Annotated in this window: 44 protein-coding genes and 2 pseudogenes (1 of these 46 cut by a window edge); 19 read left to right on the top strand and 27 right to left on the bottom strand. The window is 71.6% G+C overall.

Annotation, left to right across the window (positions count from 1 at the left end; genetic code table 11):
* Window positions 1-28 precede the first annotated feature (28 nt).
* The 5 genes from qcrB to ACQUQD_RS07505 all read left to right on the top strand — a co-directional run bounded on the left by qcrB (window position 29) and on the right by ACQUQD_RS07505 (window position 5,311).
* Window positions 29-1,696, top strand: coding sequence for a cytochrome bc1 complex cytochrome b subunit (gene qcrB, locus ACQUQD_RS07525; protein WP_428951191.1), 1,668 nt, complete (start codon window positions 29-31; stop codon window positions 1,694-1,696).
* Between the two features lie 153 nt (window positions 1,697-1,849).
* Window positions 1,850-2,617 carry an enoyl-CoA hydratase family protein gene (locus ACQUQD_RS07520; protein ID WP_428951190.1) on the top strand — a complete coding sequence of 256 codons (768 nt, stop codon included), beginning with the start codon at window positions 1,850-1,852 and terminating at the stop codon, window positions 2,615-2,617.
* Entirely contained in the window at window positions 2,614-3,477 is an 864-nt protein-coding gene (locus tag ACQUQD_RS07515) for a CoA transferase subunit A (RefSeq protein WP_428951188.1), read from the top strand. Before ACQUQD_RS07520 ends, ACQUQD_RS07515 begins: the two co-directional genes overlap by 4 nt.
* A complete protein-coding gene (locus ACQUQD_RS07510; protein ID WP_428951187.1) occupies window positions 3,474-4,235 on the top strand; it encodes a CoA-transferase subunit beta in 762 nt (253 codons plus the stop codon). Before ACQUQD_RS07515 ends, ACQUQD_RS07510 begins: the two co-directional genes overlap by 4 nt.
* Window positions 4,236-4,321: 86 nt before the next feature.
* Window positions 4,322-5,311 carry an NAD(P)H-dependent flavin oxidoreductase gene (locus ACQUQD_RS07505; RefSeq protein WP_428957479.1) on the top strand — a complete coding sequence of 330 codons (990 nt, stop codon included), beginning with the start codon at window positions 4,322-4,324 and terminating at the stop codon, window positions 5,309-5,311.
* Window positions 5,312-5,359: 48 nt separating this feature from the next.
* Here the strand turns inward: ACQUQD_RS07505 and ACQUQD_RS07500 are convergent, their stop codons facing one another.
* The 3 genes and pseudogenes from ACQUQD_RS07500 to ACQUQD_RS07490 all read right to left on the bottom strand — a co-directional run bounded on the left by ACQUQD_RS07500 (window position 5,360) and on the right by ACQUQD_RS07490 (window position 7,911).
* Complete coding sequence (locus ACQUQD_RS07500; protein ID WP_428951185.1) at window positions 5,360-6,517, bottom strand: acetyl-CoA C-acetyltransferase; 1,158 nt, start codon at window positions 6,515-6,517, stop codon at window positions 5,360-5,362.
* Window positions 6,518-6,519: 2 nt separating this feature from the next.
* Window positions 6,520-7,133, bottom strand: a pseudogene (locus ACQUQD_RS07495) (TetR/AcrR family transcriptional regulator).
* On the bottom strand, window positions 7,126-7,911 hold the full coding sequence (locus ACQUQD_RS07490; protein WP_428951184.1) for an SDR family oxidoreductase: 786 nt from the start codon (window positions 7,909-7,911) through the stop codon (window positions 7,126-7,128). The pseudogene ACQUQD_RS07495 and the gene ACQUQD_RS07490 overlap by 8 nt, the downstream one beginning before the upstream one ends.
* A gap of 173 nt (window positions 7,912-8,084) precedes the next feature.
* Between ACQUQD_RS07490 and ACQUQD_RS07485 the strand changes: the two genes are divergently transcribed.
* Together ACQUQD_RS07485 and ACQUQD_RS07480 are read left to right on the top strand one after the other, a co-directional pair.
* Window positions 8,085-9,239, top strand: a complete 1,155-nt coding sequence (locus ACQUQD_RS07485; RefSeq protein WP_428951183.1) for an acyl-CoA dehydrogenase family protein — start codon at window positions 8,085-8,087, stop codon at window positions 9,237-9,239.
* Window positions 9,239-10,231 carry an acyl-CoA dehydrogenase family protein gene (locus ACQUQD_RS07480; protein WP_428951181.1) on the top strand — a complete coding sequence of 331 codons (993 nt, stop codon included), beginning with the start codon at window positions 9,239-9,241 and terminating at the stop codon, window positions 10,229-10,231. The genes ACQUQD_RS07485 and ACQUQD_RS07480 overlap by 1 nt, the downstream gene beginning before the upstream one ends.
* Window positions 10,232-10,320: 89 nt before the next feature.
* Here ACQUQD_RS07480 and ACQUQD_RS07475 read toward each other — a convergent pair whose 3' ends face one another.
* Window positions 10,321-11,130: an SDR family NAD(P)-dependent oxidoreductase gene (locus ACQUQD_RS07475; protein WP_428957478.1), complete on the bottom strand. Its 810-nt coding sequence runs from the start codon at window positions 11,128-11,130 to the stop codon at window positions 10,321-10,323.
* 229 nt (window positions 11,131-11,359) lie between these two features.
* On the opposite strand from ACQUQD_RS07475, the gene ACQUQD_RS07470 reads away from it, so the two are divergent.
* Entirely contained in the window at window positions 11,360-12,097 is a 738-nt protein-coding gene (locus ACQUQD_RS07470) for an SDR family oxidoreductase (RefSeq protein ID WP_428951180.1), read from the top strand.
* Between the two features lie 54 nt (window positions 12,098-12,151).
* Here the strand turns inward: ACQUQD_RS07470 and ACQUQD_RS07465 are convergent, their stop codons facing one another.
* From ACQUQD_RS07465 to ACQUQD_RS07420, 10 genes are all read right to left on the bottom strand, one after another.
* A complete protein-coding gene (locus ACQUQD_RS07465) occupies window positions 12,152-14,797 on the bottom strand; it encodes a TIM-barrel domain-containing protein (protein ID WP_428951179.1) in 2,646 nt (881 codons plus the stop codon).
* Between the two features lie 156 nt (window positions 14,798-14,953).
* Window positions 14,954-16,105 (bottom strand): serine hydrolase domain-containing protein, encoded by a 1,152-nt coding sequence (locus tag ACQUQD_RS07460; RefSeq protein ID WP_428951178.1) that lies wholly within the window; start codon window positions 16,103-16,105, stop codon window positions 14,954-14,956.
* Between the two features lie 63 nt (window positions 16,106-16,168).
* Entirely contained in the window at window positions 16,169-17,563 is a 1,395-nt protein-coding gene (locus ACQUQD_RS07455; protein WP_428951176.1) for a hypothetical protein, read from the bottom strand.
* On the bottom strand, window positions 17,550-20,429 hold the full coding sequence (locus ACQUQD_RS07450) for a peroxidase family protein (RefSeq protein ID WP_428951175.1): 2,880 nt from the start codon (window positions 20,427-20,429) through the stop codon (window positions 17,550-17,552). The genes ACQUQD_RS07455 and ACQUQD_RS07450 overlap by 14 nt, the downstream gene beginning before the upstream one ends.
* Window positions 20,430-20,859: 430 nt before the next feature.
* Complete coding sequence (locus ACQUQD_RS07445; RefSeq protein WP_428951173.1) at window positions 20,860-23,688, bottom strand: NHLP bacteriocin export ABC transporter permease/ATPase subunit; 2,829 nt, start codon at window positions 23,686-23,688, stop codon at window positions 20,860-20,862.
* A 1-nt stretch (window position 23,689) separates the two neighbouring features.
* Complete coding sequence (locus ACQUQD_RS07440; protein WP_428951171.1) at window positions 23,690-25,915, bottom strand: NHLP family bacteriocin export ABC transporter peptidase/permease/ATPase subunit; 2,226 nt, start codon at window positions 25,913-25,915, stop codon at window positions 23,690-23,692.
* Window positions 25,912-26,712, bottom strand: a complete 801-nt coding sequence (locus ACQUQD_RS07435; RefSeq protein ID WP_428951169.1) for an HlyD family efflux transporter periplasmic adaptor subunit — start codon at window positions 26,710-26,712, stop codon at window positions 25,912-25,914. The genes ACQUQD_RS07440 and ACQUQD_RS07435 overlap by 4 nt, the downstream gene beginning before the upstream one ends.
* A gap of 132 nt (window positions 26,713-26,844) precedes the next feature.
* Complete coding sequence (locus ACQUQD_RS07430) at window positions 26,845-27,072, bottom strand: type A2 lantipeptide (protein ID WP_428951168.1); 228 nt, start codon at window positions 27,070-27,072, stop codon at window positions 26,845-26,847.
* A gap of 284 nt (window positions 27,073-27,356) precedes the next feature.
* A complete protein-coding gene (locus ACQUQD_RS07425) occupies window positions 27,357-28,082 on the bottom strand; it encodes a DUF1275 family protein (protein ID WP_428951167.1) in 726 nt (241 codons plus the stop codon).
* Between the two features lie 102 nt (window positions 28,083-28,184).
* Window positions 28,185-29,159, bottom strand: coding sequence for a TauD/TfdA dioxygenase family protein (locus tag ACQUQD_RS07420; RefSeq protein WP_428951165.1), 975 nt, complete (start codon window positions 29,157-29,159; stop codon window positions 28,185-28,187).
* A 444-nt stretch (window positions 29,160-29,603) separates the two neighbouring features.
* On the opposite strand from ACQUQD_RS07420, the gene ACQUQD_RS07415 reads away from it, so the two are divergent.
* The 3 genes from ACQUQD_RS07415 (at window position 29,604) to ACQUQD_RS07405 (ending at window position 33,095) form a co-directional block, all read left to right on the top strand.
* A complete protein-coding gene (locus tag ACQUQD_RS07415; RefSeq protein WP_428951164.1) occupies window positions 29,604-30,836 on the top strand; it encodes an ROK family protein in 1,233 nt (410 codons plus the stop codon).
* A 59-nt stretch (window positions 30,837-30,895) separates the two neighbouring features.
* The gene (locus tag ACQUQD_RS07410) at window positions 30,896-31,816 is read left to right on the top strand and encodes an LLM class F420-dependent oxidoreductase (RefSeq protein WP_428951163.1); all 921 of its coding nucleotides are present in this window, start codon (window positions 30,896-30,898) and stop codon (window positions 31,814-31,816) included.
* A gap of 223 nt (window positions 31,817-32,039) precedes the next feature.
* Window positions 32,040-33,095, top strand: a complete 1,056-nt coding sequence (locus ACQUQD_RS07405) for a LacI family DNA-binding transcriptional regulator (protein ID WP_428951162.1) — start codon at window positions 32,040-32,042, stop codon at window positions 33,093-33,095.
* Here the strand turns inward: ACQUQD_RS07405 and ACQUQD_RS07400 are convergent.
* Genes ACQUQD_RS07400 through ACQUQD_RS07375 form a run of 6 tightly spaced genes read right to left on the bottom strand, consistent with a single transcriptional unit; the run spans window position 33,076 to window position 41,653 of the window.
* Window positions 33,076-33,795, bottom strand: a complete 720-nt coding sequence (locus ACQUQD_RS07400) for a GH12 family glycosyl hydrolase domain-containing protein (RefSeq protein ID WP_428951161.1) — start codon at window positions 33,793-33,795, stop codon at window positions 33,076-33,078. The two genes, ACQUQD_RS07405 and ACQUQD_RS07400, sit on opposite strands and share 20 nt — an antisense overlap.
* Before the next feature lie 42 nt (window positions 33,796-33,837).
* Entirely contained in the window at window positions 33,838-36,045 is a 2,208-nt protein-coding gene (locus tag ACQUQD_RS07395; RefSeq protein ID WP_428951160.1) for a glycosyl hydrolase family 95 catalytic domain-containing protein, read from the bottom strand.
* A complete protein-coding gene (locus ACQUQD_RS07390) occupies window positions 36,035-38,026 on the bottom strand; it encodes a beta-galactosidase (protein WP_428951159.1) in 1,992 nt (663 codons plus the stop codon). The genes ACQUQD_RS07395 and ACQUQD_RS07390 overlap by 11 nt, the downstream gene beginning before the upstream one ends.
* Window positions 38,023-38,949 carry a carbohydrate ABC transporter permease gene (locus ACQUQD_RS07385; RefSeq protein ID WP_428951158.1) on the bottom strand — a complete coding sequence of 309 codons (927 nt, stop codon included), beginning with the start codon at window positions 38,947-38,949 and terminating at the stop codon, window positions 38,023-38,025. Before ACQUQD_RS07385 ends, ACQUQD_RS07390 begins: the two co-directional genes overlap by 4 nt.
* Entirely contained in the window at window positions 38,946-39,980 is a 1,035-nt protein-coding gene (locus ACQUQD_RS07380) for an ABC transporter permease (protein ID WP_428951157.1), read from the bottom strand. The genes ACQUQD_RS07385 and ACQUQD_RS07380 overlap by 4 nt, the downstream gene beginning before the upstream one ends.
* Window positions 39,980-41,653 (bottom strand): extracellular solute-binding protein, encoded by a 1,674-nt coding sequence (locus ACQUQD_RS07375; protein ID WP_428951156.1) that lies wholly within the window; start codon window positions 41,651-41,653, stop codon window positions 39,980-39,982. The genes ACQUQD_RS07380 and ACQUQD_RS07375 overlap by 1 nt, the downstream gene beginning before the upstream one ends.
* 209 nt (window positions 41,654-41,862) lie before the next feature.
* Between ACQUQD_RS07375 and ACQUQD_RS07370 the strand changes: the two genes are divergently transcribed.
* From ACQUQD_RS07370 to ACQUQD_RS07355, 4 genes are all read left to right on the top strand, one after another.
* Window positions 41,863-44,703, top strand: coding sequence for a glycoside hydrolase family 3 C-terminal domain-containing protein (locus ACQUQD_RS07370; protein ID WP_428951155.1), 2,841 nt, complete (start codon window positions 41,863-41,865; stop codon window positions 44,701-44,703).
* Complete coding sequence (gene yicI / locus ACQUQD_RS07365) at window positions 44,700-46,916, top strand: alpha-xylosidase (RefSeq protein WP_428951154.1); 2,217 nt, start codon at window positions 44,700-44,702, stop codon at window positions 46,914-46,916. The genes ACQUQD_RS07370 and yicI overlap by 4 nt, the downstream gene beginning before the upstream one ends.
* A 106-nt stretch (window positions 46,917-47,022) precedes the next feature.
* Window positions 47,023-47,718: a DUF2470 domain-containing protein gene (locus ACQUQD_RS07360; RefSeq protein WP_428951153.1), complete on the top strand. Its 696-nt coding sequence runs from the start codon at window positions 47,023-47,025 to the stop codon at window positions 47,716-47,718.
* A 9-nt stretch (window positions 47,719-47,727) separates the two neighbouring features.
* Window positions 47,728-48,573, top strand: a complete 846-nt coding sequence (locus tag ACQUQD_RS07355; RefSeq protein WP_428951152.1) for a siderophore-interacting protein — start codon at window positions 47,728-47,730, stop codon at window positions 48,571-48,573.
* Between the two features lie 33 nt (window positions 48,574-48,606).
* Here ACQUQD_RS07355 and ACQUQD_RS07350 read toward each other — a convergent pair whose 3' ends face one another.
* The 3 genes from ACQUQD_RS07350 to ACQUQD_RS07340 form a co-directional block, all read right to left on the bottom strand.
* Window positions 48,607-49,101 carry an ATP-binding protein gene (locus ACQUQD_RS07350; protein ID WP_428951150.1) on the bottom strand — a complete coding sequence of 165 codons (495 nt, stop codon included), beginning with the start codon at window positions 49,099-49,101 and terminating at the stop codon, window positions 48,607-48,609.
* Between the two features lie 6 nt (window positions 49,102-49,107).
* A complete protein-coding gene (locus tag ACQUQD_RS07345; RefSeq protein WP_428951149.1) occupies window positions 49,108-49,971 on the bottom strand; it encodes an MEDS domain-containing protein in 864 nt (287 codons plus the stop codon).
* A gap of 178 nt (window positions 49,972-50,149) precedes the next feature.
* Window positions 50,150-51,436, bottom strand: a complete 1,287-nt coding sequence (locus ACQUQD_RS07340) for an MFS transporter (RefSeq protein ID WP_428951148.1) — start codon at window positions 51,434-51,436, stop codon at window positions 50,150-50,152.
* A gap of 450 nt (window positions 51,437-51,886) precedes the next feature.
* Between ACQUQD_RS07340 and ACQUQD_RS07335 the strand changes: the two are divergent.
* The 3 genes and pseudogenes from ACQUQD_RS07335 to ACQUQD_RS07325 form a co-directional block, all read left to right on the top strand.
* Window positions 51,887-52,062: pseudogene (locus ACQUQD_RS07335) on the top strand (tyrosine-type recombinase/integrase); the annotation flags it as partial.
* A gap of 753 nt (window positions 52,063-52,815) precedes the next feature.
* Window positions 52,816-53,148: a chaplin gene (locus ACQUQD_RS07330; RefSeq protein ID WP_428951147.1), complete on the top strand. Its 333-nt coding sequence runs from the start codon at window positions 52,816-52,818 to the stop codon at window positions 53,146-53,148.
* 471 nt (window positions 53,149-53,619) lie between these two features.
* A complete protein-coding gene (locus ACQUQD_RS07325; protein WP_428951146.1) occupies window positions 53,620-53,763 on the top strand; it encodes a hypothetical protein in 144 nt (47 codons plus the stop codon).
* Between the two features lie 265 nt (window positions 53,764-54,028).
* Here the strand turns inward: ACQUQD_RS07325 and ACQUQD_RS07320 are convergent, their stop codons facing one another.
* The 3 genes from ACQUQD_RS07320 to ACQUQD_RS07310 all read right to left on the bottom strand — a co-directional run bounded on the left by ACQUQD_RS07320 (window position 54,029) and on the right by ACQUQD_RS07310 (window position 55,611).
* Window positions 54,029-54,679, bottom strand: coding sequence for a fasciclin domain-containing protein (locus ACQUQD_RS07320; protein WP_428951145.1), 651 nt, complete (start codon window positions 54,677-54,679; stop codon window positions 54,029-54,031).
* Window positions 54,680-54,814: 135 nt separating this feature from the next.
* Window positions 54,815-55,315, bottom strand: coding sequence for a DUF4383 domain-containing protein (locus ACQUQD_RS07315; RefSeq protein WP_428951144.1), 501 nt, complete (start codon window positions 55,313-55,315; stop codon window positions 54,815-54,817).
* Window positions 55,316-55,392: 77 nt separating this feature from the next.
* Window positions 55,393-55,611: a hypothetical protein gene (locus ACQUQD_RS07310; RefSeq protein WP_428951142.1), complete on the bottom strand. Its 219-nt coding sequence runs from the start codon at window positions 55,609-55,611 to the stop codon at window positions 55,393-55,395.
* 528 nt (window positions 55,612-56,139) lie between these two features.
* Here ACQUQD_RS07310 and ACQUQD_RS07305 point away from each other — a divergent pair.
* Complete coding sequence (locus ACQUQD_RS07305) at window positions 56,140-56,721, top strand: fasciclin domain-containing protein (protein ID WP_428951141.1); 582 nt, start codon at window positions 56,140-56,142, stop codon at window positions 56,719-56,721.
* A 98-nt stretch (window positions 56,722-56,819) separates the two neighbouring features.
* Here ACQUQD_RS07305 and ACQUQD_RS07300 read toward each other — a convergent pair whose 3' ends face one another.
* On the bottom strand, window positions 56,820-57,246 hold the 3' portion of the coding sequence (locus ACQUQD_RS07300) for an anti-sigma factor (RefSeq protein ID WP_428951140.1). The gene runs 323 nt beyond the window's last position; the window shows 427 of its 750 coding nt (coding positions 324-750); its start codon lies beyond the right edge, outside the window; the stop codon is at window positions 56,820-56,822.

The raw sequence follows: 57,246 nt of genomic DNA, 5'->3' as shown, positions 1-57,246 counted from the left end.
GCCTCAACGGGCTTCGAGGGGGAGTCGCATGAGCGATGACATCGAGCGCACCCACGACGGCGGCCGACGAGCGAACCCCCCGGGCGGCGGCGAACGCCTGGCCGACTGGGCCGACGGCCGGCTCGGGATCTACCAGCTCGCCAAGTCCCAGATGCGCAAGGTCTTTCCGGACCACTGGTCCTTCATGTTCGGCGAGATCTGCCTCTACAGCTTCCTCATCCTGATCCTCACCGGCGTCTATCTGACCCTCTTCTTCGACCCCAGTACCTCCGAGGTCGTCTACAACGGCTCCTACGAACCGCTCAAGGGCATCATCATGACCCGGGCGTACGAGTCGACGGTCGACATCAGCATGGAGGTGCGGGGCGGGCTGCTCATCCGGCAGATCCACCACTGGGCCGCGCTGGTCTTCGTCGCCGCGATGCTCGCGCACATGATGCGGATCTTCTTCACGGGCGCGTTCCGCAAGCCCCGCGAGGTCAACTGGCTGTTCGGCTGGACCCTGTTGATGCTCGGCATCGTCACCGGGCTCACCGGCTACTCGCTCCCCGACGACCTGCTCTCCGGCACGGGCCTGCGCTTCGCGCAGGGCGCCATCCTGTCGGTGCCGGTCGTCGGGACGTATCTGTCGTTCTTCCTCTTCGGCGGCGAGTTCCCGGGGGACGACTTCATCGCACGGCTCTACCCGATCCACATCCTGCTGCTGCCGGGCATCATGCTGGGCCTCGTCGTGGCCCATCTGATCCTGGTCTTCTACCACAAGCACACCCAGTTCGCGGGCCCGGGCCGCAGCGAGAAGAAGGTGATCGGCGCCCCGTTCTTCCCGATCTACGTGGCCAAGGCGGGCGGTTTCTTCTTCCTGGTCTTCGGTGTGCTGGCGGCCATGGGTGCGATCGCGACCATCAATCCCGTCTGGGCCTTCGGGCCCTACCGGACGGACCTGGTCACGACCGGCGCCCAGCCCGACTGGTACCTCGGCTTCTCCGAGGGGCTGATCCGCGTCATGCCGGGATGGGAGATCAACGCCTGGGGCCACACGCTGCAGTTGGGCGTCTTCATCCCGTTCTCGCTGTTCCCGCTGGTCATGGTCCTGATCGCGGTGTATCCGTTCCTGGAGGCCTGGGTCACCGGCGACAAGCGCGAGCACCACACGGCCCAGCGTCCGCGCAACCACCCGGTCCGCACCGGACTCGGCGTGGCCTGGCTGGCTCTGTACGCGGTCCTGCTGATCGGGGGCGGCAACGACATCGTGGCCACTCATCTGCGCCTGTCCATCAACGCCATCACCTGGTTCGTACGGATCAGTTTCTTCGTCGCCCCGGTCCTCGCGTTCATCGTCACCAAGCGGATCTGCAACGGGCTGCAGCACCGCGACCGCGACAAGGCCTTGCACGGCCGCGAGTCCGGCATGATCAAACGGCTTCCGCACGGCGAGTACATCGAGGTCCACGAGCCGCTCACGCGCGCCGAGTTGTACACCCTGAACGCCCATGAGCAGCCCCAGGCCTACGAGTTGGGGCCGAGCGTCGACGAGAACGGGGTGGCCCGGAAGTTCACCGTGCGCCAGCGGGTGCGTGCCCGCCTCGCCAAAGCCATGTACGGGCCGGGGACTTACGTGCCGAAGGCGACCGCCGAGGAGTACCGGGCGCTGCACGCCGGATGGCACGAGTCCGAGCGGGACCCGTCGGCACACTGACCCTCGGGTGACGGAGCCGGGCGCACGCCACGGGCGCGCGCCCGGCTCCGTCATGTCCGCACCCCGCCGCGAGAGCGTCTGTTCCCGGTCGCCCATCGCTGCTACCTTCTCGTTGACTAACAAACGTTAGGTAGGAAGGTGGCGGAGGCGCTGATGCCTGTCTCCCTCTCGTACGCGGAAGGCCCGTCGGCTGACAAGGCGATCGCCGTCGTCGACGTCGACCACCCGCCGGTCAACGCCCTGCCCGTGCAGGGCTGGTACGACCTCGCGGACACGCTGCGCGCGGCCGGCCGCGACCCCGACGTGCGCTGCGTCGTCCTCACCGCGTCCGGCCGCGGCTTCAACGCGGGCGTCGACATCAAGGAGATGCAGCGCGACAGCGGTCATGCGGCGCTGATCGGTGCGAACCGCGGCTGCGCCGAGGCGTTCGCCGCGGTCTACGAGTGCGAGGTGCCCGTCGTCGCCGCCGTGCAGGGCTTCTGCCTCGGCGGCGGGATCGGGCTCGTCGGGAACGCCGACGCGATCGTGGCGAGCGACGACGCCACGTTCGGCCTGCCCGAGCTGGACCGGGGCGCGCTCGGCGCCGCCACCCACCTGGCCCGCCTGGTCCCGCAGCACCTGATGCGCGCCCTCTACTACACCTCGCGCACCGCGACCGCCGCCGAGCTGCACGCGCACGGCTCGGTGTGGAAGGTCGTGCCGCGCGAACAACTGCGCGCCGAAGCAATGGAGTTGGCGGCGGAGATCGCCCGCAAGGACGGCTCTCTGCTGCGGCTCGCCAAAGCCGCCATCAACGGCATCGACCCCGTCGACGTACGCCGCAGCTACCGCTTCGAGCAGGGCTTCACCTTCGAGGCCAACCTCAGCGGCGTCGCCGACCGGGTCCGCGACACGTTCGGACAGGAGGACGACCGGCCATGACCGACAAGACGATGAGCCCCGAGGACGTCGTCGCGCGGCTGCGCAGCGGCATGACGATCGGCATCGGCGGCTGGGGTTCACGCCGCAAACCCATGGCGCTGGTGCGGGCCCTGCTGCGCAGCGACATCACCGACCTCACCGTCGTCTCCTACGGCGGCCCGGACGTGGGCCTGCTGGCCGCAGCGGGGAAGCTCCGCAAGGTGGTGGCACCCTTCGCCACCCTCGACTCGATCCCCCTGGAGCCGCACTTCCGCGCGGCGCGCGAGCAGGGCCGCATCGAGCTGATGGAGGTCGACGAGGCCATGTTCATGTGGGGCCTGCGCGCCGCCGCGAACCGGCTGCCGTTCCTGCCGGTGCGGGCCGGCATCGGATCGGACGTCATGCGCGTCAACCCTGGTCTGCGGACGGTCACCTCGCCGTACGACGACGGGGAGACGTTCGTCGCGATGCCCGCGCTGCGCCTGGACGCGGCGCTCGTCCACGTCAACCGCGCCGACCGCACCGGCAACGGGCAGTACCTGGGGCCCGACCCGTACTTCGACGACCTGTTCTGCGAGGCGGCCGACGCGGCGTACGTCTCCTGCGAGCGGATCGTCGGCGGCGCCGAACTCGCCAAGGGCGGGCCCCCGCAGTCGCTGCTGATCAAGCGGCACCGGGTCACCGGCGTCGTCGAGACCCCGCACGGGGCGCACTTCACGTCCTGCGCGCCCGACTACGGACGCGACGAGGCGTTCCAGAAGCTGTACGCGAGCACGCCGTTCGAGGAGCTGCGGGCGCGCTTCCTCGACGGGGACGAGACGGCGTACCGGGCCGCGGTCGAGGCCTGGCGGCAGGAACAGGAAGGCGGGAGCACCCGATGACCACCACGACGGACGACGCCGCGGCCGGGGTCGTGACCCGCGCCGACTACTGCGTCATCGCCTGCGCCGAGGCCTGGCGCGGCAGCGGGGAGACGCTCGCCAGCCCCATGGGCCTGATCCCCGGCATCGGGGCGCGGCTCGCCCGCCGCACGTTCGCGCCCGGGCTGCTGATGACGGACGGCGAGGCCATGCTCATCGGCCCGGACGGCGAGCGCGAGGGCTGGCTGCCCTACCGCCAGCACCTGGAGTTCGTCACGCGCGGCGGCCGGCACGTGATGATGGGCGCGAGCCAGCTCGACCGGTTCGGCAACCAGAACATCTCCTGCATCGGGGACTGGCAGCAGCCCGCCCGCCAACTGCTCGGCGTGCGCGGCGCTCCGGTCAACACCCTGAACAATCCGACGAGTTACTGGGTGCCCAAGCACTCCCGGCGGGTCTTCGTGGACAAGGTCGACATGGTGAGCGGCGTCGGCTACGACAACGCCGCCGCGGCCGGGCCGTCCGCGACGCGCTTCCACCACCTGCCGCGCGTCGTCACGAACCTCGCCGTGCTGGACTTCGACACCCCGGACCACGCGATGCGGCTCGCCTCGCTGCACCCCGGGGTCACCGTGGAGGAGGTGCGCGAGGCGACGGGCTTCGAGCTGGTGCTGCCCGACGAGGTGCCGTACACCCGCGAGCCGACCGGCGACGAACTCCGGCTGATCCGCGAGGAGCTGGACCCCAGGGCGCTGCGGCACCGCGAGGTCCCCGCGTGACCGGCGAGGCCACGCCGCCGGGCCCGGTGTTCGGGACGGCGCTGACCGAACTCACCGGTGTCCGGCACCCGATCGTGCAGACCGGTATGGGCTGGGTCGCCGGGCCCCGGCTCGTGTCGGCGTCCGCGAACGCCGGGGCGCTCGGCGTGCTCGCCTCCGCCACGATGACCGTCGACCGACTCCGGTCCGCCGTAAGAGAGGTGAAGGAACGCACCGACCAGCCCTTCGGGGTCAATCTGCGGGCCGACGCGGGCGACGCGCGCGACCGCGTCCGGATCATCGTCGACGAGGGCGTGAGGGTGGCGTCGTTCGCGCTCGCGCCCTCGCGCGAACTGATCGCCGAGCTGAAGGACGCGGGCGTCGTCGTCATCCCCTCCATCGGGGCGCGCCGGCACGCCGAGAAGGTCGCCGCGTGGGGCGCGGACGCGGTCGTCGTCCAGGGCGGCGAGGGCGGCGGCCACACCGGCGACGTGGCGACGACCGTACTGCTGCCGCAGGTGGTCGACGCCGTCGACATCCCCGTGATCGCCGCGGGCGGCTTCCGTGACGGGCGCGGCCTGGTGGCGGCCCTCGCCCACGGGGCCGCCGGCATCGCCATGGGCACCCGCTTCCTGCTCACCTCCGACTCGACCGTGCCCGACGCCGTGAAGGCCCGCTACCTCGCCGCGGGCGTCAAGGACGTCACCGTCACCACGGCCGTCGACGGGCTGCCGCACCGCATGCTGCGCAGCGAACTCGTCGCCGGACTCGAACGCGCGGGTCGGCCCGCCGCCCTGCTGCGCGCGGTGCGGCACGCGGCCGCGTTCCGCAAGGTGTCCGGCCTCGGCTGGTCCCGGATGGTGCGCGACGGTCTCGCGATGAAGCACGGCAAGGACCTGACCTGGAGCCAGGTGCTGCTCGCCGCCAATACGCCGATGATGCTCAAGTCCGCGATGGTGGACGGCGATCCGAGCGGCGGCGTGATGGCCTCCGGCCAGGTGGCGGGCCTCATCGAGGACCTGCCGTCGTGCCAGGAACTGGTGGACCGGATCCTCACCGAGGCGCAGGAGACCCTGGACCGGCTGCGGAAGCTGTAGGCGCGCGCGGGACCGGACGGGGTGGGCCCGCGGGCCCACCCCCACGGCCTACAGGCGCTCGATGATCGTCACATTCGCCTGACCGCCGCCCTCGCACATCGTCTGCAGCCCGAACCGGCCGCCCGTGCGCTCCAGTTCGTGCAGCAGCGTCGTCATCAGCTTCACCCCGGTCGCGCCGAGCGGATGGCCGAGGGCGATGGCGCCGCCGTTGACATTGACCTTCGCCGGGTCTGCGCCGGTCTCCTTCAGCCAGGACAGGACCACCGGCGCGAACGCCTCGTTGATCTCCACCAGGTCGATGTCGTCGAGCGACATGCCGGTCTTCTTCAGCGCGTACGCCGTCGCGGGGATCGGCGCCGACAGCATCCGGATCGGGTCCTCGCCGCGCACGGAGAGGTGGTGGACCCGGGCGCGCGGCGTCAGCCCGTGCTCGCGCACGGCCCGTTCGGACGCGAGGAGCATCGCGGCCGCCCCGTCCGACACCTGCGAGGAGCACGCCGCCGTGATGGTGCCGCCCGGCACGACCGGGGCCAGCGTCGCCATCTTCTCCAGGGTCGTGTCCCGGCGCGGCCCCTCGTCGACGGTGACGTCGCCGTACGCGACCGTCTCCCGCGCGAAACGCCCCTCGTCGATCGCCCGGATGGCCCGCTGATGCGACTGAAGGGCCCACTCCTCCATCGCGGTCCGCGAGATGTCCCACTTGTCGGCGATCAGCTGCGCGCCGTGGAACTGGTTCACGGGCCGGTCGCCGTAGCGGGCCCGCCAGCCCTCGCTGCCCGCGTACGGGCCCTCCGGCAGCCCCAGCGGCTCGGCCGCCTGCCGCGAGGCGAACGCGATCGGGATCAGCGACATGTTCTGCGTGCCGCCCGCGACCACCACGTCCTGCGTGCCCGACAGCACGCCCTGTGCCGCGAAGTGCACCGCCTGCTGGGAGGAGCCGCACTGCCGGTCGATCGTGACGCCCGGCACCTCCTCGGGCAGCCCGGCCGCGAGCCAGGCGGTGCGCGCGATGTCACCGGCCTGCGGCCCGACCGTGTCGAGGCAGCCGAACACGACGTCCTCCACGGCGGCCGGATCCACCCCGGTGCGCGCCATCAGCGCCTTGAGCACGTGCGCACCGAGATCGGCGGGGTGCACACCGGCCAGGCCGCCCCTGCGCCGGCCCACCGGGGTGCGCACGGCGTCCACTATGTAAGCCTCGGGCATGGTCAACTCCTCCTAACGGTAGGGATGGTGGCGCGGACGGAGATGCCGTCGAGGACCATCGACAGGTACTGGCCCGCGATGGCGTCCGCCGTGTGCCGGCCGCCCGGCCGGTACCAGGACGCGGCCACCCACACGGTGTCGCGCAGAAAGCGGTAGGCGAGGCGGACATCGAGGTCGGGGCGGAACGCGCCCTCGGTGACCCCCCGTTCCAGCGTCGTGCGCCAGGCGTCCTCGAAGCCCCGCTGCGCGTCGGTGAGGAAGGCGAAGCGGTCCTGCGCCGCCAGCTGCCGGGCCTCCTTCTGGAAGACGGCGACCGCGGGGCCGTGCCGGTCGATCTCCCGGAACGACTCCGTGACCAGGGCCCGCAGTGTCTCGCGCGGCCCGAGGGCGGCGTCGCCGGAACGGAGTCGTACCCGGACCACAGCGCGTCGAGGAACGACCGCAGGATCTCCTCCAGCATCGACTCCTTCGAGTCGAAGTGGTAGTAGAGGCTGCCCGCGAGCAGCCCCGCGCGTTCGGCGATGACGCGGACGGTGGTGGCGCTGTAGCCGAGCTCGGCGAAGACGTCCGCCGCCACGGCGAGCAGTTCGGCGCGGCGGGCGGCCCGCTCAGGCATGCCGGTCGCTGACGGAGAGCACCTCGCCCGTCAGATACGAGGAGTAGCCGCTGGCCAGGAACACGATCACGTTGGCCACCTCCCACGGCTCGGCGTAGCGGCCGAACGCCTCGCGCGACGTCAGCTCCGCCAGCAGCTCCGGCGAGGTCACCTTCACCAGGTGCGGATGCATGGCGAGGCTGGGGGAGACCGCGTTGACCCGGATGCCGTGCGGCGCCGCCTCGACGGACGCGCAGCGGGTCAGCGCCATCACCCCGGCCTTGGCGGCGGCGTAGTGCGCCTGCCCGGCCTGCGCCCGCCAGCCGAGCACGGAGGCGTTGTTCACGACGACCCCGCCCCGGCCGGCCGCCTTCATCAGCCGCAGCGCCGTGCGTGTGCAGCGGAACGTGCCGGTGAGTGTCACGTCGATGACCTTCGCCCACTGGTCGTCGGTCATCTCGGTCAGCTCGGCGGTGCCGCCCAGGCCCGCGTTGTTCACGACGATGTCCAGGCCGCCGTGCTCCCGCTCGGCCAGCGCGAACAGCTCCCGCACCTGCTCCTCGTCGGTGACGTCGCACGGCGTGCCCGCCACCCGGTCGGCGCCGAACTCCTTGCCCAGGGCCTCCACGGTCTCGGCCGTGCGCCGCGCGTGCGCGTCCCCCACGACGATGCGGGCGCCCTCCTCCAGGAAGCGGCGGGCGGTGGCACCGCCGATGCCCGCCCCGGCCGCCGCGGTGATCACGGCGGTGCGCCCGGCGAGCAGCTGGTGACCGGGCTCGTACGGCGGCGGCGTGCTCATGCGCGTACCTCCTAGGGCTCCTCGGGAGGGCCGGGCGGGATCTCGACGGATGTCCGACCCGGAGGCTAATCTACCAAACACTTGTTAGGGAAGGGGAGTTGCCGCATGACCAGCATCGAGGGCGAGGACGTCGTCCGGCACGTGGCCCGGACGAAGCGGGAGGCGCGCGTCTGATGGACCTGACGATCGATTCCGAGGACGCCGCGTTCCAGGACCGGGCGCGCGCCTGGCTCGCCGCGCACGTACCGGACCGGCCCCTGCCCTCCCTGGAGACCGAGGAGGGCTTCGCCGCCCACCGCGCGTGGGAGCGCGAACTGGCCGCCGACCGCTGGTCCGTCGTCTCCTGGCCCGAGCGGTACGGAGGGCGGGACGCCGGCCTCGTACGGTGGCTGCTCTTCGAGGAGGCGTACTACGCGGCCGGGGCGCCCGGCCGGGTCACGCAGAACGGCATCAACCTCCTCGCCCCCACCCTCTTCGACCACGGCACCGACGAGCAGCGCGCCCGCATCCTGCCGCCCATGGCGAGCGGCGAGGTCGTCTGGGCGCAGGCCTGGTCCGAGCCGGAGTCGGGCTCCGACCTGGCGTCCCTGCGCTCCACGGCCCGCCGCGTGACGGGGGGCTGGCTGCTGAACGGGCAGAAGACGTGGTCGTCCCGGGCCGCGTTCGCCGACCGCGCCTTCGGTCTCTTCCGCAGCGACCCCGACGCGGACCGGCCGCACCGGGGACTGACCTACCTGATGTTCGACCTGCGGGCACCGGGCGTCACCGTGCGGCCGGTCCCGCGCCTCGACGGCAAACCGGCCTTCGCGGAGCTCTTCCTCGACGACGTGTTCGTGCCCGACGCCGACATCATCGGCGAGCCCGGACAGGGCTGGCGCATCGCCATGTCGGCGACCGGCAGCGAGCGCGGCCTCACCCTGCGCTCGCCGGGCCGGTTCCTGGCGAGCGCCGAACGGCTGGCACGGCAGTGGCGGACCGTCGCCGACCGGGCCGACCCGGCCGGCACCGCGCTGCGCGACCGCGTCGCCGACGCCGTGATCGGCGCCCGCGCCTACGAACTGTTCACCTGGACCCACGCCTCGCGCGCCCTCGACGGCCAGGACATCGGCGCGGAGTCCAGCCTCAACAAGGTGTTCTGGTCCGAGTACGACGTGGCCCTGCACGAGACGGCCCTCGAACTCGACGGCGCGGAGGGGCTGCTGGCGGACGGCGGCTGGGCGGAAGGCTATGTCTTCTCCCTCGCGGGGCCGATCTACGCCGGGACGAACGAGATCCAGCGGGACATCATCGCCGAGCGGCTGCTCGGCCTGCCGAAGGGACGGCGCTGATGCGTTTCCTCCTCGACGCCGAGCAGCGGGAGTTCGGCCGCACCCTCGACGCCCTGCTCGGTGCGGCGGACGTCCCGGCGGCGGCGCGCGCGTGGGCCGCGGGCGACCCGTCCCCGGGCCGGGCGCTGTGGCGCCGCGTCGCGGACACCGGCCTGTTCACGCTCGCCGTCCCCGAGGAGTTCGACGGCCTCGGGGAGATGCCCGTCGAACTGGCCGTGGCCTTCGAGCAGTTGGGACGGCACGCCGTACCCGGCCCGTACGCGGAGACCGTGGCGGTGGCCTCACTGGCCGCGGGCCTCGCGCGCGCGGGCAGCGACGGGAAGGCCGTCCTGGACGGCCTGCTCACCGGCGAGACCCTGGCCACGCTGAGCCTTCCGGACACCGGTCCGTACGTGGTGGACCCGGACGCGGCGGACGTGCTGTGGGCGGTGGAGCGCGGCGATGCCCCGCCTTGGACGCTGCGGGCGGCCCCCGGGCACGGCATGGTGCGCCCCGGCCTCGACGCGGCCCGTCGGTACGCGGAGCCGCTGCCCGGCGGCGACGTCCTGGCCGAGGGGGAGTCCGTCCGCCAAGCGGCCCTGCACGCCGCCGCGCTCGCCCGCCTCGCCACCGCCGCGCAGGCCCTCGGCGTCGCCCGGGCCCTGCTCGACCGGACGGTCGCCTACGTGAAGCAGCGCACCCAGTTCGGGACCCCGATCGGAGCCTTCCAGGCGGTCAAACACCGGCTCGCCGACACCCTGATCGCCGTGGAGTTCGCCCGCCCGCTGGTCTTCGGCGCGGCCCTGACGGCGCGCCCCGCGGACCTGGCCGCCGCCAAGGTGGCCGCGGGCGAGGCCGCGTACACGGCGGCCCGCACCGCGCTCCAGCTCCACGGCGCGCTCGGCTACACCGCCGAGTTCGACCTGAGCCTGTGGCTCACGAAGGCCCGCGCGCTGCGCGACGCGTGGGGGACGCCGGGGGAGTGCCGGGCCGAAGTGCTCGCCGCCGGATGACAGGTGGTGAACAGGCGGCACGGAGGGGCCGCGCCGGGTGACCACCGGGCGCGGCCCCTCCGCGAACGCGACGAGGGGGGCACTCTCGCTCACGCCGTCCCGTCCCGCCGGTCCAGGGCCGGCATGCGGCCCGCCGACGCCCCGCCGTCCACGGTGAGTTCGGCGCCGGTGAGGTACGACGACTCGGCGGAAGCGAGGAACGCCACCAGTCGGGCCACCTCCTCCGGTTCGCCGACCCGGCCGAGCGGCGCGGCCGGATGGGCCCTGCCCTCGACATGAGCGATCATCGGGGTCGCGATGGCGCCCGGGTGCACCGAGTTGACGCGGATGCCGTCCCGGCCGAGTTCGAGCGCCGCCGTCTTCGTCAGGCCGCGCAGGCCCCACTTGGCCGCCCCGTACGCGCCGTGCCCCCAGATGCCCTGCATCCCGGCCTGCGAGGAGATGTTCACGATCGAACCGCCGCCCGCGGTGCGCCGCATCACGGGCGCCGCGGCCCGGATGCCGAGGAACGGGCCGGCCAGATTGATCCGCAGGATCCGCTCCAGCTGCTCCGGATCCTCGTCGACGATCGGTGAAGTGGTGTAGATCGCCGCGTTGTTGACGAGGATGTCGAGCCGCCCGAAGGCGGCGACGGCCTCCTCGACGGCCGTGTCCCACGCCGCCGCGTCCGACACGTCGAGCGCCACGAACCGCGCCGTGTCCGCACCGAGCGAGGCGGCGACGGCCCGGCCCTCCTCGTGCAGGACGTCGCCGAGGACGACGCGTGCGCCGCGCGCGGCCAGCAGCCGGGCCTCGGCCTCACCCATGCCGCGCGCACCGCCCGTGATCAGCGCGACCCGGCCCGTCAGATCGCCGACCGGCCCGGCGGCCGGCGGCCGCGCCGTCTGCGTCAGGCCCATCGGCTGCGTCGGCTCTGCCGGCTCTGCCGGCTCCAAGGGGGCCAGCGATTCCAGGGGTTCCGGTGACATCGGCTGCCCTTCCGTCCGTGGATGGTCGCGCGCGATTGTGCCCGCATCCGCTTCAAAGGGGCAGAGCGAGATCCGACGCGGACGGACGCGTGCATCGCCCAGCGACGACCGGCCGTCGCACACTCGTCGGTATCCACACCCCCAGCGGGAGGAGCACACCATGAGCGGCAGGTTCGAGGACGCGGTCGTTCTGGTCAGCGGCGGCGCACGCGGCATGGGCGCGGTCCACGCGCGAGGGCTCGCGGCGGAAGGAGCGCGGGTCGTCATCGGCGACGTACTGCACAAGGAGGGCGAGGCCCTCGCCGCCGAACTCGGCCCGCGGCACTGCCTGTTCGTCCCGCTCGACGTGACGGACGAGACCTCCTGGCAGCAGGCCGTGGCCCGCGCCGAGGAGACCTTCGGGCCGCTGACCGGCCTCGTCAACAACGCGGGGATCGTGCACGTCGACCCCATCGAGACCCTCGCCGAGGCCGACTACCGCAAGGTCGTCGACGTCAACCAGGTCGGCGTCTTCCTCGGGATGAAGGCCGCCCTGCCGTCCCTCAGGCGAGCCGGCGGCGGAGCCATCGTCAACATCTCCTCGCTCGGCGGCATCATCGCCTTCCCGAACATCCTCGGCTACGTGGCCTCCAAATGGGCCGTGCGCGGCATGAGCAAGGCGGCGGCGCAGGAGTTCGCCCCGTACGGCATCCGCGTCAACTCCGTGCACCCCGGCATGGTCTCGACCGACATGACGGCCGCCGCCGACCGCGCGCACGCGTCGGTGCGCGACCAGCCGATCCCGCGACAGGCGCGCCCCGAGGAGATCACCAGCGTGGTGCTGTTCCTGCTCTGCGACGAGTCGAGCTATGCGACCGGGGCGGAGTTCGTGATCGACGGCGGTCACTCCGGCCGGTGACGGACGCCGCTGCCCCGCGACCCCTGCGGAGCCGCGGGGCAGGACACCTCCCGGCTAGCCGAGCAGCCGGACGGTGAAGGAACGGTCCGTGGGCAGGGCCGCCGTGCGCACCGTCGTCACCCCGGTCTTCGCGTCGAACGACCAGTCCGCGCCCGACAGGGCCCGGCCGTTCACCGTCACCCGGTCCGGCGCCGCACCGCCGTGGACGGTGAAGGTGTACGCGCGCTCGCTCACCTTGCCCCGGTAACTCCCCTTGCTGGCACCGACCTCGATGACGGACCCGTGCCGGCCGGTGTCGACCGTCACGCGCTGCGTCGCCGAGGCGCCCTTCTTGAAGTCACGGGTCACCCCGTCGTCCTCGTAGAGCGTGTACGAACTCCGGCCGTGCTCCGCGGCGTAGACGTCCCAGCCGAGCTGCCCCTTGTCGCGGGTCTTCCACGACGTGGTGCCCTTGGGCCACATCGGCACGATCGCACCCGACCTCACGAACAGCGGGAGCGTGTCGATCGGGGCGTGGTAGCCGTCGAGCGTCATCGGGCCCTTGTACTGCTTGCCCGTCCAGTAGTCCGTCCACGTGCCCTCGGGCAGGTAGATGCCGTCGCGGGTGTCCGCGTCCTCGTAGACCGGAGCGACCAGGAAGTCGTCGCCCGCCAGGTACTCGTACTTGGCGTTCGCGCCCAGGGTGTTCGCGTCCTTCGGGTACTCCAGCCACAGCGGCCGTACGCCGCCGACGCCGGTGTCCGACGCCTGCTTCGCCAGCGTGTACAGGTACGGCAGCAGACGCTCGCGCAGCTGCAGGTACTTGCGGTTGACGGACGTGTACGGCTCCCCGTCCACCCACGGCTGCTGATTGATCTTCTCGCCGGTGGTGAGGTCCCGCGCCCAGCCGTCCATGGTCATGAGGGCGGGCAGGAACGTCTTGGCCTGCAGATCGCGGGCGTACATCTTCGCGTCGTGCGAGTAGATCGAGCCCACGTCACCCGTGTTGTAGGCGATGCCGGACATCGTCGCGCCCGCGTACGTCGGGATCTGCCAGCGCACGAAGTCCCACGACAGCTTCTGGTCGCCGGACCACAGGACCGAGCAGCGCTGGGCGCCCGCCCACGACACCGGCATCCAGACGAAGCCGCGGGCGTCGCTGTTGTCCTCGATGCCGGCCTTCGCCCTGTCGCAGGCGTCCAGGGCCATGCCGTAGCCGTTGCCGACCCAGGCGACGTCCAGCTTGGCGACGCGCTGGCCCGCCTTGACCTGGTCGGCGAGCTTGTCGATGCCGTCCTGCGTCCACAGGCCGAGCTGGGCGCCGCGGTCCTGGAGGCCCTTGGCGGTCTCGGCGAGGTTCTCGTAGCCGCAGCCGTAGCCGTCGTTGACGAGCATCCAGCCGAGCGGCATCTCGTTGTCCACGTACCCGTCGGCGACCTTCAGGGAGTCGAGCGTGTGGCGCTCGCCCTGGTTGGCGTTGTGCAGGTAGCAGTCGGCGTCGCCCGGTTCGAGGCCGTAGACCGGCGGCATGAAGGGCTTGCCGACGAGTGAGGTGTACGCGCCGATGACGTGCTTGGCGTCACCGAGGAAGTAGTAGGCGTCGAGGCGGCGTTCCTGCTGGCCCGTGTGGACCGACGCGCCGAAGTCGTAGACGCCCGGCGCGAAGGTGTTCCGGTAGACGCCGTAACCGGCCGAGGAGAGGTAGAACGGCTGCGAGTTGTTGTAGCCGCCCTCGTTCCAGTTCGTGTTGTTGGCGACGTGGACCGTCTTGTCGCGGTGGGAGAAGCTGCCGTTCTGTTCGCCGCCGCCGAAGAACTGCTCGTCCTCGCCGCGCTCCAGGCTCTGCCGCATCCCGCCCGTGGACCAGCGCAGCGGCTTGTCCTCCTGCCAGATGCGCGTCTTGTCGTCCGCCTTGTAGAGGCCGAAGCGCAACGGTTTCTTGTAGACGCGCAGGACCGCCTGTGACGTGCGGATCCCGTAGTAGGCGCCCGCGTCGAAAGACGACGTGTGCCGGTCGGGCGCGGGCTTCTCGCGGACGATCTGCGTGCCGGCCGGATCGGTGAAGGTGCCCGTCGGATCGGCCTGCAGGCGCAGCCCGCCGCCCTTCAGGAAGTCGGCTCTCGCCTTCAGATCGCCCGCGCCGATGCGGTAACTGCCGTGGTCGCCCTCGAAGGACGTGAGGTTCCCGGCGTCCGTCGTCTCGGGCAGGTAGGCCTTGCCGACGAAGGAGTTGTCGTGCACGTCGTAGGGCACGACGACCACGTGGTACGTGCCGTCGGCCTTCGGGATGACGGTCGCCTCGGGGTCGGCCGTGCCCGCGCTGGACGCGACCTGCTTGTCCGCGTCGTCGTAGACGTACATGTCGAAGTCGTCACTGGGCTGCTTCGCCCACTCGATCGAGATTGGCACACCGCCCTCGGGGTTGTCGTCCCAGTATCCGTCCGGGACCGACACCGTGAGGTCGAAGCGGTCGCACGTCCTCCCCTCCGGATCGTCCGCGGCCGACGGGCACTTCTTGGGATCGTCGACCGTGCCCGCCGCGTACGTGGGGCTCTGCCACGTGACGCTCTTGTGGCCGGCGTCGAGGGTGCCGCTGCCGGGCGTGGCCGCGCCCGCGTGCTGCGCGGGGACGGCGAGGAGGGCCGCGGCGAGGGCCGTCGTGGTCAGGGCGGCCCGGCCGCGCGCTCTTCGGTGCGGCTGTCGTTGGTGCAGTTGTCGCATGGGGTGCGTCTCCGCTCAGAACGACCGTCTGTTGTTTACTTCTGCTTGAAACTCGGATCCTGCGTGCATGTTCACGCACGAAGATCCCGCCTCTCGCAGGTTCATGTCAACGGTCGGGTCGATCCGCGGAGCCACCGCGCGGCGGCCCCCGGCCGGTCAGCCGGACAGGCCGTCGTCGGCTGCGTACGCCCAGAAGTCCCGCATGACCGGCGGCAGCGGCGACGGGCCGCCCAGCGCCAGCTGGGTCATCAGGACGGTCACCGTCCCCGTCGACGGCGTCAGATGGGCCGCGGTGCCCGTGCCGCCCACCCAGCCGTACCGGCCCGGCACGTTCCACGGGTCACGGCGCTCGACGTCCACGGAGCCGCCGAAACCCCAGCCCGAGCCCAGCGTGAACAGGTCGCTCGCCCGGCGCTGCGCCGGTGTCAGATGGTCCGTCAGCATCAGCCGCACCGACTCGGCGGAGAGCACGGACCCGCCGTCGTCCAGCAGCATGCGGGCGAACGCCCACCAGTCGTCCACCGTGGAGACGAGCCCGCCCGCGCCGGAGGGGAACGCGGGCAGGCCGCTCCACTGACCGTCGGGGGTGTCGACGCGCTCGGCGCCGCCGTCGGCCGTGGGTACATAGGCGCTGGTGAAGCGGTCGCGTTTGGCGGCCGGGACCTCGAACGCGGTGTCGCGCATGTCGAGCGGCTCGAAGATCCGCTCGGCGAGGAACTCCGGCAGCGAACGACCGGTCACCCGCGCGACGAGGACGCCCTGGATGTCCGAGCACGTGTTGTAGAGCCACACCTGCCCGGGCTGGTGCAGCAGCGGAACGCGGCCCAGCGCGGCGAGCCAGGTGTCCGGCTCCGGCAGCCGCTGCGGCGCGTGCGGGTCCATCAGCGCGAACACCGGCTGCACGGCGGGCAGCGAGAAGTCCGCCGGGAAACCCCAGCCCGCGCGGAACGTCAGCACGTCCTCCACCGTGATCGGGCGCGCCGCCGGCACGACGTCCTCGACGGGACCCGCCGGATCCCGTACGACGTCCGGTGTCGCCAGCTCGGGCAGCCAGTGCCCGATCGGCGCGTCGAGGGTGATGCGGCCCTCGTCGACCAGGACCATCACGGCCGCCGCCGCGATCGGCTTGGTGAGGGAGGCGATCCGGAAGATCGAGTCGCGGGCGAGGGGCGTCGTGCCCTCGGCGTCGGCGTGTCCGAGAGCCGCCACCTCGGCCCGGTCGCCGCGGGCCACCAGGGCCACGGCGCCCGGCACGGGCCCCTTGGCGACGTGCGGTGCCAGGGCGTCGGTCAGGGTGCTGTCGGTCATCGGGGGTCACTCTCCTGAACAGGCGTCGGCATACGTACGAGAAGGGTGACCCCCGAGCCGTTCTCAATTCATCGGTCCGCCGTCCCACAGCGTGTCGTGCGCGCGATGCGCGTCGGTCAGACCGTTCGTGAAGAAGCGCTCGTAGTACTCGCCCTCCACGTGGTGCGCCTGCAGCCAGATCCCGGGCACGTGGATGGCGTCCGTGTGCGCGGGGAAGCGGCGGTGCGTGGCCAGGATGTACGTGCAGACGTCACGGGCGCAGTCGATGACGCGCTCGTCGTACTCGCTCGCCTCGGCGAGATAGCGCTGCCCGTAGTCCTCCTTGTAGATCCGGGTGAAGACGTCCTTGTCGGCGTACGTGCCGCCCGGGCCGAACTTCGACGCGACGACCGCGTCGACCGCGTCCGCCATGGAGGCGTGAGTGGGCGGGCAGGCCGCCGCGATCAGCGCCTCGCCCGTCCCCGGGTCGGTCAGACCCACCGGCTGCGAGCGCAGCTTGGCGTACTTGGGCAGCGGGACGTGCCAGCGCCACACGTCGGCCGGCCGCCAGCGCGGCGTGACGTGCGTGAAGCCGAGCATCCTGCCGTACACCTTGCTGAACTTCGGGTCGCCGAGGGCGATCTGCGGATGCAGCGACGCGTGGATCCAGGCGCCGAGCCCCATCGCCTCCGCCGTCAGCATCACCGTCTGGAGGAGGAGATCCGCCTCGATCTGGGTCCGCATCGGTCCCAGCGCGCCGAGCGGCAGCTTCAGGTCCTTGTTGAGGAACCCGTTGGCGATCCACTTCTTCACACCCGCCGGACGGTACAGATTGCGGTCGTCCACGAAGGTCGGCCGCGTGCCGTCCGGCTGCGTGAGCAGATACATCAGCGCGTTGATGTACTGGTGCGAGAGATCGACGACCGGGAACAGCACGGTCGTGCCCGGCAGATTGGACAGGAACCGGTTCGAGTCCAGGTACGCCGGGAAGTCGCGCAGGCCCTCGGCCACGTCGAGCCGGCGGTCGAGGATCTTCACCTTCGCCCGCCGGGCGCGCTCGACGAGGGTCTGCGCGTCGAACGGCTCCTGCGGGTCCGGCGGCAGCCGGCGCAGGAAGTACGTGCCCGCGTCGTTGATCAGGAAGAAGTACGTGCCCTGCGCGTTGTCGGGGCTGCCGGCCGTGCGGCCCGTCATGGTCAGATTCGGCTTGGCCATGAGGGGCTTGCCGTCCCGCGGGTCCTCGAACGGGCGGTCCGGCATGGTCAGCCCGGTGGAGCCGGTGACCGCGATCAGCACCGCCTCCTCCAGCTCGGTCAGCGGCTCGGCCTTGTGCGGCGAGCGGTAGCTCATCGACCCGGCCGGCACCGACGCACCCCGGGACACCCGGTGGGTGCGCCGCCGCCAGACCGTCCGCAGGAACGAGCGGGTGAGCAGATCATCGAGACCCCGACTGCCGGAACCTCCGTCATCCGACGTCATCGGAGCCTCCGCCGGCGACCGGCGGCACCGGCCGCCAGGGCGCGAACGCGCTCGCCTCACGCGGCATCAGACCCGCGAGCTCCGGGCAGTGCCGCAGCACGACGGACTTCATGCTGCCCTTCTCCACCCAGTCGATGCCGAGCGGCGTGTAGATCTCCGGGCGGTAGTCGACGGTGAGGAAACGGTCGCTCTGCAGCCGGCGGGTCGCCATCAGGATGAAGATGCGGAACGCGGTGTCCGAGAACCCGAAGCCGGTCGGCGGGTTCTCCGCGAACAGACCGACGACCGTGTCGATCTCGTCGACGTCCCGGTACACCTCCTTCAGGCGCGCCAGGGTCTCCGGCTCCCGCGTCAGCTCCTCGAAGCTGCGGATGCGGTCCTTGTGCAGGCCCGCGCGGAAGTCGTTGTAGCGCGGCACCCCGCGCCGGCGCGTGCGCACCAGGTCGATCACCGACAGGTCGATGATCTCGCCGTCCCGCTGGAAGTGCTGCAGCGCCTTCGGATAGTTGTGCAGCGTGATCGCGCCCGGGTGGGCGATGCCGAACGAGTACAGGGTGTTCGCCAGCCCCGTCTTGCGGATCTGGCTCTCCGCCGCGGCGCCCTGGATGTCGTGGAAGCCGACGGTCTCCAGCCGCTGCCCGAAGTGGTGCTCGCGCAGCTCGTAGTCGTCGGGGATCAGCGGGTGCATCCGGTACACGGTGACGAAGTCCTCGGTCAGCGAGTACGGCGCCCCGTGGTGGTCCGGGAACGTCTTCGGGATGCCCGTCAGCGAGTGCGCCTCCACCAGCCACAGGCCCAGCTGGTTCAGCCAGTTCCTCGGCGGGCCCTCCCAGTTGGTCCGCAGACCGATGTCGATCGCCTTCGTCGCGAGGATCGCCGGGGTCCACTCCACCGTGTGGATCTTCGCGATGAGAGCCGAGACGACGAGCCGGGCCGTGTGGTAGATCCGGTCCTCGCCCATCGTCGGGTACGCGGCGCGCAGCGCGTCGCACACCGTGTTGTGCTCGCGGGCGAACAGCGTGTGCATGGCGCTGAGCCCCATCCACCAGTTGTCCTTGAACCCGCTGATCGGGATGCCGGTGCGGTCGACGGGGATGTGCCCGCCGTCGAGCAGCAGCCGGGCCCCGCCGTCGGGTTCGCGCAGCTGCTTCGCCGTGGCCTCGTCGCCGCCGTACACCTCGGAGCCGTCCCACCAGTGCGAGGCGGTGTTCCCGAAGAGGATCGGCGGCTTGTCGCCGGGCAGCTCGATGCCGTCGTTCTCGGCGAACCGCATCACGCTCTCCTCCGGCCCACCGGGGGAGTTGGCCCAGGTCCCGCCGCCGGGCGGCAGCGGCACCTCGACGACCTTGCCGCCCTCGGGGTGGCGCCGGTGGTTCACCCAGTCGTGCACCTGGAACTGGATCCACGCCGCCGCGAGGACGTTCAGGGACGTCGCGGGCACGAAGCTGTCCCGGGTGAGGAGCTGACGGCTGACCGTCACCGGGTTCGGGGTGTCGAACAGATCGGGCCGGTACACGGGCTTCAGATTGCGGCCGAACGCCGCGCCGATCGCCCCCATCCGCGGCGCCGACAGATCGTTGAAGGAGCCGTCGTACGAGCGCGTCGTGCGCAGCCGCTCGTCCACCGGCACCGGCACCGACTCGGCCCTCGGCGGAGCCTCGGGCAGGTCGGTGTCGATGAGGTTGAACCGGCGCAGCACCTTCCGCAGGTACACGAGATTGAGCAGGCTCGCGTCCAACGGCAGCCGGTACCAGGGCACGACCCGGTTCAGCAGACGGAAGCCCAGCTCGACCGGGACGCCCACGATGCGGTTGCGGAGCGGCTCCTCGGTGAGGAAGCGGGTGTCGAGCCGCGCCGCGCTGCTCGCCCGGTACGCGGCCTTGCGGGCCCGGTTGATGTTGCCCAGCGGCCTGAAGTCCTCCGTGGTGAACCACGGGTTGAACGCCAGCTCCTCGATCCGCCGCGCCGCCGAACCGGCCTCGGCCGTCGTGATGTCCTGCATCGGCACGGTCAGCCGGGCCACCACCACGGGCGGCGTGATCGCGTCCTCCCACTCGACGGACGCGTCCTCGACGGGCGTGCGGGTCTCGTCGACGTACCGCTGCACGCACAGATCGAAGGCGATGTCGTCACGGGACAGCCGCTGGACCAGGTCCTGGTGCAGGAAGTCGGGGTCGCCGCGGTCCGGGCGCGGCTCGGCGCCGCCGCTGCCGGCGGCGGGCCGGAACAGATAGCGGACCGGTCCCGCGTCCGCCCACAGGATCGCGCCCCGGCTCCAATAGGTCTCCCGGACCAGGCTGTTGACCGTGTGCCGGGTCGCCGCCTGGACATTGCGCCGCATCCGGTCCGCGGTGCCCGGGCCCACCGCCAGCGGCAGCTTCACGAACAGCCCGTAGGCCTTCTCCAGCGGATTCTTGGCGCCGGCCATCGCCGTGGCGAAGGCCACGAACTCGCGGGCGTTGCGGGCGTGCGACACGGGGTGATTGGTCGCCATCAGGTCGTGGCTCTCGTCGCCCGTGACCTGGACGCGGACCGCGATGCCGTGCAGATCGGGCGTGCCGTCGGGGCCGCTCATGCCGCTGGCGTTGGAGAGCCGTACCGTCGCCGGATAGTCGGCGCCGGGCTGGGCGAAGCCGCTGCGCAGGGCGGTCGGAAGGTCGTCGGCGAAGCGCAGGCGGGCGTTCTCCACGCCGAGCACGGCCTTCGCGTGGAAGGCCCGCTCGTGATGCGGGGCGCCACTGGCCCGCCGGTTCGCGATCTGGACCTGCATGATCTCGCGGGCGAGGCGTTCGAACACGAGGCGCTCGGCCTCGGGACTGCCACCCTCGTACCGCTCGTACTGTGCGTACCGTTCGGTCTCGGCCATCGGTTGCCGTCCCTGTCGTGTGCTGTGCGTCGGGAAGGGGTGCGGGGCTTGTCGGTCGTACGCGGTTCGTACACGGATGTCTCGTGCACGGAGCTCTCGTGCAGGGGAGGGGCCAGCGACGCTATCGGCGCCGCGACACGCGCCGCAGCGACTCTTCCCGCCATGTCCGGGTCCCCGACGTGATCGCCGGCTCCCTTGTTCACAAGCGGATTTGGCCTTGTCAGCGCGGGACGCCCGATCCGTCACGGCCGCGCCGGGACACCCTGTGCCGCCCACCTCTCACCCGCCCCACCCGACGGCGCCGCCGATGGCCGGTCAGTGACTCCTTGACGGCACGGTGCCCCGGGGGCGTGTGCTGCGAGGACCACGGCCCGGGTCACTCCGTGAACGCCCTCACCCCGGAACGGGCGCCGAGCGCCCGCCGCCCGTGTCAGGCCATCTGGCGCCGCACCAGTTCGTGCAGCCGTCCGCCCGTGTCCGCCAGCAGCTGCGCCGGCGCTCCCTGCTGGACGACACGGCCGGCCGACATGACGATCACCCGGTCCGCGTCCAGGACCGTCGACAGGCGGTGCGCGATCACGATCCGGGTCGCGCGCAGCGCCCGTGTGCTGTCGATGACGGTGCGCTGTGTCTCGTTGTCGAGCGCGCTCGTGGCCTCGTCGAAGAACAGGAGGCGCGGGCGGCGGATCAGCGCCTGCGCGATCATCAGACGCTGCCGCTGCCCGCCCGATATCGCGCCGCCGCCCGCGATCATCGTGTGCAGCCCCATCGGCATCCGCTTGATGTCCTCGGCCAGCCCCGCCATCTCCGCCGCGGCCATCGCCTCCTCCTGGGTGAACGACTCGGCGCCGCAGATGCAGTCGAGGATCGAGCCGGTCAGCGGCTGCGCGTTCTGCAGGACGACCCCGCACTGGCGCCGCACCGCCGCCTGGTCCAGCGCCGAGAGGTCCTGGCCGTCGTACAGGACACTGCCGGACGTCGGCCCGTCGAAGCCGATCAGCAGCCGCAGCAGCGTCGACTTGCCGCAGCCGCTCTCGCCGACCACCGCCACGAACTCGCCGGGGCGGATCGCCAGCGACACGTCGTCGAGGACCAGCGGGCCGTCGTCGGTGTACCGGAACGACAGCCCGCGCGCCTCCAGTGCCCCGGTCAGCTCGCCCGGCTGGGTCGCCGACCCGCGCACCTCGGGCTCCGCGTCGAGCACCGGCTTGATCTGCTCGTACATCGGCAGCACGGCGGCCGCCGAGATCAGCGCGCCCGTCAGCTGCGTCACGGACGTCAGGAGCATCGTCACCGCGGTGTTGAACGTGAGGAACGCCGCCGCCGACAGGCTGCCCCGCGCGGGACCGGCGAGCAGCATGAACATCACCAGCGAACACAGCGGCAGATACACGGCGTTGAGCACCGTCGTCACGTTCTTGATGCGGCCGGCCCGGCGCTGCAGATCCCGGCTGCGCGCGAACTCCTTCGCCCACGCCGCGTACGCGAAGCTCTCCGCCCCGGCGACCCGCAGCTTCGGCAGACCGCGCAGGGTCTGGAACGCCCGGTTGTTGAGCTTGTTGCCGAGCTCCACCAGGCGCCGCTGCCAGCGCAGTTCCCACAGCCCGAGGGTGAGGAAGACCGCCGCCACGACCACCAGCATGCCGAGCGCCGCCAGCGCCAGCGGCACGCTGTACAGGAGGAGCAGCACCAGGTTCATCGCCCCGATGGTCACCGACTGCACGACGACCGGACCCACCCCGGACAGCAGCCTGCGGATCGCGCTGATGCCCATCGCCGCGCTCGCCAGCTCGCCGGTCGAGCGCGCCGCGAAGAACCGGGTCGGCAGCCGCAACAGCCGGTCCCAGACGGCGGGTTGCAGCACGCTCTCGACGCGGCCCTCGACCCGCAGCACCGTCAGGTTCTGCAGCAGCATGAAGACCGCCGACACGACACTGGTGATCACCACGGCCAGGGAGACCTGCGTGATCAGGTCGGTCTGCGCGTTCGGCACGTACGTGCCGAGGACCTGGCCCGTCGCGACCGGCACGAGCGAGCCGAGCCCCACCGTCACCAGCCCCGCGAGCAGCAGCCTGCGGACGTCGGAGCCCGCGGCGCGCATGCTGAACCGCGCCAGCCGCCAGGGCGTCAACTCACCCTCGGGCAGCGGGCGGTAGAGCATCACCGCGCGCTCCTCGAAGTCCTCCACGGTGTCCTCGTCGATACGGGTGCCGCGCTCGCCGGAGGGGTGCACGGCCTCGTAGCCGCCACGCCGCCACAGCAGCGCGACCGGCGCTCCGGACGCGGCGCGGAAACCCACCAGCGGCCCCGTGTCCTGGCGCCACCAGGCGCCGACGAGCCGCACCGGCCGGGTCCGGATCCGGGACGCGACCGCGATCTGCTCGACCGGGTCGATCCGGTCGCTGACCGCGCCGCCGTGCCCCGGCTCCACGAGCGTGATGCCGGACGCGTCCGCGACCACCTTGCAGGCGGCGTACGTCGCGTCGACGCCGGCCCGCGCGCCCCGGGCCCGCCGCCCGGGCGAGCCGATCGACGCGAGCAGGGTCCGGTCGGCCTGCTCGCGGACCGCCTCGCCCGCGCGGATCCCGGCCGCCGTGCGGTCCTCGTGCGCGCTCTCCAGCCGCTCGATCCACCGGTCCAGGGTGGACAGCAGCCGGTACTGCTGGTTGACCATCCGCTGCCACAGGGCGCCGTCGACCAGGAGATCGGCGGCCGCGTCCGCGGCGTACGCCGCCCCGTACTGCACGCTGCCCGGGGAGAGCTGGGGCCACAGCACGTCGTCGTCGCCGGTGACGTCGTCGTCCGTCGTGCGCCCGTCGAGCGGCGCCTCGAACAGCACCCGCTGCCCGCGTCCGACGCCGAGCGCGAACGCCTCCTCCAGCAGACTCCACGCCATGTCGTACGACCCGTCGGCCGACAGCTGCGCAGCCGGCGTGTACGGCAGCTCGCGCAACGGGATGCGGCGCAGCGCGCACCCCGCCAGCGGCCGCCCCACCAGGGTGTGCTGGGTGCCCTCGACCGGGCCGAGCAGCAGCGTGCCCGGCTCCAGGCGGCCCAGGAAGTGCCAGTGCCCCTGCGCGTGCGCGTCCACCGCGAACAGGTCGAGCGCGCCGTCCACGACGAGCCACAGCACCTGCGGCCCCTCCAGCGGCAGACTGCGCAGACCCGTGCAGTCGAAGGGGGTGCCCAGCCCGCCGAACGCCGCCACCACCTGGTCCGCGGCGGCGTGCGAGGTGAACTCCGGTGGGGTGTAGGTCACTTCAGTGCTCCCTGACCAGCTCGGCGTACGGCCCCGCGGCCGCGACCAGATACTCGTGACGGCCGCGCTCGACGACCTGCCCGTGGTCGAGCACCACGATCTCGTCGCTGTCGCGCACCGTGCTCAGCCGGTGCGCGATGACCACGCACGCGCAGCCGCGCCGCCGGATGTTGTCCATGACGACCTGTTCGGTCTCGGCGTCCAGCGCGCTCGTCACCTCGTCCAGCACCAGGATGCTGGGACGGCGCACCAACGCCCTCGCGATCTCCAGGCGTTGACGCTGGCCGCCGGAGAAGTTGCGGCCGTCCTGCTCGACGCGGCTGTGCAGCCCGCCGGGGCGTCGCGCCACCACGTCGTACAGGCACGCGTCGCGCAGCGCGTCGGCGACCGCCTCGTCGGAGATCGACGGGTCCCACAGCGCCACGTTGTCGCGGACCGTGCCCTCGAAGAGGAACACGTCCTGGTCGACGAAGGACACCGACGCCGCGAGCGCGCCCCGCGGGATGTCGTCCAGACGCCGGCCGTCGATCCGGATGACGCCCTCCCAGGGCGCGTACAGACCCGAGATCAGCCGGGAGACCGTCGACTTGCCGCTGCCGGAGCCGCCGACGAGCGCCACCTGCTGGCCGGGGCCGACCGTCAGGGAGAACCCCGAGAGCAGCGGCTTGTCGAGCGGGCTGTAGCCGAAGGTGATCTCCTCCAGCTCGACATGGCCCTTGAGCCGGCGCGTGCTGTGCGCCGCCTCCGTGCGCGCGTACAGCGAGTCGACGGGGAAGTTCTCGACGTCCTTCAGACGCGCCACGTCGGCGGCGAAGTCCTGGATCCGGCCCGCGACTCCGTTGAGCCGGGTGATCGGCGCCGTGAAGCGGGTGACGAGCGCCTGGAAGGCGACCAGCAGACCCACCGACAGATGCCCCTCGACGGCGCGCAGCCCGCCGATCCACAGGATCAGCGCGCTGTTCAGCGTCGCCAGCGTGGGGGCGACGACACCGAGCCACGCGCTCGGCACCCCGAGCCGCTGCTGCTCCTCCAGCGTCGTCGCGTGCTGCCCCGCCCACCGCCGGAAGTAGCCGTTCTCGCCGCCGGTGGCCTTCATCGTCTCGATCAGCTGAAGACCCGTGTACGAGGTGTTCGTGAGCCGCGCCGTGTCCGCCCGCAGCTTCTGCGTCCGCGTCGCGCGCAGCCGGATCACGATCCGCATCGCCACCACGTTCAGCAGCGCGATGCCGACGCCGACCATCGTCAGCTGCGGGTCGTACGTCCACAACAGCGCCGCGTACAGCAGCACCACGATGCCGTCGACCCCGGCCGCGGTGAGATCGCGGGCCAGTGTCTCGGCGACCGCGTCGTTCGACTGGAGCCGCTGCACCAGATCGGCCGGGCTGCGCTGCGCGAAGAACGTGACCGGCAGCCGCAGCAGATGGCGGAAGAAGCGGGCGCTGCTCAGCGTCGAGGAGATGATGCGGCCGCGCAGCAGATTCGCCTGCTGCAGCCAGGTCAGCGCGGCCGTCAGGGCCACCATCGCACCCATCGACGCGAACAGAGCGCCGAGCAGCGAGGTCTGATCGCCTATCAGGAACAGGTCGATGTACGTCCGGCTGAGCGCGGGCACCGCCGCGCCCACGGCCACCAGCAGCAGACTCGCGAGCAGTGCGGCCAGCATCGTGCCGGTCGTCCCGCGCAGCCGTCCGGGCAGTGCCTTCAGGACGCCCGGGCGGCGTCCTCCCGTCCGGAAGTCCGCGCCCGGCTCCAGGACCAGCACCACGCCTGTGAAGCTGGTGTCGAAGTCCTCCATGGCCACGAACCGGCGGCCCTTGTCCGGGTCGTTGATGTACACACCGCGGCGCCCGAAGCGCCGCCCCGTGCCGTCGTAGACGACATAGTGGTTGAACTCCCAGAACAGGATCGCGGGGCCCTGCACATCGGCGAGCGCGGCCGGCTCCATCTGCATGCCCTTGGCGGTCATGCCGTAACTGCGGGCCGCCTTCAGCAGGTTGCTGGCCCGCGAGCCGTCGCGCGAGACGCCGCACGCGATCCGCAGTTCCTCCAGCGGGACGTGCCGGCCGTGGTGCGCGAGCACCATGCCCAGGGCGGCGGCGCCGCACTCGACGGCCTCCATCTGCAGCACCGTGGGCGTGCGCACCGTCCTGCGGCGCCGGGGCGGCGGGGGAGCGGGCCGGGCGCGGCGGCGACCGTGTCCCGCGGGCGGAAGCGAGGTGCTCGTCACGGCAGCAGCCAATCGATCGGGCGCTGCTCGGCGAGATGCACGGCGCCGGAGGCGAGGGTCATGGAGGTGAGGGCGTAGGGCGGACCGTCCGCCGTCGACCAGGCGTACCCGGATCTCGTCGACGCCGACCTGGTGAGCCGCACGAGCACCGGAACCCGCGGGCCGCTCTTGCTGAACTGCGCGGCCAGTTCACCGTCCCCGAGGAAGTCGGCGACCTGCCGTCGCGTCTGCGCGGCCCGTCCCACCGCCTTCACCGTGCCGCGCAGCACCCCGTACTGCTGGGCCGCGGGCACGGTGAGATCGACCGAGGCGCCCGCGGGCACGTTCGCCGCGCCGGTCGCGGGCACGTACAGCATCGCGAGCAGCGGATCGCGCGCCGACGCGGTCTTCTCCAGCGTCGCGACGTCCGCGCCCGTGGTGACCACGGCGCCGATCCGTGCGACGAGCGCGGTGACCCGGCCCGCGTCGATGGCCCGCACGACCCGGTTCCCCTGTTCCGTACGGACCTTGAGCAGGGGCGCGTTCGCGGTGACGCGCTGCCCCTCCTTCACGTACAGGCCGGTGACCTGACCGGTCACCGGGGTCTGCAGGACGTAGCTGCCCTGTCCGTAGGTGAGGATGCCGCTCGCCTTGAGCGTCGAGGACACCGAACCCGTCACGGCCCACACGCAGGAGGCGGCCATGACGACGACGGTCACGGCGAGGGCGAGCAGACCCTGCGGCCGCGCGAGGCGCACCGGAAGGTCGAGCTCCTCCGGCGACTGCAGTTTGCTGAGGGCCTGTTGGCGGAACTGCACGGGATGCTTCCCTTACGTTGCTGAGGTCCGGGCACCGGGCCCGGACGCGCCCGAAGGCCCCGGGACAGCAGTCCCGAGGCCTTGGGGCCGCCGCCGGTCAGGTCGGCGGCGGCGCGATCCGTCGGATCCGACTCAGAGGCCGGAGACCAGGCCGGTGGCCAGGCCCGTGACGGCGCCGGCGTTGACGCCGGTCAGGCCCTCGACCGTGCCGGTGACGCCCGAGACGACGCCGGAGACCGGGGCGATGGAGTCAACGGTGCCGGTCAGGTTGCCGGCGAGGCCGCCGACGAGACCGCCGGACACGTTGTCCAGCTCGGCGTCGGAGATCTCGAGGGTCTCGACCTGGGGGGTGTTGCTCATGAGGGGAGCCGCCCTTCTCAGTGGGGATATCTGGCGTATTCGAAAAACGCGGCAGGCATCGGGATTCGGTGGATCCGAATCAATGACAACCAGCGGTGCGGAGGATGTAAGCACGTCGACGCGTCGCACAGCCAATCGGAAGGTCGCCGCTCAGGGGGAATGTGCGAGGTCAATTACCTCAAGGTGCAGGGGTGTTCACGGGCCGGTAGCAGCTCCTTCACATCCTTCACCGCGTGAATTCCGAGAAGGCCGGGTCCACTTTCAGCAAAATGGACACTCGCGCATCAATGGGTTTCGTCGTGTGTACCCTGCAATGGATTTTTGTGAATCGTCGTGACTGCTCTGCGCAATCGATGTGCAGGTTTCTGGCATCCCAGGGCGGCGGCGCTCAGGGCGGCCGGAGCCGCGAACCCCCACGACGGTGCGGCCTCGTGCACGGCGACGGCACACGCGGCCCCGCCGACGACCGCCAAGAGGCGTGCGGCGACCCAGAGTTGACCGGGCCCACGCCCCGATCCGTCCGCCACGCCGGTGACCAACGTGGTGAGGGTCCCGGTGAAGTAGGTGGTCGGCGCGGCCCCCGACCCGGCCGCGACCATCGCCGCCGACTGCCCGCCCATCGCGAGTGCGGCGACCACGAGCAGCACCGTCCGCCACGGCGCGCCCGGCCGCCCGTCGAGCACCCCGCCCGCCACGGCGACACCCGCCAGCAGCACGGTCTGCCCCACGAGGCAGGCCACGACCCGGCCCGGCCAGTCGGGACGCGGCGCCACGCCCCGGCACACGAGAGCCGTGAGCGCGGCTCCCGCGATGTATCCGCCCAGTGCGTACAGCGGAGCGGACACGCCCTCCGTGCCGCCGGGCCCGTGCCCCACCGCCACGCCGAGCAGCACGAGGTTCCCGGTCATCACGCCGGCGAACACGGTCCCGAGGGCGGTGAACGCCAGCGCGTCCACCGCCCCCGAGGCGCCGGCCAGCAACAGGAGGGAGAGCTGCGCGCGTCGGTTCATGCCCCGACGGTAGGCCGCGCGGCGCCGCGCACCTGCCCGGCGACAGGCGGGCTCCCTCCTACGGCGCACACGCGAGCCGCCGCCCGCCCGGGGGCGCGTGAGTCACCCGGCGGCGGCAGGCACCGCCGTGGGGGCGTCGGTCCCGGCGGTCGAGGCGCCGGAGGCGATCCCGTGCTCCGGCTCGGGCACGGACTCGGGCGACAGCAGCACCGAGCGCCGGCCGTCCACGCCGACCGGCACGTCCCCGTCGACGGTGACGCGGGCCAGCTTGCGCTCGTGGCCGTCGGAGTCGTCGACGCCGTAGTGCTGGGTGGCGCGGTTGTCCCAGATCGCGACGTCGCCGACGCGCCACTGCCAGCGGACCGTGTTCTCCGGACGCTCGATGTGCCGCTGGAACAGGTCGATGAGGTCGCGGGAGTCGCGGCCGGTGAGACCGGAGATCCTCTGCACGAAGTTGCCGAGGAGAAGCGTGTGTTCGCCGGTCTCCGGGTGGACGCGCACGACCGGGTGCTCGGTCAGGAACTTGATCTTGGCGAAGACGTCCCGGAACCGCTGGAGCTGCTCCGGGACCGCGTCGGGACGCAGGGCCGCGTAGTCGTAGTCGTTCGAGTGGACCGCACGCAGGCCGCGGGCGAGCTCCCGCAGCGGGGCGGGGAGGTTCTCGTACGCCGTCGCAGTGTTGGCCCAGAGGGTGTTGCCGCCGTACGGGGGGACCGTGCGGGCGTGCAGGATGGAGAACGCCGGATAGGCGGGGACGAACGTCACGTCGCTGTGCCACTGGTTGGCGCGGCCGCCGTAGTCCGAGTCGACGGGGAACGAGTAACGGCCGTCGGTGGACGGCACGGTGGGGTGGGCCACCGGTGTGCCGAGCAGCCGCCCGAACGCCTCGTGGGACGCGGTGTCCAGATGGTCCTGGCCGCGGAAGAAGACGACCTTGTGGGTGAGCAGGGCGTCGCGGACGACGGTGACGGTCTCGGGGGACAGGCCGCCGGAGAGGCGGACGCCCTCGATGACGGCGCCCAGGCGGCCGCCCAGTTTGGTCACGGTGACGGTCGTCTCGGGGGTGGTCGTGGTCATGGGGGACGGATCCTTTCGAGCGGGGTTTCTTTCTGAGCGGAAGCAATTGGGGCGGGCGTGCTGTGGGCACGGCCTCGCGGCGTTCGGGGGTGCCGTTCCGATAGCGGCTTCAGGCGTTCTGTGGCTGGTCGCGCAGTTCCCCGCGCCCCTTGCGGGGCGCATGCGTCACGGTGCTGAAAGAGTTCAGGGACAGAGGTGGCGGGGACACGTCGGTGCGGACATGGGTCGGAGCGTCGCAACCGTGCGCGCGGAGCGTCAACCGCCCCGGCCGGTCGGCCGGCCGCGCTCTCCGAGCTCCAAGTACCGCTCTGAGCTGCACAGTCGAGAGGGCTGCCGGGCGCGGGCACGCCCCTCGCGAATTCACGGCGCCGCAACACTGCCGACCCCGCCGCCGCCCGGGGCCGCGTAGGCTTCGGGCCCCCGCCGCCTCCGCCAGGAACCCCGATGCCGCCCACCGACGACCCCACGGCCCCTCCCGCGCGGATGGCCGGTGACGGCCGGCGCGACGCCAACGCCGCGACCGTGCTGCGCACCGTCCTCGATCACGGTCCCGTCGCCCGCGGCGGCGTCGCCCGGCTCAGCGGGCTGAGCCCGGCCGCCGTCTCCCGCCAGTGCTCCGACCTCGGCCGCCGGGGCCTGCTGCGCGACCTGCCGGAACTGGCGGCCGGCGGGACCGTGGGGCGCCCGCAGATCCCCGTCGACCTGCACACCGGCGACCCGGGCGGACCACTCGCCGGGGGGCTGCACATCGGGGTGCCGGCCTCCACGTTCGGTCTGGTGGACCTGCGCGGCCGGGTGGTGGCCCGCCGGACCTTCCGGCACCACGGCCTCGATCCGAGCCGCGTCGCGGATCAAGTCGCCGTAGAACTGCGGGAGTTCCTCGCCGGACGGCCGAAGGGCAGGCCGCTGCTCGGTGTCGGGGCCATGCTCGGCGGCTGGGTCGAGCCCGTCGCCGGGACCGTCGTGCGGCACGACGCGCTGGGCTTCCGTCACCGCCCGCTCGCCGCCGAGCTCTCCCGGGCGCTCGGCCTGCCGGTCCGCCTCGACAACCACGCCCGCGCCATCGCCCAGTCGGAGATCCTCTTCGGGCGGCCCGCCGCGCGGCGCAGCCTCGTCCACCTCTTCGTCGGGAACGTCGTCGACGCCGCCCTCGGGATCGCGGGCGTCGTGCACCGCGGACCACGCTCCGGGGCGGGCGACGTGGCCCATCTGCCGGTGCCGGACTCGACCGAGCGCTGCGCCTGCGGGCGCACCGGCTGCCTGCAGGCCACCGCCTCCGACACCGTCCTCGCCGAGACCGCCGTGCGCCGCGGCATCATCCCCGAGCCGCACGCCATGCTCCTGTGGGACGCGGCGGCGGCCGGCGATCCGCGCGCCGACCGGCTGCTGCGCGCCCGGGCGCGGGCCGTCGGCCGGTCGGTCGCGCTGCTGCTGGACGTGCTCAACCCCGATCTCGTGGTGATCACCGAGCAGTCGAGCGTGCTCAACTCCGCGTACCTGGAGGAGATCCGGGGCGCCGCCGTCGACCACTCGCACGTCTGCGACGACCCCGGACGGATCGTCAGCCCGCACGCCGGACCGGCCGTGCTCCCCGTCGCCGCCGGAACCGTGCTCCTGAACCGGCTGTTCAAGAACCCCCTGCAGGCGGGCGACGCACTGCTCACCGGCGCGGGCTGACACGAACTGTTCATGTTCCAGGGGGAATCCGCTCCCCGCGTGATCGCGTTCTCCCGGTCATGACTGTGGGAGTGACACTCGACACGTCCGGCACCAACCTCCTCATCGACGACGTGGTGCGCCAGGCCCGCGAGGCCCGCGCCTCGGGACTCTCGTCCCTCTGGTTCGGGCAGACCCTCGGCTACGACTCGCCGACGCTCGCGGCACTCGTCGGCCACGCCGTCCCCGACATCCGGCTCGGCACCTCCGCGATCCCCGTCTTCGGCCGGCACCCGCTGCTCGTGGCGAGCCAGGCGCAGACGGCCCAGGCCGCCACCGGCGGGCGCTACCACCTCGGGCTCGCGCTCGGCACGAAGCTGGTCACCGAGGGCGCGTTCGGCCTCCCGTTCGAGCGTCCCGTCGCCCGGCTGCGGGAGTTCCTCACCGCGCTGCGGCACCTGGTGGAGACCGGGGAGGCCGACTTCGAGGGTGAGCTGATCACCGCGAGGACCCCGCTGCCGGCCGTCGTGCCCGGCGCCGAGCCGCCCGTCCCGCTGCTCGTCGCCGCCATGGGCCCGCAGGCCCTGCGCGTCAGCGGCCGCCTCGCCGACGGGATCCTGCCGTATCTCGCGGGCCCGCGCGCCCTGGAGGAACACATCGTCCCCGAGGTCACCCGGGCCGCAGAGGAGGCGGGCCGCCCGGCACCGCGCATCGTCGCCTTCGTGCCCGGCGTCGTCACCCCGGACCCCGACGCACTGCGGCCGAGGCTCCACGAGCAGCTCTCCTTCTATGCGCAGATCCCGTCCTACGCCCGCGTCGTCGAGCTCTCCGGGCACAGCCACCCCGCCGATCTCGCCGTCGTCGGCGACGAGAAGCACCTCGCCGACGCGGTGCGCCGCTACCGCGACGCGGGCGCCACCGATGTCGTCGTCTCGGTGACCGAGGCCGACGGCGACGAGTCCCGGCTGCGCACCTGGGAGGTGCTGGGCGAACTGGCCTGACGCCTACTTCCCCGTCCCGTGCCCGAGCGCGGCAACCTGTCATTACTCTGTGCGGAGGGGGCGGGGCGGGCGTCGGCTGTCGAAGCGCTTCGACAGACTCCTGGACAGGCGACCGTCGGCCCCCATAGGGTCGACCTGTCGAACGGTCAAAGGCATTCCGCCCCCGTCGAAGCGCTTCGCGCCGGCGTCGCTTCGTCCTTTCGTAACGGCTCAGGAGAACGACATGGTCACGCTCGCCGAGGTCGCCCGGCACGCCGGAGTCTCCGCCAGCACCGTGAGCTACGTCCTCAGCGGCAAGCGGTCCATCTCCGCCGCCACCCGCGAGCGCGTCGAGAGCAGCGTGCGCCAGCTCGGCTACCACCCGAACGCGGGCGCGCGGGCCCTGGCCAGCAGCAAGTCGAACATCATCGCGCTGATGGTGCCGCTGCGCACCGACATGTACGTGCCGGTGATGATGGAGATCGCGATGGCCGTCGCCACCGCCGCCCGCACCCACGGCTACGACATCCTGCTGCTCACCGGCGAGGAGGGCGCCCAGGCGGTGCGCCGCATAGAGGGCAGCGCGCTCGCCGACGCCATGATCGTGATGGATGTCGAGCTGGACGACGAGCGGCTGCCGCTGCTGCGCAGCGCGAGCCGCCCCGCCGTCCTGATCGGACTGCCGTCCGACACCGCGGGACTCACCTGTGTGGACCTCGACTTCGCCGCCGCCGGAGCCGTCTGCGCCCAGCACCTGGCCGACCTCGGGCACCGTGAGATCGCGGTCATCGGCGAGGCCGCCGCGGTGTACGAGCGGCGCACCGGATTCGCCGAGCGGACCCTGACGGGCCTGCGCGAGCGCAGCAACGAACTGGGCCTGCGGCTGCTGCACCGCCCCTGCGAGGGCTCGTACGCCTCGGTCTCGGCAACGTTGTCGCGGATCTTCGACGAGCGGCCCGGCACGACCGCGTTCGTCGTGCAGAACGAGGCCGCGACCGACCCGCTGCTCGCCCTGCTGCGCCAGTCGGGCCGCGCCGTGCCCGAGGACGTGTCGGTCGTCGCCGTCTGCCCCGAGCAGGTCGCCGCGCACGCCTCGGTGCCGCTCACCTCGGTCGCGGTGCCCGCGCAGGAGATGGGGCGGCGCGCCGTCGAGCAGGTCATCGCCCGGATCGAGGGGCGCGGCTCGGACGAGGAAGTCGCCCTGATCGCACCGGAGCTGACCGTGCGCGAGAGCGCGGCTCAGGCGCCCCCCCGGAGCCTGAGCCGCGCATCGGACGGCGTCAGCCGCCGAAGACGCTGAAGCTGTTCGTGGTGAAGTCCAGGCCGCCGGCCGACGACGTGATCTCGTAGCCGAACTGGACGTCACCGATCGTCTCGTCGCCCCACCAGCCCTTGGTGTCCTTGATCCACTTCAGGATCGGCAGGATGTTCACCGTGCCGGACGTCGAGTCCGAGGTGCGCAGGAACGAGTAGACCTCGTTGGCGCCGTTGTTCCCCTTGTAGACGGTCCAGGTGTGACCGCCGAGCGTGACAGTGCCCTGCGAGGTGCCGAGCGGGCCGACGGCGCCGTTGTAGTTGACCCAGAGCATGACCTCGTGGTCGTAGTCGCTGTCCCAGATGTCGTACGACGTGTTGTACGCGCCCGACGACGGCACCGTCACGTTGTAGCCGCTGGTGAGGGAGGACAGTGCACTGATCGGCTTGTTCACGACCTTCTTCGCGTTCGGGTAGGACTTGATGCCGCCCGTGTTCGGGTGGTTCGCCCACACGCCCCAGTTCGACGAGGAGTTGGCCCAGATCGTCTGGGAGCCCGCGCCCGAGCCCCAGATGTTGTTGTAGAGGGTGTAGCCGTCCGAAGTGGTGTAGTTGCCCCACTGCTCGGACGACGACCAGACCGCCGCCTGCGCGGGGGCGGCGGCGAGGGCGAGCGCGGCCGAGGCGGCCAGCGCGGAGCCGAGGAGCGTGCGGCGTCGTACGGAGGGTCGTGCGGTGGGTGCCATGGTGTCCCTTTCCATGGTCGGTGGGGTTTCGTGGGGGAGGAACTACCGCGTACTCAGCACGAGTTCGCGGTCCTCGCCGGCGGTCAGGCGCAGCCGCCCGGATCCGCCGGCGGGGGTCTGCAGGTCCACGTCCGCGTCGCGGTCCGGGCGCACGAGAGCCGTGCAGCGGCCGCCGCCCCACGCCAGGTCGACGCGCGCGCCGAACCGGGTGCGCAGACCGGACACGGAACCGCGCGGCCAGGCCGCGGGCAGGGCCGGCAGCAGCACGAGCCGGCCGGGAGCGGACTGGAGCAGGGTCTCGGTGAGCAGCGCGGGCAGCGTGTGCGCGGCGTCGGCGTTGTACACGTCGCGGCGCGGATAGTGCGCGCTCATCAGGGAGCGGTGGAAGTAGTCGCCGCTCAGCACCCGGCTCAGGGCCTGCGTGACCCGGTCCGGGTCGCGCAGGCGGGCCGCGACCAGGGCGTGGTGGAGGTGGCCGTGCGCCGAGTCGTTCTCGGCGCCGCGCAGTTCCAGCGCCCGGTGCGCCGCCTTCGCCCACTCCGGTGTGTCGTACGGGTTGATGTCCTGGTGCGGCCACACCGGGTACAGGTGGCTCAGGTGCCGGTGGTCGTAGGAGTCGTCGAGGCCCGGCCAGGCCCATTCGGCCAGCGCACCGTCGGAGTTGATCCGGAAGTCGGGCAGCCGGTCGGCGAGTGCGCGCCGCCGGTCGCCGTCGGGTCCCGGGTCCCACGCGGCGGCGGTGCGCAGGGCGTGCCGGGCCGCCGCGATGTCCATCGTGGCGTTCAGCGTGCCCCAGCTCGCGTTCGCGGGCCGGTTCTCCGGCGAGTACGACGGCACGACCACCACGCGCCCGTCGGGGCCCGTCCGGGTGAGGAAGTCCTCGTAGAACAGGGCGAGTTCGCGAATGGCCTCACGGAGCCAGGCGGGCCGCACCCCCGTCGTCTCGGCCTGCTCGACGAGAGGCGTGAGGAGCCAGTCGGCTCCGGCCGTCCACAGGTGCACGGGCCAGGCGCGCTGGAAGTGGTACGCGTGCCCCGACGTGCCGTCGGTGTGCGCGGGCGCGACGATGCCGCGCGCCCCGAAGATCTCCCGCGCGTTGTCCCGCCAGTCCGCCAACTGCCCCTGAATCAGAGCCCCTTGCGCATCGGTCACCTCGGGCAGCGCGCAGACGGCCGCGGATGCCGTCTGGAGGTTGAGATTGGCGTCCGTGGTGAACGCGCCCGACCAGGCCGTGTCCCACGCGCCGGTCCACAACCCCGTGAGCCGGGGCGGCAGGGCGCCGGACGCGCTGAGCAGGTGATAGCGGCCCGCGGCGAACAGCCGCTCCAGGAGGGCGTGACTCCCGGTCCGCTCCAGCAGCTCGGAGCCCGCCAGGCCGCGTTCGGTGCGGGGCGCGTTCAGACTGAACGCGACCCGTTCGTACGCGGTGCGGTGCAGCGCCTCGTGCCGGGCGAGGAGCCGCTCGTACGTCGTCGCCGCGTCGCCCGTCACCAGCGCGGCCAGCCCGGCCGCCTCGGCGCCCGCGTCCAGCTCCCCGGGATGCCGGCGCACCCGCGTGAGCAGGAGCAGGCCGGACGCGCCGACGACCCGGACCCCGGTGCCGCTCACCGCGGCGCGCCCGCCGTCCGTCAGCGCGAGCGTCACCCCCGTGTACGCGAGGTCGCTCCCCGGGTACCGGCAGCGCAGCGTCAACTGGGCACCTGCCGGGGTCAGGACGACGGAGCGGCCGACCCCGAGCCCGCTCGGCACCCCGGAGAGCCGGTGGTCGAGGGAGAGCGCCCCGTCGAGCCCGGGCCCGGTGACGTACTGCACGACGACGTCGTCCGCGCGGGACACGAACACCCGGCCGTGCCAGCCGCCGCACCGTGCCCCGGCCACGCCCGTCGCGAAGTCGACCGAGCGCCGGTAGCCGCGCCACACCACGCTGTCCCGCACGAACCGCACGACGAAGGCCGGATGGAACGCCTGCACCCAGCGCAGCTCCCGGTCGTCCGTGAACCGCTCGGCGGCGCTCGCGTCACCGTCCAGCAGCCGGTCCTGGAGCGAACGCAACCGGTCCGCCAGCGCCGGCGGCCGGGGCGGCGGCCCCCCGTCCGGGCGGACCAGCGCATGATGGGTGACGATCACCCGGTCGTCGTGCGGATCGCCGAACACGAGAGCGCCATGGCGGCCGTTGCCGCTGAGGAAGGCGTCCTCCCAGCGCCCGGCGGGGGCCGGCTCCCACGTGCCGTGCGGATGCTCAGGCAGCACCGTGCCCCCGCGCCTCGCGCGCCAGCACCGCGACACCGAACCGGCCGAGCGTCACGGACCCCGTGTGCGCGGCGCCGCTCAACACGTCCCGGTAGGCCGTGCCGTCCGGCAGCGTGACCGTGACGTCACCGCGCCCGTGGTGCAGCAGGAACAGCAGCCCGCCCCGGCGTACGGCCTCCACCCCTGCGGGGAGGCCGGACAGTGGAGGCCGTACGTCCGCCCCGGCGGCCACGTTCGCGAGCAGCGAGCGCAGCGCCGGGGGCTCGGGGAGCGTGGAGAGGTACCAGGCGCGGCCGCGGCGCAGCACGGCGGGCAGCCCGTCGAGGTCGCCGCCGCGGTACGCGGCCACCACCTCGACGCCGGGCGCCGCCGTCAGTTCCTCCGACCAGAGCGTGCCGGCGAACTCCCCGCAGTCCACGGTCTCCCGGTCCTCCAGCGGCCACCACTCGTGCACCGTGCGGATACCGAACAGCTCCCGCAGCCGCGCGTCCATGCCGCCGGGCCGTACCCGGTCGTCGGCGTCGGCCGTCCCGGTGAAGAACCCGCACACGAGCGTCCCGCCGCCCCGCACGTACGCCACCAGGTTCTCGACGGCCGCGTCCGTCAGCAGATACAGCTGCGGCACGACGACCACCTCGTACGCGGACAGGTCGTGCTCGGGATGCGCGAAGTCGGCGGTGAGGTGGGCCTCCCACAAGGCCCGGTGCCAGGCCCGCACCACGTCCTCGTACACGACCCGCGTCGACGGCCTGCCGTCCTGAGTGCCCGCCCACCAGGAGTGCCAGTCGTGCAACACAGCAATCTGCGAGGGCACTTGAGTGCCCGTCACCTCGCTGCTGAGCTGTGCGAGTTCGGCGCCGATCCGTTTCACCTCGGCGAACGAGCGGCCCTCCTCGCCCGCGTGGCCGAGCATCCCGGAGTGGAACTTCTCCGCGCCCTGCCGGGACTGCCGCCACTGGAAGTAGCAGACCGCGTCCGCGCCGCGCGCCACGGCCTGGAGCGACCAGAGACGGTTGAGGCCGGCCGGCTTGGGGTGGTTGACCCCGCGCCAGTTCACCGGGCCGGCGGCCTGCTCCATCAGCATCCACGGCCCCCGCGCCTGACTGCGCGTCATGTCCGCGATCATCGCGTTGTACTGGCCGCCCAGCGGATCGCGCGGATCGGGATAGACGTCCACGGAGACGACGTCCTCCTGCGCCGCCCACGCCCAGGCGTCCTGGCCCACCCACAGCGGCATGAAGTTGGTGGTGACCGGGATGTGCGCGGGGGAGTGGCGGCGGACCAGGTCGCGTTCGGCGACGTAGCACTCCATGAGCGCGTCCGAGGTGAAGCGGCGGAAGTCCAGGAGCTGGGCCGGATTGCGCAGGTACTGGGCCCGGCGCGGCGGGATCACGTCCTCCCACGTCTCGACGTGCTGGCTCCAGAAGGCCGTGCCCCAGGCCGCGTTGAGCGCGTCGAGGGTGTCGTACTTGGCGCGCAGCCAGTCGCGGAACGCGCGGGCCGCCTCGTCGCCGTAGTCGAACGTGCAGTACTCGTTGTTGATGTGCCACATCCGCAGGGCCGGGTGCCGGCCGTAGCGGACCGCGAGGTCCTCGGTGATCGCGGCGGCGTGCCGGCGGTAGACGGCGGAGGAGTGCGCGAACTGCTGGCGCGAGCCCCACCACACCGTCCGCCCGTCCTCGTCGCGCGGCAGCGTCTCCGGGTGCAGGCGGCCCAGCCACGGCGGCGGGGAGGCGGTCGGCGTGGCGAGGACGACGCCGATGCCGTGCGCGTGCAGCAGGTCGAGGAGCCGGTCCAGCCAGCCGAACTCCCGCGCTCCCGGGCGTGGTTCGATCCGCGCCCACGCGAACACGCCGACCGTGACCGAGGTGACGCCGGCCTCCTTCATGAGCCGTGCGTCGTCGGCCCACACCTCCTCGGGCCACTGCTCGGGGTTGTAGTCGCCGCCGAAGAGCAGCCGGCCCTCATGCGCGATGGTCACCCCTTCACCGCCCCCGTCAGCATGCCCTTCTTGAAGTGGCGCTGGACGAACGGCGACGCCACCGCGACCGGGATCAGTGCCAGCACCATGACGGCCATCTGCAGCCCCAGCGCGGACAGTTCACCCGAGCGGACCGCCTGCGCGAGACCGGTCGGGGCCTCGGTGTGCTTCTGGACGAGCTGGATCAGCACGTTCTGCAGCGGCAGCATCCGCTGGTCGGTGAGGTAGATCGAGGCGTTGAACCAGGCGCTCCAGTACCCCACCGCGTAGAACAGCGAGATGACGGCGAGCACCGCCCGCGACAGCGGCATGATGATGGTCAGCAGGATGCGCAGGTCACCTGCCCCGTCGATACGGGCGGACTCGGTGAGCTCGGGCGAGATCCCCATGAAGAAGGCCCGCAGGACCAGGATGTTGAAGACGCTCACCGCGCTCGGCAGGATCAGCGACAGATAGGTGTCGGTCAGCCCCAGCGACTGCACCAGCAGGTACGTCGGGATGAGGCCGGCGCCGAAGAACATCGTCGCCATCATGGTCATCAGGAAGAACCGGTGGCCGAGGCTGCCCGGCCGGGACAGGCCGTAGGCCGCGAGCACCGACACCGCCATCGAGAACAGCGTGCCGAACAGGGTGACGCCGGCCGACACCAGGATGGCCCGGCTGACCTGGCCGCCGCTGAGCAGCTCCGTGTAGTTGACGAAGGTGATGCCCTGCGGGAGCACGACCAGGCCGCCGGCCCGGTCGATCACGGGCTTGGGGGACAGGCTCGTCACGATCACGATCCACAGCGGGCCGAGCACCCCGAGGCAGCACAGCGCGAGCAGACCGCCCTTCGCGGTGAGCCCCGCACGGTTCGGCGGCTCCTCCCACACGGGCCGGGCCGGGGCCTTCAGGCTGCGGATCAACTGCGTGTTGAGGCTCACTTCTTGTACACCCCCTGCTCGCCGAGGAGATGCGCGAACTTGTTCGCGCCCAGGACGAGACAGACCCCGATGACGCCCTTGACCAGGCCGACCGCGGCCGCGTAGCTGAAGTCGCCGTTCTGGATGCCCATGTTCCACACGTAGGTGTCGAGCACCTCGCTCGCACCCGTCCCGACGGCGTCGCGCTGGAGCAGGAACTGCTCGAACCCGACGCTGAGCGCGTCGCCCACGCGCAGCACGAGCAGCAGCGCGATCACCGGCCGCAGCGCGGGCAGCGTGACGTGCCACATGCGGCGCCATCGGCCCGCGCCGTCCATCGCGGCGGCCTCGTACAGATCGGTGCTGACGGCGGCGAGCGCGGCGAGGAACACGATGATCCCCCAGCCGGCGTCCTTCCACACGGCCTGCGCGGTGACCAGGTACTTGAACAGGCTCGCGTCCGTCATCAGGTCGAAGCCGCCCCACCCGTGGTTCTCCAGGGTCTGGGCGATGATGCCCGCGCCGCCGAAGACCTGCTGGAACACGGTGACGACGAGCACCCACGAGAAGAAGTGCGGCAAGTACATGATCGCCTGCGCGACGGCCCGCACCCGGGGCCGGATCACGCTGTTGATGAGCAGCGCGAGGGCGATCGGGACCGGGAAGAACAGCACCAGCTGGAGCACGAACAGCACGAGGGTGTTGCCCACCGCGTCCCAGAACAGCGGGTCGCCGAACATCCGCGAGAACTGCTCCACGCCGACCCAGGGACTGTGCAGGATCGCCGTGATGCCGTTGCTGGAGACGTACGGGTCGTAGTCCTGGAAGGCGACGACGTTGCCGAGCAGCGGTACGTAGTTGAAGAGCAGGAGCAGACCGACGGCGGGCAGCGTCATCAGGATGAGCGTCCGGTCACGGCGCAGCCGGTCCCGCCACGGGACCCGGTCGGCCCGGCGCGCCCGCTTCCCCTCGGCCGGGGCGGCGGCCGCCGGCTCCTCGACGGCCACCGCGGCACGCGCGCCCTCGGGCCTGCTCCCGGCCGTGAGAGACATCAGTTGCCGCTGCCGTTCTTCTCGACGAGCTTCTGGTACCAGTCGCGCAGCTTGTCGCCGCCGGAGGACTTCCAGGTGGAGATGGCGGCCTGCACGTCGGACAGCTTCTTGTTGCCGCGCACGTAGTCGATCTCCAGCTGCTCGAACTGGCTGGAGAGGTTCGCGTACCGGGACGGCTCGACGATGTTCATGCCGTACGTGGAGGTCTTCTTCGCGAACGCGCCCATCCGCTGCTCCCACTCGACCTTCTTGCGGGCGATGCCGGGGTGGTCGGGGTGCGCGACGTAGGGGGCGGGTCCGGCCAGCATGACCCAGGCGTTGATGACCTCGGAGTTGCCCAGGTCGTTCTTGACCGGGACGCCGTCCTCGACCGTGTAGTGGGTGCCCTCGACGCCGTAGTCGACGAGCATCCGTTCCTTGGTGCCGTACGGGGCGGCCGCGAAGTCGGCGGCGGCGAGCGCGTTCTCGACCGTCGCCTTGGAGGCGCCCTTGCGGACGAACGACCAGATGGTGGCGGGCTGGCCCGCGTGCAGGACCGGGTCGCCGCCGTCCGCGCCGAAGATGTCCATGCCGTCGATGACGAAGTCCGGGTTGGACTTCGCCTGTTCGGCGGTCTTGGTGTACCAGTGCGAGAAGTCGTTGTTGTAGGCGAGGATCTGGCCCGCGACGAACCGGTTGCTCGCGTCGCCCGAGCGCGCCTTGTCATCGGGGTGCACCACGCCCGCGTCGAACAGCTTGCGGGTCCACTCGAGCGCCTCGAGATACTCGGGCTGCTCGACGCGGTACTGCATCTTCCCGCCCTCCAGCGTCCAGCCGAGCGGGCCGGAGGCGCGCACCCCGAAGATGTTGAAGGCCGTCCAGCTCATGTCGCCGCAGGCGTACACCTTGGCCTTGGAACTGGTCGCCTCCTTGGCCCAACTCAGGAACTCCTCAGGGGACTTGGGGACGGACCAGCCCTTCTTGTCGAAGATGTCCTTGCGGTAGTAGGGCACGATGAAGGTCGAGCTCGCCGAGGGCATCGGGATGCCGCGCAGCGCGCCGCCGAAGATGCCCATGCGCCAGGAGTCGGAGGGGATCGCGGCGAGGTTCGCGTACTTCTTGACCTTGTCGCCCGCGAGGTACGGGCCGAGGTCCATGAACTTCGCGGTGACCGCGTTCGGGATCTTCCCGACCAGCTCCCAGCCCGGCACCACGACCATGTCGGGGATCGCGCTGGAGGCGAGGACGGCGCCCAGCTTCTCGCCGTACTCGTTGCCGTCCTGGTTCTGCCAGGTGATCCTGGTGCCCGCCGCCTTGTCGAGCTGCGTGTAGTAGGCGCAGCCGGGCTTCGGCGGGGAGCCCCAGAACGGGGCCATGACCTTGAGGGGAGCGCCGGTCGCGAGCTTGTCCGGGACCGAGGTCGCCAGGGCCGAGAGCTCCACCTTGCCGGTGTAGCCCGCCGCCGAGCCGTTCTTCGACGGGAGGTCCGGCGGAGCGAGCCTGCTCGCCACGAAGGCCGGCAGCAGCTTGGCCGCGTCCTTCCCGGACGTCGTGCCTTCCCGGTCCTTGCTGTCCGATCCGCCACAGGCGGTGAGCAGCGGCACCCCACCGGCCACGGCAGCGGCGGCCACGGCGGTGGAGGCCAGGAAACGTCTCCGGCTGGGAGCGGGGGCGGAAGGCGAGTTCGGCGTCATTGCTGCACCCTTCAAGGAACGCGTCGCATCTGTGTCGAAGCGCTTCGATGTTGCAGCGAGGCTAGGGGAACGTTTCCGGGGTCACAAGATTGGTGCGCGGAATTCCTCAACTGACTTTCGGTGCAACGCCCTTGACACATGCCGGGCCGGATACGGAGCATCGAAGCGCTTCGAGGATTTCTTATCCACCTTCGCCAAGGGACCCGCACGTGACCGACAGAACCCCGCTCCACCCGGGCTCCGCGCCACCGGCGGACAAGCGCGTCGACGGCCTGCTGGCCCGGCTGACGCTCGACGAACGCATCGCGCTGCTGCACCAGTACACGCCCGCCGTCGAGCGCGCCGGCCTCGCCGCGTTCCGCACCGGACAGGAAGCACTGCACGGCGTCGCGTGGATGGGGCCGGCCACCGTGTTCCCGCAGGCCGTCGGTCTCGGCGCGACCTGGAACGACGACCTCGTGCGCCGGGTCGGCGACGCCGTCTCCGCCGAGGTGCGGGCGATGCGCGACCGCGACGACCGCGTCGGGCTCAACGTCTGGGCGCCCACCGTCAATCTGCTGCGCCACCCGCTGTGGGGCCGGAACGAGGAGGGCTACTCCGAGGACCCGCACCTGACCGCCGCGATCGCCACCGCCTACACCCGCGGCCTGCGCGGCACCCACCCCACGTACTGGCGCACCGCCCCCGTCCTCAAGCACTGGCTCGCCCACAACAACGAGACCGACCGGGACACCTCGAACTCCTCCGTGCGCCCGCGCGTCCTGCACGAGTACGACCTCCGGGCCTTCCGCGCCCCCGTCGAGGCGGGCGCCGTGGCCGGCGTCATGCCCGCCTACAACCTGGTCAACGGCCGGCCCAACCACGTATCGCCGTATCTGCGCGCCCACTTGAGGACCTGGACCGACCAGGAGCTGCTCGTCTGCTCGGACGCGGGCGCGCCCAGCAACCTCGTCGACTCCGAGCACTACTTCGACACCCACGAGGAGGCCGTCGCCGCCGCGCTCACCGCGGGCGTGGACAGCTTCACCGACCACGGCACGGACTCCTCGACGATCGTGGGACGGCTGCGCCGCGCCCTCGACCAGCGGCTGATCTCGGAAGCCGGCATCGACACCGCCGTGCGCCGGCAGCTCGACGTGCGGCTGCGGCTCGGCGAGTTCGAGGAGGGCGATCCCTTCGCGGACGTACGGGACTTCGACACCGAGGCACATCGCGCGCTCGCCCACGAGGCCGCCGAGCAGGCCGTCGTGCTGCTCAAGAACGACGGCCTGCTGCCGCTGGCCGACGGCACCCGGATCGCGGTGGTCGGGCTGCTCGCCGACGAGTGCAAGACGGACTGGTACAGCGGCACGCTGCTGCACCGCTCGACACCGCTCGACGGACTGCGGGCACGGTTCGGCGCGGACCGCGTCACCTTCGCGGAAGGCGTCGACCGGGTGCGGCTGCGCTGCGACCACGGGTGGCTCGTCGTCCCCGACGCCCCCGCGGAGGCGCAGGCGGGGACCGGCGCCGCCGACGGCGCCCTCGACCCCGCCCTCCTCGCGGGCCGCACCGACCTGCCGCCGCTCACCACCGCGGCCGAGCACGGCACCGAACTCGCCCTGGCCGACTGGGGCGACGGCGTCGTCACCCTGCGCGCGCCCGACGGCCGCTATCTCTCGGTCGCCGAGGACGGCCGGGTGCGGGCGTCCGCCGAGCAGCCCGGCGGCTGGATCGTCCAGGAGACGTACACACTCGAACCCCATGGGGACGGTCACCTCCTGCGGCACCACGGAACGGGTCGGTACGTCCATGTCGCCGCCGACGGCGTACGGGTTGCCGACGAGGGCACCCTCTTTTCCGTGGAGTTCGTGGAGCGCGGCGAGGACGCCGTCGCCCGGGCCGCCGCCGACGCCGACGTGGTGATCGTCGTGGCGGGCAACGACCCGCACATCAACGGCCGCGAGACCGAGGACCGCACGACCCTCGCCCTGCCCCCGCACCAGGACCGTCTGTGGCGCGCGGCCCGCGCGGCGAACCCGCGCACCGCCCTGGCCCTCGTCAGCGCCTACCCGTACGCCGTCCCCGATGCCCACGCAGAGCTGCCCGCGCTGCTGTGGACCGCACACGGCGGCCAGGCCGCGGGACGCGCGCTCGCCCGGGTCCTCGCGGGCGACACCTCACCCGCCGGACGCCTCCCGCAGACCTGGTACGCGGCCGACACCGACCTGCCGGGGCTGCTCGACTACGACATCATCGGTTCCCGCCAGACCTACCTCTACTTCGAGGGCGCCCCGCTCTACCCGTTCGGACACGGCCTGTCCTACGCCTCGTTCGCCTACGACGGCCTCCTCGTCACCCGCGCCGCGGACACGCTGGAGATCACGTTCACCGTCACCAACACCGGGACGCGCCCCGCCGACGAGGTGCCGCAGCTGTACCTCCGCCCGCGCGACGCGTCCGTGCCACGCCCGCGCCGTCAGCTCCTCGCCCACCGCAGGCTCCCCCTCGCCGCCGGGGCGTCCGAGCGCGTCACCTTCGGCGTGCCGGTCGCCGACCTCGGCCACTGGGACGTCGCTCGCGACCGCTGGAGCGTCGCCGCGGGGATGTACGACCTGCTCGTCGGCGCCTCCAGCGAGGACATCCGGCTCACCACGCGCCTGACCCTCGACGGCGACGCGCGGATGCCCCGGCCGGTGCTCGCCCGCGGCCTGGACGCCGCCGCGTACGACGAGCAGCGCGGCACCGAGATCGTCGACCGGACGCGGACGGCCGGGGACGCGGTCACCGGAACCGGCGAACTCCGCTACCGAGACTGCGACTTCGGGCCCGAAGGAGTCTGTGGCGTACGCGTCGAGGCGGCCGGCGCGGGAATCGTCGAGCTCGGCCCGGACTGCCGCGTCACGGTCCCGGACACCGGCGGCCCGTACGCCTACGCCACTGTGGACGCCGACTTCACCGCCACCGGCGTGCGCGACCTGTCCGTCCGGCTGCACGGCGCGGTCCGCCTGGCCCGGCTCACCTTCATCCCACGGGGGACCGACCTCCCTTCACGAGGGGTTGACGCATGAAGTTCACCGACGGTTTCTGGCTGATGCGTGAAGGAGTCTCCGCCTCGTACGCCACGGAGGTCCGCGACATCCGGGTCGCGGCGGACCGGTTCACCGCGTACGCCGCCGTCCGGCAGGTCCGCGACCGGGGGGACACCCTCAACTCCCCTTTGATCACAGTGGACTGCTTCTCGCCCGCCGAGGGGGTCATCGGGGTCCGGTTCACCCACCACGCGGGCAAGCTGCACCGCGGCCCCGACTTCGAGCTGCTGCCCACGGAGGGCTCGGGCGGCGCGCGCGTCACCCGCGACGGCACGGTGACCGAACTGACGTCGGGCCCGATCAGCGTGCGCCTGGACTCGTCGGGGGAGTGGGGCCTCGACTTCCTCGACACGACGACGGGCCGCCGGCTGACGGCGATCGAGCGCAAGGGCGCCGCCTTCGCCACCACCCCCGACGGCGCCCACCACATGGTCGCCCAGCTGGCCCTCGGCGTCGGCGAGCACATCTACGGGCTCGGCGAGCGGTTCACCCCGTTCGTCAGGAACGGCCAGACCGTCGACATCTGGCAGGCCGACGGCGGCACGAGCAGTGAACAGGCCTACAAGAACGTCCCGTTCCACCTCTCCTCCCGCGGCTACGGCGTCCTCGTCAACCATCCGGGCAAGGTCAGCTACGAGATCGGCACGGAGTCCGTCGGCCGGCTCCAGTTCAGCGTCGAGGACCAGTCGGTCGAGTTCTACGTGGTGGCAGGGCCGGCCCCGAAGGACGTGCTGCGCCGCTACACCGCACTCACCGGGCGCCCGGCCCTGCCGCCGGCCTGGTCCTTCGGCCTGTGGCTCACCACGTCCTTCTGCACGGAGTACGACGAGGAGACGGTGACGTCGTTCGTCGACGGGATGGCCGAGCGCGCCATCCCGCTCACCGTCTTCCACTTCGACTGCTTCTGGATGCGCGAGTACCAGTGGTCGGACTTCGCGTGGGACCCCGAGGTCTTCCCCGACCCGGTGGGCATGCTGCGCCGTCTCAAGGCGCGGGGCCTGCGCATCAGCATGTGGATCAACCCCTACATCGCCCAGAAGTCGGCCCTGTTCGACGAGGCCGCGGCCCAGGGCCATCTGGTGCGGCGCCCGAACGGCGACGTCTGGCAGTGGGACCTGTGGCAGCCCGGCATGGCGCTGGTCGACTTCACCGACCCGGCGGCCCGCGCCTGGTACGCGGGCAAGCTCCGCGGTCTGCTCGACCAGGGCGTCGACAGCTTCAAGACGGACTTCGGCGAGCGGATCCCCACGGACGTCGTCTGGCACGACGGCTCCGACCCGCAGCGCATGCACAACTACTACACGCAGCTCTACAACCGCACCGTCTTCGAACTCCTGGAGAAGGAGCGGGGCGCCGGTGAGGCGGTCCTGTTCGCCCGCTCGGCGACGGCCGGCGGCCAGCAGTTCCCGGTGCACTGGGGCGGCGACTGCTTCGCCTCCTTCACGGCCATGGCGGAGTCCCTGCGCGGCGGCCTCTCCCTGTCCCTGTCGGGCTTCGGCTTCTGGTCGCACGACATCGGCGGCTTCGAGGGCACCCCCGACCCCGCGGTCTTCAAACGCTGGCTCGCCTTCGGCCTGCTCTCCTCGCACAGCCGCCTGCACGGCAACGTCTCCTACCGCGTGCCCTGGGCCTTCGGCGAGGAGGCGGTGGACGTGGCCCGGCGGTTCACGCTGCTCAAGCACCGCCTGATGCCATATCTGTACGGCGCGGCGGTCGAGGCGCACCGCACCGGCGTCCCCGTGATGCGGCCGATGCTCCTCGACTTCCCCGACGACCCGACGTGCCGGACGCTCGACCGCCAGTACATGCTCGGCCCCGACCTGCTGGTGGCCCCGGTCTTCTCGGCCGAGGGCGACGTCGAGTTCTACCTCCCCGAGGGCACCTGGGTGCACCTGCTGACGGGGGAGCGGGTGACGGGCCCGGCTTGGCGCATGGAGCGGCACGGCTTCGACGGCCTGCCGCTGTACGTGAGGCCCGGGGCGGTCGTCCCCCTCGGCGCGGACGACCAGCGGCCCGACGGCGACTGGACCGACGGGCTGACCCTCCTGGTGACGCCGGACGCCGAGGACGTGACCGTGACGGTGCCGGGGCCGGACGGCGGCGCAGGGGCCGTCTACCGGGTGACACGCGGCCCGGACATCGACGTCGAGGTCACCGGGACGCAAAGCCCTTACGAGGTACGGGAGTTGTAGCGAACCTTCGGGGTGCCGGGCGGCCGTCGCGCGTCCGGCACCCCCGGGGTGTGTCATCACCTTCCCAGATTAAGTAAGGTAAGCCTTACCTGACCTAGGAGTGGAGATGGCCAACCCCGTCATGCCCCCGCGGCCCACCGACGCCGAGCGGGCGAGGACCATCCTCGCCGCCGCCGGTTCGCTGGCGCTGACCGCGACCGCCGCCGGACACCGCCTCGACCATGTCGTGCTGCACACCGTGGACGCCGCGTCCCGGCTGCTGCTGCTCGATCCGGCCGACCACCGGCTCGGCGCCGAACTCGCCGCCGCCCCGCGCTCCGGACTCGCCGTCCACGCCGAGGTCACCGACGTCGCGCCGGTCGCCGTACGGGACCGGGTGCGGGCCCGGCTCACGCTCAGCGGACGCCTCGCGCCCGCGGGGCCCGACACCCTGGTGCTGCGCCCCGCGCGGGCCGCCCTCGCGGAGGGCGACACCGTGCGCGCCCTCGACGCCGCCGCCCTCGCCTCCGCGGCCCCGGACCCGCTGGCGGCGCAGGAGGCGGAACTCCTCGGCCACCTCGACACCGGCCACGCCGACATCCTGGTCGAACTCGCCGAACTCGTCCGGGGAGACGACCTGGCGGACGTGACCGAGATCCGCCCGGTCCGCCTCGACCGCAGGGGGCTCGTGCTGCGCCTGGAGAAGGCCGCCTCGCACGAGGACCTCCGCGTCGCCTTCCTGACACCGGCGCACGGCCCCTACGACGTGGGCCTGCGCATCCAGGAACTCGTCGACCCCACCGCCGTCCGCACCCACTACTGAGGAGACGCCATGCAGCGCGGCAACCTCGCGGCAGCGCGGACCAAGCCCGGGACGACGGGGCCCCTCAGGCTCCACGTCCTGCGGCGCGACCGCCTCTCGCCGCACTTCATGCGCGTCACCCTGGGCGGCGGCGACATCGCCCGCTTCCGGCCGATGGGCCACGACCAGTGGTTCCGGCTCTTCCTGCCCGCACCGCGGGGCACGGCCGCGTCCCTCGACCGCGTGCCCGAGCGGCTCACCACGCTCAGCTACCTCAAACTGCTCGCCGCGCCGAAGGACGCCCGGCCCGTCCTGCGCAACTACACCGTCCGCGCCTACCGGCCCGACGGTCCCGACGGCCCGGAGCTGGACGTCGACTTCGTCCTGCACGGCGACGGTCACGGCGCCGCGCCGGGCCCCGCGTCCGCCTGGGCCGGGAACTGCTCCGCCGGCGACGCCGTCGTCCTCGTCGACGAGGGCATCGGCTTCAACCCCCCGGACGGCGTGCGCCGGTTCGCCCTCGCCGCCGACGAGTCCGGGCTGCCCGCCCTCGCCGGGGTGCTCGCCTCGCTGCCCGCCGACGCCACGGGCACGGCCGTCGCCGAGGTCCCCACGGCCGACGACCGCCAGGAGGTGAGCTCGCCGCCCGGCATCGAGGTCGTCTGGGTCGAGCGCGGCGCCACCGGACCGCCCGTGCCCGGTGCGGCGGCGCTCACCCGGGCCCGCGAACTGCCCCTGCCCGACGGTCCGTTCTACGGCTGGGCGGTCGGCGAGTCCGGCCTCGCCACCGGCCTGCGCCGCCACTGGGTGGAGCAGGGCGTACCGAAGGACCACATCATGTTCTGCGGCTACTGGAAGGCGGGGCGCGGACACTGACCGCACGCCCGCTCCGGCCGGACCGGTCAGCGCCTACGCCGGTGCGCAGGCCAGCAGGATGACCAGGGTGACGGTCGTACCGGCGGCACAGACCGTGATGTCGAGCTGGTCGGTGAAAGCGCGGGCGAACCGCAGCCCGCGGCCTCGCTCGGTCTCGGTCCCGTCGCCGTCCGGCGGCGCGGCGGGCGGAACCGGACCGGTCCCGGCCGGTCCGTTGCCGGCGATGGTGCAGCGCAGGGCGTCCCGCGCACCCTCCAGCAGGAGCCGGCCCCTGCTGTCGCCGTGGCCGACGGCGTGGCCGGCGACCTCGTTCACGGCGAGGACGAAGTCGCCGAGCCGGGGATCGCGCAGCCCCGCGTTCTCGGCGTGCATGCCCACGAGACGACGCAGCCGCGACAGATCCGACGCGGCGAAGCGCAGCTCGAGCAGTACCTGCTGCGCCAGGGCCCGCGCGGTGCTGTCGCCCTGCCCTTCACCGGGAGCGGCCTCCTCCTGGTCGGGGGCGTCGCCACGGCGAGTGGATTCCATTCCGGATCACCCTTCGCTCAGCAGCAGTTGCGGCACCTGCGCGGCGCCGCAGAAGCGGAGCAGCTTGAGCTGACGGGGGCGGCAGCGGACTTCGAGCAGCGTGGTGCGCGCAAGCCGGGAGGCGAGGTGGACCAGCAGTGCGGCGCTGTGGACATCCATGAAGCACAGAGCGGAAAGGTCGACCGTCGTGAGCGGGGCGGAGCCGGTCAAGGCACGCGTGAGCGCCGAGTCGAACTCCTCCCGTGTGGTCAGGTCGGCCTCCCCGGCGATCCGCAGTTCCCGGGCCGTCGCGGTGATGTCCAGGGCGCCCAGACGCTCCAGTACGCGGACGGGATGGGCGCCGCACACCTGGCCGAGGGCAGCGTCGTCGAACTCTCGGCGGTCGTATTCGCAGACAGCGGTGAATCCGATCTCGGCGAAGAGCGGGGTGAGCCCGGCTTCGTAGTCGACCAGGACGCTGTGATCGACGCCGGGCAGGGCGGCCCAGGACATGTCGCCCATCGCCCGTGCCCCCGTGAACCCCTGGCGTCGGGCCCGCTCCGTCACGTCCACCCAGGTGCGGGCTCTGGCCGCTGGATCGAACCCGGTGACCGGGTCGTATCCGGGCGCGCCGTTGACCACTCCGATGCGCCCCTCCGCAAGGGCCGCCCCGGCGGGCAGCCCGCAGGCCCGCAGCCGTTCGACGGCTCGGTCGGGTGTGGTGGCGGCGTCGGTGAAGAAGAACACCTGTTCCCCACGGGCCAGCCCCGTCCGGGCGAATTCGGCCCGAAGGTCCCAGCGGGCATCGTCGTCGTCGAATCCCACCCAGGCGTGCTCCCCAGTGGGCATGCAGCACACCGGAACAGTCCGGGACGCGGTTTTGCTGCTCATGGGAACAACGTACGGACACTCCCGGTGACCGGACGGCCGGTGACCGTTCTTGGCCGCAGCTCTCCCGCCCCTGACCGAAGCGGTTCGCGGACCCTGTCACATCCTGAGCGGGTGGGGTCCGCCCAGGGGGCCCGGCCTGCAAGGAACGGCCGTCGCCAGTCGTTCAAGGAGGCACGCCCTAGCGTTCCAGTTCCCGGTGCGCGCTCTCCGGCAGCCGCAGGTACACCGCCGACGACACGAGGCAGAGCACGGCGACGTACCAGGGGAACAGGCCGCTGTGGCCCCACTCCTTGAACAGGGTGCCCATGTACGGTGCCGTGCCGCCGAACAGGGCGACCGTCAGCGAGTACGGGAACCCGATCCCGGCGGCCCGCACCCGCGCCGGGAACACCTCCGCGTTCACCGCCGCCGAGATCGACGTGAAGCCGGTCAGCAGCACCATGCCCGCGCACTGCGCGAACAGCAGCGAGCCGATCGAGCCCGTCAGCGAGTGCAGCAGCGGCACGCTCAGCAGGGCGAAGCCGAGGCCGAAGAAGAGCAGCAGCGGCTTGCGGCCGAACCGGTCGGAGAGCAGGCCGCCGACGGGCTGGAGCAGCGTGAAGAAGGCGAGCGAGATCGTGCCGACGAGCAGCGCGTCCGACTTGTCGATGCCCGTGTTCAGTTCCGCGTACGTCGGCAGGTACGACGTCCACGTGTAGTACGCGAGGGTGCCGCCCGCCGTGATGCCGCAGATCAGCAGCGACTCGCGCGGGTGATGGCGCAGCGCGTCGAACAGGCGCGGACGCGCGGCCGGTTCGGCGAGGTCCTGGCTGCGGGTCTCCTGGGCACCCTGCCGGATCCAGAACCCGACGAGGCTGAGCAGCGCGCCCGCGACGAACGGGACACGCCAGCCCCAGCCGTCCATCTGCCCGTCGCTGAGGGTGCTCACCAGGAGCGCCGCGACGCCGGACGCCACCAACTGGCCGATGGACGTGGACACGTACTGGAAGGACGAGAACAGACCGCGCCGGCCGGGCCCCGCCGACTCGACGAGGAAGGTGGTGGACGCCGCGAACTCGCCCCCCACGGACAGACCCTGGAGCAGCCGGGCCAGCACCAGGACGACGGGTGCGAGGACGCCCACGGCCGCGTACGTGGGCGTGATGCCGACCAGCAGACTGCTGCCGCCCATGAGGAGGATGGTGACGGTGAGGGCGGCCCGCCGCCCGTGCCGGTCCGCGACGGCCCCCATCAGCAGCCCGCCCACCGGGCGCATGAAGAAGCCGACCGCGAAGACGGCGAACGTGGACAGCAGCGGGACGAGCGAGTTGTCGGCGCTCTTGGGGAAGACCTGGTCGGCGATGTACGTGGCGAGGAACGTGTACGCGTACCAGTCGTACCACTCCACTGCGTTGCCGACGGAGGCGGCGAGCAGCTGACGTAGCGGGTGAGCAGGGCGGGTGGAGGTCGTGGTCGTCTGTGTCATGATCCTGACCCTTTCCCAAGAGATTCCCTGCTCACGCGGCGGTTGACGGAGTTGTCATCTTGCCGTCGACCAAGCAGGACCGCTGCGACCGACGGGCGCTGCCGTTTGGTGCGGCCGAAGATCAGAATCACCATCACGGGCGCTGAGTCAGCAAAAAGTCAGCACGAGCCCGAGGTCAGTACTTTGTCTTCCATACCCAAGCAGCTCGCCCGCGGCGTGGGCACTTTCGCCAAGGCGTGCAAGTGCAGCCAGCCCACTCGTTGCCCGCACCCCTACTTCATCCGCTACCGCGATGCGGCGGGCAAAACAGCGTGAGGAGACCGGTTTCCGGACGCAGGACGCTGCGAAGGAACGGCTCGTCGAGCTGTACGCACGGAAGTCCAACACGCCGGCGTCCAAGGCCGAACTCATCCGACGCTACGGGCAAATGCGGTTCGAGGACTTCGTCGGCGGCACTTCTTCGCGGCGAACTGCCTGGCACACAACATCCCCATCACGGACGTCGCCGAGTGGATGGGGCACAAGAGCATCGAGGTCACGTTCCGCATTACCGGCATCTCATGCCGGCCTCAATCGGGCGGGCAGCAAGGCTTCTCGATCAAGGCCTCCACGACCTCGCCGCCTGAGGTGGGGCTCTGGAACAGCTTGCCCGTCAGACGAGACGCTGTTGCCGAGTCCATGCCTCCACGTCGGAGACCTTGAACTGCAACTTTGCGTTCCGCCCGGAACCGAACTTGTAAGGGCCGTCCCGTAACTGTTGGTCAGGTGGGTGGTGAGTCGTTCAGATTGCTGCCGCGGTGGACGACGCAGTGGGCGATGTCCAGGATGAGGCCTGCGTGGGTGAAGCTGTGGGCGCGCAAGCGGACCAGGGCTTGATTTCGACGAGAGGTGCAGGCCAAGGCCCTCAGGGATTCCTGGAAGGCCCTTCTGGATCGGCCGGAAGTACCGTGCTGATCTGGCAGTTCACCTCGTGCACCGTGCACCGCGCGCCGATCCGTTCACGGCCTCGGCGATCAAGAGTGACCGTGCACCCCGGAAGGCGGAAAGGCTTCCATCATCCGGCCGATTCTTTCTGTGCAGACCAATCCGGCGATATCTCCACTCCGAATATTTACAATCTCGTTCCCTGGCATCTCATGGCGTCAGTAGAGACTGTCGCTGAATCGTCGAGCCTCAACGAGGCTGAAGATTTCCGTATTCGGATTTCTGTCGGCCCGTCCCTCTTTGGTCTGGGAGTTCGAGGCGTGGTCCGGACGGGTGAAGTCGCAGGCGTCGGCCAATCCGTGTCCCGTCGATGCTCCGGATTGCGAGTGAGGAGCAAGTAGTTCCTTGCCTCCGCCCGTTTGGGCCGGGGCTGTATGAGCAGTGAGGGAAAGTTCATGTCTCGTGTACTGAAGAGTGCGGCGATCGCGGTCACCGTCGGCGGTGCGGTCCTGGCCGGTGCGGGTGCCGCGTCCGCGGACGCCGGCGCTCAGGGGGCCGCTTGGGGCTCGCCGGGTGTGTTGTCGGGCAACGTGGTCCAGGTCCCGGTGCACGTCCCGGTCAACGCCTGCGGCAACACCGTCAACGTCATCGGCCTGCTCAACCCGGCCTTCGGCAACAGCTGCTCCAACGGTTCGGGCGGCTGGGGCGGTCACGCCTGGGACGAGGGCCACATGGGCGGCCAGCACGGCTCGATGAACCACGACGGCGACATGGGTATGTGGAAGTAGGCAACCACCCCACGCCAAGCCGGGGCATCACCTGATGCCGCACGGCGAAAGGGTTCTGGCGCCGTCCGATCGGACGGCGCCAGAACCCCTCGTGGATCCGACGACATAGCGCGGCATCAATGTCACCGTGGGCTGCGCGCGTTGCCAGCAGATGGGCCAACGGGACGGCGCCGAGGCTGGCGGTGACGACGACGTCGGTTTCGGTCAGTGCCGTGGGGCCTGCGCTGCGCGCGGTGGCGACGGTCGTCTCGTGCCAACTGCCGTCGCCGTCAGGGACGGTGGTGGCGGTGTAGACGCCACCGTCATGGGTGTTGGCCAGGGCGACGGCGAGAGTGTCTGACGAGGATGCGAAAGACTCTCTGCCGTCCTGTGAGAAGACAGGCCGGCACCGGGCGCCATCGGCACCCGTCCGGTGCGCGTGTGGCGACGTATTACCAGTGACAGCCATGCAGTCCTGGTGAGGCGAGTGCGATGACGAACGAAGAGTTCAGGCGGCTCATGGAGCAGGCTCGCGCGGAAGCCCGGCGCACCACCCTCGCTCGACGGGACGTCAGCGCCAGTGATCTGTACGAGGCCCGGGCGCGGCACGAGGAGTTCGGCGCCTGCGCTCATTGAGGTCGGCTCCTTGGGGGCCGGACGTCATGGCCGGCAGAACGCCAGAAGCGGGCGGGAGGGGTGGGGTTGCTGTCGCGACCCCAACCCTCCCGCCCGCTGGACACGACCTGCCGGGAAGGCACCGCAACATTCCCGGCCCGACTCCGGCGGCCCGTGTGCACCCCGGATGCCCAAGGAATCATCTGGGGCGGGCGCGTGCGCGGAGGCCGTTCGACACAGGCCGTCCCGCCGGTCGGCCTGCGCGGTCGTGTCAGCTCTTGGGCGTTCAGCTCTTGGGCATGAGGACGGAGTCGATGATGTAGACGTTGGCGTTGGCGGTCTTCACGTTGCCGCAGACCACGTTCGCACTGTCGTTGACCTTGTAGTTCTCGCCGGAGCCCGACGTGGTGACCTTCGACTTCTCCAGCGTGTCGAAGGAGCCGTTCTTCAGGTCCTTGGGCGCCAGCTTCTGGCCCACGACGTGGTAGGTCAGGATCTTGGTGAGCTGGGCCTTGTCGTTGAGGACCTTGTCGAGGTCGGCCTTGGGGATCTTGGCGAAGGCGTCGTTGGTGGGCGCGAAGACGGTGATGTTCTTGGCGTTGTTCAGGGTGTCGACGAGGCCGGCCTTCTTCACCGCGGTGACGAGGGTCGACAGCGCCGGGTTGTTGGACGCGGCGGTGGCGACAGGGTCCTTGGCCATGCCGTCGAAGGAGCCCGCGCCGTCCTTGGGTACGGAGGAACAGGCCGGGCCGAACGGCTCGCTCATCGCGTTCATGTCGTCGGAGGGGCTGGCCATGTCCGAGCCCTTGGAGGCGGCCGAGGACGCGCTGTCGGAGGCCTTGTCCTTGGAGTCGCTGTCGGAGCACGCGGTCAGCGCGAGCGGCAGCATGGCCGCGGCGGCGACGACGACGGCGGCACGACGAAGGCGAGTCTGCATGAAAATCCCTCAACGATCGGAACTGTGAAGGCCATCCGCCTCCATCGCCGGGAATCCGGTGCGCTCGCCGCCGCGGATTGGTCGGTTCCTCGAAAGAGTGAAACCCAAGAGGAGGAGAGCCCCCGAACGCGCTGGTCAGCCCGAGTGCCGGGAGCGCCAGTACGGGTTGTCGTGGGGGAGGCCTCCGCTGACGCGTCCGTACATGCCGCCGGTCATCAGCAGCAGTCCGACGGCGAAGCTGAACAGGACGTTCTGCATGCGGAAGTTGAGGAAGTTGAAGCGGCTGTCCAGCGCGAACAGGAACGCGAAGCCGGCCAGCAGGAAGGCGATGCCGAGCACCATGTTCACGGTGGACGCGGTGTTGCCGCCGCGGGCGGCGGCCGCCAGCAGCACGGCGCCGACCACAAGGGACAGGATGCTCAGGGCTCCGTTGGTGTTGAGGCCGAGGGCGGTGTTGGCGCCGGTGTCGAAGAAGCCGATCCGGCGGATGAGCCCCAGGACACCGAACGCCAGCAGGAACAGGCCCATGATTCCGGCGCTGTACCGGTAGACCCGGCTCAGACGATGGTCGACCGGCAGATGATCGTCGAGTTTCACCCGCGGGCGCGCGTGGGGACCGGCGTGAAGTGTGGTCATGGTGAGTCACTCCTTGCCCCCACCGGACGTATACGGACGGATACGGACGGATACGGATCGCTGACGTGACCGTGGCGTCAGCAGCTGGGCGGCTGCCAGGCGGTGGGGCGGACGTGGGAGGCGCTGATCCAGCCGTGGGCGTCGTTGTCGAAGTACCAGACCGACGTTCCGTCCGCGTGGCCGCCGTTGGTCTGGCAGAACAGCCGGATGTGGGAGCCCGCGGTCAGCGTGGCGGTAGCCCTCGCGTGCACGGTCGGCGCGTCACGGACGTATACCTCGGTCCGTGCCGTCACCACGGCCGGAGCGGCATGGTCGTCATGTCCGTTCCCGGACCAGGACCAAGCCCCGGCCGCGGACTCCGTCCAGGACCCTGACCAGGTCCATGATTCCGACCAGGAACTGCCGGGTCCCCAGCCGTCCGGGTCCCAGCCGGAAGCGTGAGCGCCGCCGGCGGCAGCGACGCCTGTCAGGACACAGGCCCGGTCAGGGCGGCCGCGCAGACCCCGGCGCGGATCTTCGAGTGGTTCATGGCCGACTCCTCCTCGGGAACGCCCCTCCTGTCTCCCCTGCGCCCGCGGGTCCCGCTGCGAATGGCGCCGCACCATCGGTGCGCCCCCCATCGGTAATCCGGAACCAGTGTCCGCCTCGGATTGCCGAAAGTGACTAAATTCTCAAAACGGTGCAATCCAGATCTCTTGTGGCGTCGAATTCCTGGTGTGAGGGCGCGAATGACGCGCCGACCCCCGGTAGCCCGCGCTCTCACCGGCCCCGGGCCGCTCGGGGGCCCGGCGGGTCCGCTCGCCCGCCGCAAAGGAGTGTTGATCATGACCGCTCATCGCGTAAGCACACGGATCCTGGTCGGAGCGGCGGCGCTCGCGCTGCCGTTCTCGCTGGCGGCGCTGGCGCCGTCCGCGTCGGCCGACGACATGACCGGCCCGTTCGGACCGGCCTGCTCCTCCGTCCCCAAGGACGGTGCGGGCTCCTTCGACGGCATGGCCAAGGACCCGGTGGCGACGGCCGCCTCGAACAACCCGGACCTGTCGACGCTGGTCACGGCGGTGAAGAAGGCCGGCCTGGTAGACACGCTGAACAACGCGAAGGACATCACCGTGTTCGCGCCGACGAACGAGGCGTTCGCGAAGATCCCGAAGGCGGATCTGGACAAGGTCCTCAACGACAAGGCCCAGCTGACCAAGATCCTCACGTATCACGTGGTCGGGGAGAAGGTCACGCAGGACAAGCTGGCCGACGGCAGCTTCAAGACACTGGAGGGCGGCATGCTCACCACGTCCGGTTCGGGCGAGAAGTACAAGGTCAACGACACCGCGAACATCGTCTGCGGCGATGTGCAGACCTCGAACGCCACCGTGCACATCATCGACAGCGTCCTGATGCCCAAGAGCTGACTGTACGACCGAACGGCGCGCAGTCGGAGGGAAAAGGGGAGTCAAGGGGTGCACCGAAGGTGCACCCCTTGATCATGCCCGGGAAGCGCCGAGATCGATCAGGCAGGCAGCTGCAGCAGGGCCACCGGCTGGGTGGTCGGCTGCTTGGATCCGCCGTCCGGTTCGAGAGTGACCCCCACGCCGGACGCCTTGCCGACGGCGCCCGTCATCAGGACGCTCTGGCTCGCTCGGGAGGGGTTCATCAGGCCGGCCGGGCGCATGTGATCGCCATCGGCGAACCACAGTTGGTACACCTTGCCCTTCGGCGGCTCCGCCATACCGGAGGCGATGAAAACGGCCTTGTCCGTGTCGTGCGAGACGACCACTGAGCCGTGCGCCCCGCCCTTGACGGCCGTCGAGGTCACTTTGGCGTCCGGGGCGGCGAGCACGGCGGTGATCTGTTCGGCCTGCTGCTGTACGGCCTCGGCCTGTTGACGGGCCTCGTCGGCCTGCTGGTGCTGCCACAGCGTCGAGCCGCCGAGCGCG

The sequence above is a fragment of the Streptomyces sp. cg35 genome, assembly GCF_050410835.1.
GTDB lineage: Bacteria > Actinomycetota > Actinomycetes > Streptomycetales > Streptomycetaceae > Streptomyces.
This window is presented reverse-complemented; position numbering and strand designations above follow the sequence as displayed.

Excerpts from the sequence above, each read along its gene's own strand:
- ACQUQD_RS07360 (WP_428951153.1), top strand. The coding sequence starts at position 47,023 with ATGGCCAACCCCGTCATGCCCCCGCGGCCCACCGACGCCGAGCGGGCG.
- ACQUQD_RS07425 (WP_428951167.1), bottom strand. The coding sequence starts at position 28,082 with ATGAACCGACGCGCGCAGCTCTCCCTCCTGTTGCTGGCCGGCGCCTCG.
- ACQUQD_RS07375 (WP_428951156.1), bottom strand. The coding sequence starts at position 41,653 with ATGACGCCGAACTCGCCTTCCGCCCCCGCTCCCAGCCGGAGACGTTTC.
- ACQUQD_RS07500 (WP_428951185.1), bottom strand. The coding sequence starts at position 6,517 with ATGCCCGAGGCTTACATAGTGGACGCCGTGCGCACCCCGGTGGGCCGG.
- ACQUQD_RS07470 (WP_428951180.1), top strand. The coding sequence starts at position 11,360 with ATGAGCGGCAGGTTCGAGGACGCGGTCGTTCTGGTCAGCGGCGGCGCA.
- ACQUQD_RS07485 (WP_428951183.1), top strand. The coding sequence starts at position 8,085 with ATGGACCTGACGATCGATTCCGAGGACGCCGCGTTCCAGGACCGGGCG.
- ACQUQD_RS07505 (WP_428957479.1), top strand. The coding sequence starts at position 4,322 with ATGGGCTGGGTCGCCGGGCCCCGGCTCGTGTCGGCGTCCGCGAACGCC.
- ACQUQD_RS07455 (WP_428951176.1), bottom strand. The coding sequence starts at position 17,563 with ATGACGTCGGATGACGGAGGTTCCGGCAGTCGGGGTCTCGATGATCTG.
- ACQUQD_RS07430 (WP_428951168.1), bottom strand. The coding sequence starts at position 27,072 with ATGAGCAACACCCCCCAGGTCGAGACCCTCGAGATCTCCGACGCCGAG.
- ACQUQD_RS07420 (WP_428951165.1), bottom strand. The coding sequence starts at position 29,159 with ATGACCACGACCACCCCCGAGACGACCGTCACCGTGACCAAACTGGGC.
- qcrB (WP_428951191.1), top strand. The coding sequence starts at position 29 with ATGAGCGATGACATCGAGCGCACCCACGACGGCGGCCGACGAGCGAAC.
- ACQUQD_RS07520 (WP_428951190.1), top strand. The coding sequence starts at position 1,850 with ATGCCTGTCTCCCTCTCGTACGCGGAAGGCCCGTCGGCTGACAAGGCG.
- ACQUQD_RS07450 (WP_428951175.1), bottom strand. The coding sequence starts at position 20,429 with ATGGCCGAGACCGAACGGTACGCACAGTACGAGCGGTACGAGGGTGGC.
- ACQUQD_RS07490 (WP_428951184.1), bottom strand. The coding sequence starts at position 7,911 with ATGAGCACGCCGCCGCCGTACGAGCCCGGTCACCAGCTGCTCGCCGGG.
- ACQUQD_RS07480 (WP_428951181.1), top strand. The coding sequence starts at position 9,239 with ATGCGTTTCCTCCTCGACGCCGAGCAGCGGGAGTTCGGCCGCACCCTC.
- ACQUQD_RS07320 (WP_428951145.1), bottom strand. The coding sequence starts at position 54,679 with ATGCAGACTCGCCTTCGTCGTGCCGCCGTCGTCGTCGCCGCCGCGGCC.
- ACQUQD_RS07355 (WP_428951152.1), top strand. The coding sequence starts at position 47,728 with ATGCAGCGCGGCAACCTCGCGGCAGCGCGGACCAAGCCCGGGACGACG.
- ACQUQD_RS07460 (WP_428951178.1), bottom strand. The coding sequence starts at position 16,105 with ATGACCGACAGCACCCTGACCGACGCCCTGGCACCGCACGTCGCCAAG.
- ACQUQD_RS07345 (WP_428951149.1), bottom strand. The coding sequence starts at position 49,971 with ATGAGCAGCAAAACCGCGTCCCGGACTGTTCCGGTGTGCTGCATGCCC.
- ACQUQD_RS07405 (WP_428951162.1), top strand. The coding sequence starts at position 32,040 with ATGGTCACGCTCGCCGAGGTCGCCCGGCACGCCGGAGTCTCCGCCAGC.
- ACQUQD_RS07350 (WP_428951150.1), bottom strand. The coding sequence starts at position 49,101 with ATGGAATCCACTCGCCGTGGCGACGCCCCCGACCAGGAGGAGGCCGCT.
- ACQUQD_RS07465 (WP_428951179.1), bottom strand. The coding sequence starts at position 14,797 with ATGCGACAACTGCACCAACGACAGCCGCACCGAAGAGCGCGCGGCCGG.
- ACQUQD_RS07415 (WP_428951164.1), top strand. The coding sequence starts at position 29,604 with ATGCCGCCCACCGACGACCCCACGGCCCCTCCCGCGCGGATGGCCGGT.
- ACQUQD_RS07400 (WP_428951161.1), bottom strand. The coding sequence starts at position 33,795 with ATGGCACCCACCGCACGACCCTCCGTACGACGCCGCACGCTCCTCGGC.
- ACQUQD_RS07305 (WP_428951141.1), top strand. The coding sequence starts at position 56,140 with ATGACCGCTCATCGCGTAAGCACACGGATCCTGGTCGGAGCGGCGGCG.
- ACQUQD_RS07510 (WP_428951187.1), top strand. The coding sequence starts at position 3,474 with ATGACCACCACGACGGACGACGCCGCGGCCGGGGTCGTGACCCGCGCC.
- ACQUQD_RS07380 (WP_428951157.1), bottom strand. The coding sequence starts at position 39,980 with ATGTCTCTCACGGCCGGGAGCAGGCCCGAGGGCGCGCGTGCCGCGGTG.
- ACQUQD_RS07515 (WP_428951188.1), top strand. The coding sequence starts at position 2,614 with ATGACCGACAAGACGATGAGCCCCGAGGACGTCGTCGCGCGGCTGCGC.
- ACQUQD_RS07340 (WP_428951148.1), bottom strand. The coding sequence starts at position 51,436 with ATGACACAGACGACCACGACCTCCACCCGCCCTGCTCACCCGCTACGT.
- ACQUQD_RS07315 (WP_428951144.1), bottom strand. The coding sequence starts at position 55,315 with ATGACCACACTTCACGCCGGTCCCCACGCGCGCCCGCGGGTGAAACTC.
- ACQUQD_RS07410 (WP_428951163.1), top strand. The coding sequence starts at position 30,896 with ATGACTGTGGGAGTGACACTCGACACGTCCGGCACCAACCTCCTCATC.
- ACQUQD_RS07330 (WP_428951147.1), top strand. The coding sequence starts at position 52,816 with ATGTCTCGTGTACTGAAGAGTGCGGCGATCGCGGTCACCGTCGGCGGT.
- ACQUQD_RS07325 (WP_428951146.1), top strand. The coding sequence starts at position 53,620 with ATGACGAACGAAGAGTTCAGGCGGCTCATGGAGCAGGCTCGCGCGGAA.
- ACQUQD_RS07475 (WP_428957478.1), bottom strand. The coding sequence starts at position 11,130 with ATGGGCCTGACGCAGACGGCGCGGCCGCCGGCCGCCGGGCCGGTCGGC.
- yicI (WP_428951154.1), top strand. The coding sequence starts at position 44,700 with ATGAAGTTCACCGACGGTTTCTGGCTGATGCGTGAAGGAGTCTCCGCC.